This window comes from Streptomyces sp. NPDC049813, from assembly GCF_044465085.1.
Taxonomy (GTDB): Bacteria; Actinomycetota; Actinomycetes; order Streptomycetales; family Streptomycetaceae; genus Streptomyces.
Genome location: NZ_JBITLI010000014.1, coordinates 1 through 55649 on the forward strand (window position 1 = coordinate 1; position 55649 = coordinate 55649).

Genomic DNA, 55649 nt, shown 5'->3' on the forward strand with positions numbered 1-55649 from the left:
CCGATACGACAAACGCCCCGACCGCTACCTCGCCGCCGTCACCCTCGCCAGCACACTCATCTGGCTCGACACATGATCGACAAGACGCCCCCTAGACCGCGGTCCGGCTGGGCGCGGTCCCACTGGGCTCGGGTCCGGCCGTTCCGTCGCCCGCCGATCGTCTCCGGCCGACGTGAACGCCGCGGACGGCCTGCCTACAAGCCGACCCAGCCGAAGAGGCGCGGGTGCCGGGTCACCGACCCACACATGTCTCCAGGAACGGACGCAGTGTTCACACCTGGACTCGGGGTGCCTCCCTCGATCGGCGTATACCTGTCCTCGTACTGCACGCCGTCGGATCCCTCGGCCGTGCCCGACGGATCGTAGGTGGAACCGTACGGATCGGAGGTCAAGGTCAAACCCTCCGGGCAGGGAGGCCCGACCGGCTGCACAGCCCACCAGGCGAACCAACACAGGACCACACCAGCGCCCAGAACGGCGAACCGGCGGCGCGGGGAGGATATGAGAGGCGACGTCACCCCGAGATCGTACGGACCAGCGACAGCCCGCCGTCAGCCAGGCCCCGCAGCCCGGCTCGGGCCGACCGTCATGCAGGTGCGGGCGCGGCCCTCCCAGCCTTCTCGCCGCGCCCCTGCACGCACCTACCGGTCAGGGCGTGCGAGTGCACTGACCCGGCACCGGAAACCGTCGCGCAAGAAGCTGCGGCGCGCGATCTTTCCGTACGCTCGGGAACCATGGAAGCATCGATGCCCTTCATCCATCACTTGGGCGTCTTCGCGTCGGACTTCGAGGCGAGCGAGCGGTTCTACGCCGCTGCGCTGGAACCGCTCGGCATCACCGTCGGCTACCGGGCCGACGGCGTTGCCGAGTACTGGGATCCGGGGCGGGACACGCCGTCGCTGTCTCTGGAGCGCGCGGAGAACGCCGGTGCCGTCACCCGTGGACTGCACATCGCGTTCACGGCGGGCAGCCGGGAGGCGGTAGATGCCTTCCACGCGGCGGCAGTGGCTGTCGGGGGCACGGTCCGGCACGCTCCCCGTTCGTGGAGCGAGTATCGGGCCTACTGTGCGTTCGTCAGCGATCCCGATGGCAACAACATCGAGGCGGTTCACAAAGAGGGCCTTGGCCGGTAGCGGCCCGGTGGGGCGCACTGTCTGCGGTCGGCTCCCGGCACTGCCTGCGGATCGAGTGGGGGCTCTCTGAGGTGGACGTCCGTGTGAGCACGCTGACGAACCAGCTGAGCGCCCGACGGCAGTACGCCGGCACGCCGACAGGCAGGCACGCCGCGCAGGATTCGCTTTCAGTCGCCCTGTGCGCTCTCACTCAGTCGTCCTGTGCGCGCTGAGTCGACCTGCGCCAGATGTTCCGCCACCTTTGCCGTGAGCAGCTCCGGGTGTTCCCCCGGCAGGGCGTGGCCGCCCGGGACGCGTAGGAGGCGGGCGTGCGGGATGCGTTCGGCGAGGTCGAGTTGGTGGTGCGGTGGGACGAGCCGGTCGTCGGCGCTGGACAGGAGCAGCGTCGGGGCGGTGATGTGCGGGAGCAGGGCCGTCAGGTCGACGTCCGTGTCCGTCGCGGTCTGCCGGACGAACCCGTCCACGGCGCCTGTGATCAGCTCGGCGAATCCGGCCGCCGCCTGCGCGAACGTCTCCTCGTCCCAGGCGCGGAGCGTGTCCTTGCCGAGCGCGGTGAGCAGGATGAGCCGGGCCAGGCCGTCCGGGTCGGTGCCGGCCAGTTGCCGCCACAGGTCGAACTGGAAGGCCATGTGGGGGTCGGTACGCACCCATCCCGCGTGTGCGGTCAGCGAGGTCACCGCCTCCGGGTGCAGGGCGGCCGCCGCCGTCGCCACCACGGCGCCCAGCGAGTGGCCCACGAGGTGGAAGCGGTCCAGCCCCGCGTCCCGTGCCGCCGCGAGGACGACGGCCACCATGTCGGTCACGGCAAGGGGACCGCCCGGGTCGCGCGTCGCGCCCGAGCCCTGGAGGTCGGGGGCGACGATCGTGTAGCGGTCGCTCAACTCGGCCATGAGAGGGCCCCAGTTGTCCTGCGCGGTGGCTCCGGTGCCGTGCACCAGGACCAGGCCGGGGCCGTGGCCGCTGACGAGATAGTGGGCCTTGGTGAGACCGCCGGTGGTGGGGACGTCGATGTACGGCATGGGTGCCTCCGGGAGAGGGGTGTGCGGGTCGACGGGGGGTGGGTCAGTGCAGGTTGGTGAGGGCTGCGCGCAGGGCCGCGGTGAAGCGGTCGGACTGGTCCTGCTGCGACATGTGGCCCGCGCCCTCGATGACGGTGAGGCCGGCGCCGGGGATCAGCGCGGCGAGTTCGCGGGGCACGGACAGGGGGACCTCGGTGTCGAGTTCGCCGTGGAGGAAGTGGGTGGGCACGCGCAGCCCGGAGACGCGGTCGCGCGGGTCGTAGCCCGCCTGATCGGTGACGAGTCCGTCGATGCGGAAGGTCGACTCCAGAAGCTGGCGCACCGTCCAGTCGATCATCGCGGTGCTGACGCCGGGCCGGTACCAGTGCGGCACGAAGTCCGCCAGTGTGCCTGCCCGGTCGGCGCGCAGGTCCGTGAGCAGCTTGTCCATGGCGTCCTGGAGCCCCGAGAAGTGGTGGACACCCGAGTCGACCGGGATGATCGCACCGATGCGGTCGGGGGCGGCGAGGGCCGCCTCGACGATGAAGGCGCCCGCGATCGACGAGCCGATCAGCACCGGCTGGTCGAGCGCGAGGGCGTCGATGAATTCCAGTAGATCAGAGGCGAGTTGGGCGATGGTGTAGCCGTCGGCGGGGCGCTCCGAGCGCCCGCAGCCTCGCCAGTCGAGAGTGATGACCCGGTGATCGGCCATGAGGTCGGCCGCCTGCGCGTCCCACACCCGGCCGCTGGTCCCCCACCCGTGCAGGAACACCAGAGGGCGGCCCGCGCCGAGGTCCTCGTAGTGGAGTGCTGTGCCGTTGACCGTCGTGTACGCCATGAGAGGCCGCCTTCCGGGTGTGTTGAGGTGATGGGGAGATTCCACCGGACGGACGGCCGTCGACCAATGAGTGATCCGCTCCTAGACTCATCACGGATCGTGATGGATGTGGAGTCCGGGGGCTGGTGGCGCGTGGAGTTGCGGCAAGTGAAGTACTTCGTGGCGGTCGCCGAGGAGTTGCACTTCGGCCGGGCCGCCGAGCGGCTGCACATCGTGCAGCCCGCGGTCAGCCAGCAAGTACGCCGTCTGGAGCGGGAGTTCGGCGTCGAACTCTTCGACCGCAGCAAGCGGGCCGTACGGCTGACCGACGCGGGCCGGGCGCTGGTACCGCATGCCCGCGCGCTGCTCGCGGCCGAGCGGGCGATGGCCGACGCGATGGGTTCCGTGCGCGGCGCACAGGAGTCCACGTTGCGCGTCGGTACGAGTGTGGGGCTCGGCCTGCGTCTGGACGCCGTGCTGACCGCGCTGTCGGAGCGGGCGCCGCAATTGCTGGTCGAGCTGGTCAGCGGGGCTACCGCGACGCGACTTCAGCGGGTCCGGGACGGCGAGCTGGACGCCACGTTCGTGCGGGGTGCCGACCGCGCCCCGGGTCTGGAACTCCTGCCGCTGTGGCGGGACGAACTGGTCGCGGCACTGCCCGCGGCGCATCCGCTCGCCGAGCGGGACGGCGTCGACCTCGCGGAGCTGGCCGGGCTTCCGCTGCGGATCGCGTCCCGCGAGAGCAATCCTCACCTGTTCGACGCGGTCGTCGGCGCTTGCCGGGCGGCGGGGTTCGAGCCGGTCATGGGCCCGGAGTTCACCACGGACCAGGACACGTTGGCCGCGATCGCCTCGGGCCGGTCGAGCTGGAGCGTGTACTACGCCGCGCAGGCCGCCGTGCAACCCGCGCACCGGATCGCGTTCCGGCCCTTCACCGGCCCGGTGGCGGCGCCGTCCTTGCCGACGTGTCTGGCGGTACGCCCCGACCCACCGTCCCGTCGGCTTGTGGCGCTGCTCGATGCGTGCGGTGAGGTGGGGGACGGGACGCGGTAGTCGCGGCTGGTGCAGTCGTTCCGTCTCCGGTGCGGGGCCGGCCGGGGGCGCCTGAGCACCCTTGAGGGGGACATCCCCCGGCGCCGCCCTGCGGACAGTACCTCGGCATGTCAGGGGGAAAGCCGGATAGGCCGGTCCCCCTGCTGCTGGTGGGATGGTTGCCGACCGTCGGCGTCGGAGGCGCCACACGGTCGCGGGACGCGGTCTGAACGGCCCTGCTGAAGGCGTGCAACCAGAGCAGAGAAGAGTCCGTCATGCATGGGTTGATGAGACGTTGGCGAGGCATGCTCGCCCTGACCAGCCTGGCCACAGCCGTCTTCGCCGCATCGACCGCGCCCGGCGCGGCGGCGAGAACGCGACCGGCCGAAACGCTGCAACGGCAGGTGGACGCGATTCACGACACCGGGACGGTCGGCGTGCAGGCCGAGGTGGCGTCGGCGCAGACACGCGAGAGCGCCTACGCCGGTACAGCCGCGATCAACTCGCGGAGGGCGATGCCGCGGGACGGCAGGTTCCGGATCGGCAGCGCCACCAAGACCTTCACCGCCACGGTCGTGCTGCAACTGGTCGGCGAGGGGCGGATGTCCCTGGACGACACCGTCGAGCGCTGGCTGCCCGGAGTGGTCCGGGGCCACGGCAACGACGGCGGCCGGATCACCGTGCGGCAACTGCTGCAGCACACCAGCGGCATCCCCGACGTCGAACCGGAGATACCCGCGTTGAACAGTGCGGACGGCTATCGGGCCGAGCGATTCCGCACGTACACCCCCGAGGAACTGGTGGGTCTGGCGATGCGGCAGCCCCCCACGGATACCGGCTGGTCCTACTCCAACACCAACTACACCCTCGCCGCGATGATCATCCACAAGGTGACCGGACGGAGTTGGGCGCAGGAGGTGAGGGACCGTGTCATCCGTCCCCTGGGCCTGAGGGACACCAGTACGCCCGGCGTCTTCCCGTTCATCCTGGGTCCGCACGCACAGGGCTACGCCTCGTTCGACACGGGCACCGACGCTGACACCGGCACCGACGTCACGACGCTCAATTCGAGTATGGCCATCGGTTCCGGCTCGATCATCAGCACCGCCCACGACCTGAACCGGTTCTACGCCGCGCTGCTCGGCGGCCGTCTGCTGGCTCCGGCGCAGCTCGACGAGATGACGACCACCGTGCCCGCGCCTGGGTTGGGTGACGTGAGGTACGGGCTCGGTCTGGCCGAGATCCCGTTGCCTTGCGGGGGCAGCTACTTCGGCCACCGCGGCGAGCTTCTCGGCTACGTCACCTGGGGCGGCGCCACCCGAAACGGGGCGCGGGCCGCCGTGGTGTACGTCACCAGCGTCGGCGGCCACGACACCGAGGCCGACATGATGACTCTCGTGGGTCAGGAGCTGTGCCGGACGCGCTCTTAGCACTTCAACCGGCTCTGGCAGATGGTGATCCGACCGGGTACGTTCGGCGTCCGCGTCTCCTCAGCCGGCCGTGACCGGGCGCAGCACCATGAGGGACTCCCCCGCCACCTGGTCACGGCCCGCCACCATCGCGAAGCGGAACCGGTCCGTCTCCAGGCAGAGTTCGACGTCGTCCGGGTGGAATCCGTCGCGCAGCCCGGCGGCGAGGTCCGCGGCGGCGCGGGAGTCGCGGGCCCGACGGACGTACGGGGCCGGGTCGACCTTCTCCTCGGTCACGCGGCGGCTGATGTACTCCGCGCACGCCAGGTCCTCGTCGGCCCCGCCGTCCTCGCCGGTGACGACGAACGTCACCGGGCCGGTGCCCGCGGCGCGCAGGTGGCGCGCGGTCGCGCCCGCCACCACGAAGCTCGCGCACACGACGAGGGAGGCGTCCGCGACGGCCAGTGCGCCCACGGTCCCCGCCGTCGTCTTCTGCACCAATGTGCGGCCGGTGAAGTCACACGTGCGCAGCAGAGCCGGTGAGTTGACCGCGTCGAAGCCTGCTGCCGGGGCACCGTCCTTGAGTGCCAGCCACCCCGGGTGCCGCTCCTTGAGGGCCAGCGCCTCGGCCTCCGTTCCGGCCAGGACGATCTTCTCGACACCGCGGGAGAAGGCCCAGGCCGCCACGGTGAAGGCGCGCATGACGTCGATGACGACGGCGACGTGGGGGACGTCGGTGAGCTGGGGGATGCCGGTGAAGTGATGTTGCTTGGCGTGTGGGTCCATGACGCCATCCTGGGACACATGGCCCGGCCCCGGGGGCGGGTTCACCGCCGCACCTGGATCACCGCGTGCGTCCCGGCGGTCCGCCAACCACCGTCGGGCGCCGTCGCGTCGAGTGCCCGTTCCGTGGTCCCGTCGAGACCGACGACCACCTGCGACTTGAGTGTGCGCAGGGCGACCACCGGACCGGGAAAGTAGCCGGTACGTTCGGCGAACGGCGTGGTCGCGGGCCACAGCCGGTCCCCCACCAGGCGACGGTAGTTGAGGTCTCCCTTGAGGAGCGTGACCGTAGCGCGTGTGAAGTCCTCCCGCAGATCGGCGGGCATGTCCGCGTAGGGCAGCGGCGCGCAGGAGAACGGGTGTGCGCGCACGAGAAGGTGTCCGCTGCTCATCGCCTCCCACAGCCGGTCGCCCGCGGCGCCGGCGGCGCCGTCCGCGCCGGTCAGGTGGCGCAGGGCATCGAGGACGTCGGCGGTGGTGGCGTCGGAGACGTAGTAGGGGTGGGGCTTGACGTGCAGGACGACCCGGGCCGCGCGGCCATGGCGCAACAGGTGGTCGATGAGCAGCAGGTCGGGGACGAGTTCGCGGCCCGCGTTGTCGGCAACGAGGCAGACCGTGTGCGGGGTGCCGGTGGGCAGCAGTCTCCACAGCTCGTCCGACTCGTCGACGACGACGGGCGAGGCCCCGTCGTCGGCCGCACCGTCCGCGGCTCCCATGCGGAAGCCGAGGTCGGCACGGTTGCCCCACAGCGAGCCGTGCAGCAGTGCCGCGGCCTGCTCGTCGGCCGGCAGCGCCGTGAGCCGGTCCAGGGCGGCGAGTTCCTCGCGGGCCTCGGCCGTGCGCAGCTCCGCGAGTTTGAAGGGGCGGAACGGGTCGATGCCCTGCCACGGCCCCGGCGCGAAGTAGCCGACGGCGTCGAGGAGTTTGCGGTAGAAGAGGCTCTCGGCCCACAGGAACGGCACGTCGAGCCAGGGCTGCCCGACATACTCCCGCCCGCCCCACGCGTCCCACAGCTCACGTCCGGGGGCCGTGTCGGCGAGGGGCTCGATCACCCCGCCCGTGCTCTCGTCCAGCAGCGCGTCCAGGGCGGCCCGGTGCTCGGGCCCGTACGGAAAGGCTTCCCGTACGCGGCGGATCAGCGCCGGGTGCCGTTCGAGGAACACGCTGCGCGGGAACGAGCCGGGTTCGCTGCTCACGATGACGGGAGCGTGGTCGGACAGCATGGGGGCCTCGTCGTACGTCGTCGGACTGCTGCTCTGCGCGCAGCGGGACACCGATCGTACGTGCGTCGCCTGGGCGCGGTCCGGCGGCGCCTCGGGCCGCGTCACCTGATCGGCACGTGCGACTCACATGTGGCCGCCGTGACCGCGCCACGGGGGCGGGGGCCGGGATGGCCGGCGTGGGTCCCGGAGAGTTCACGTCTCGTGGGTCACCGACGTGGTGGATCTGGCTCGCCGCCTGCCCGGTCACTGCCGTGCTGACTGCCGTACTGACTGCCGTGTTGACTGCCGTACTGATCGTGCGCACCATCCGGCGCCTGGACATCGACCCGGCCCGCTAGCGTGGCGACTTCACGGAGTGCGGGAGGAGTGCACGGTGCTGGTCATGCCGGGGTGGCGGACGTCGACCATGGAACTGTTGGCCGTGGAGGCTGCGGGGCGAGGGATGCCCGTCAGGGCGGCGGAGGAGCCGGACCTTGCGGGTCCCGCGTATTGGTACGGGGGGCCGGTCGCGGGTGCGCGCCTCGCGAGGAGGCTGGGGTTCGCGCTGCTGGAGCCGACCGACACCTGGCTCGCCGAGCTGCCGGAGGAGTTCACCGGTCGCCGGGTCCGGGCGGGGACCGTCGCGGACGCGTGGGCCATCGACCGGCCGACGTTCGTGAAGCCGCCCCGTGACAAGTCCTTTCCTGCGGACGTCTACGCCGACGGTTCCCGGTTGGCCGGTGCTCTGGATCCGGCGACGCCGGTGCTGCTGTCCGACGTGGTGACCTTCGCGGCCGAGTACCGGCTGTTCCTGCTGGACGGCCGGATCGCCGCGGCGAGCCGGTACGCGGTGTTCGGCCGGCTCGATCCGCGGCCGCTGGGGGCGGACCGGGAGGGCCGGGCCACTGCCGCCCAGATCACGGAGTTCGCCGAGCGGCTGGTCGCCGCGGTCGGAGACACGTTGCCGAGTGCCGTCGTCGTGGACGTCGGGCAGCTCCTCGATCCGTACCGGGCGGGTCATCGGTGGGCCGTGGTCGAGGCCAATATGGCGTGGTTCTCGCATGCCTATGCCGCGGATCCGGGGCGGGTGCTGGACGTGGTGCTGCGGGCGGCGGGGCCTCGGGAGTCTCTGCGGGCGCGTGATCAGGCCTTCGCAGGGGTGTGACTGGGACGCGGCCCGCCCAGTCGTTTGGTCCAGGGCCGTTTCGACGGGGCTCGTTCGCACCCGGGGGCCGCCGATGGAGGCAGGGAGAGCGGCAGCGTTCAGGGGGGACCTCGGACGCTGACAGCTCGGACACGATTGCGTTTCGGGCTGGTGAACCACGCCGCCGCCCGCCCTCCCACCTGCGAGCGTGTGCGTATGCGCTTCGAGCCGAGTCCGCGCGCACCAGGCTTGCCGACGACCGAGGAACGGTCCGGCCAACCCTCAACTATGCGTGGCGACGGGTTCGAAGGCGGCTGCATCAGCCTCATCGCACTACTCATCGAGGTCCCGGTGGGCATCCTGCTGGGGCTGCTGATGAGTCTGCGGGCATGGGGCCCCGCGCATGAGCAGGCCGGGGCACGAGCGATGGACTGGGTGCCCGTCCTGTGGTTCGGCGGCTTCGCGGTGGGTGTCCTCGTGGTCGCCGCCGCCTTCCTGTGCTCGGCGCACCCTTGCGCGGCGGCCGTGCAACTGCTCTTGGCCGCCTTGGCGTTGCTCTGTGCCGTGAGTGCCTGGCATCAGGGTCACGAACGTGCGCACCCGGGCCCAGGGGTGACGTGCGCGACGAGGACGGGGGTGCCCTGCGCTCCCTCAGCTCCCGTGACCGGCCGCTAGTGCTCTGCCCGCTTGTGTGCACTTGGTTGCGCCCGTACCGAGCCTCGCGGGGAACTCGTGTGCGGCCGCGTCCTGTGTCTGCGAGCATGCGTCACCGTGGAGATCAACGACTTCGCCGTCCGCCGTGCGGTCGGCTCCGACGCCGCCGACGTGGCCGAGGTGTGGCTGCGTTCCTTCACGGCGGCACTTCCGAGCGTGCGCCGCGCGCATACGGACGACGAGGTCCTGTCCTGGTTTCGAGAGGTCGTCGTGCCCGACCAGGAGACATGGGTGGCGACGGTGGCCGACTCGGTGGTCGCGATGATGGTGCTGGACGGCGAGGACCTGGGCCAGCTGTATCTCGATCCGGTCTGGCAGGGCCAGGGCATCGGCGGACGCCTCGTGGACCTGGCGAAGCAGCGCCGTCCGGCCGGGCTGACGCTGTGGACCTTCCAGGTCAACGAGTCGGCACGGCGCTTCTACGAGCGGCACGGCTTCGTCGCCGGCGAGTGCACCGACGGTCACCGTAACGAGGAACGTGAGCCGGACGTCCGGTACGTGTGGCGCCCAGGAGAGGCCGGGCGCGTGCACCGCTAGCGGGGTCCGGCCTCCGCCACGCGCGACTGCCGTTCAGAGGCCGAGGCCCCCGGCGACCGAGAGTTCCTGTTTGGTGAATTCTCCCGTCAGCATCGGCATCGCCTTGGTGATGGCTGCCTGTGCTTCTGGGAGTTTCAGTGAGGCATCGTGGTGCTCCTTGGTCTGCCACACCTCGGTGACGTAGATCGTCACCTCGTCCTGGTCGCTGGTCCCCACGATGTAGAGGTCGCATCCCGCCGCACGGAGACCCTCGACGGCGCTCAACAGGAGGGCGACCACCTCGTCGCGTGCTCCCGGTTCACGAACTCAACCACCGACTATCGAACTCGATGCGTCGCGCGGGGCGTTGGGGGGACATGCTGGTCCGTCCCTGGGCGACGTCCTCAGCGCCCAGGGAGGTCATCGGGCTCGTCGAAGAGGTCGGCACACACCTGCGGCAGCGGACGCCCTGTGGCGAGCGCCTCGGCCCGCACACGATCCCGGCGGCGGCCGCGGCCGCCGCGGCGCCGCAGCGGCTGCGGGCACCGGGTCCTCGCCGTGCCGCCACGGAGTGCGCCACATCAGGTCCAGGGCCCCGATCGGCCGTCGGGCACCCGACGGTGTCAACGGCACCGCCTGTACGAGTGCCACCTGCGGGAGTTCCTCGCGCAGCCGGGAAGCGAAAACCGGCCAGGGTCAGCGACGAACGTAGAACGTCAAGTCTGATTGTGGTCCAGCGTTTTGATCCGGAGAGGGAAGGTGGTGATGCGCGCGGCAGTGTCGGCCTCCCTGCGGAATTCGAATGCGCACACGCTTTCGTCACGGATGGGGGATGATCGGCCCACTCGAAGGTTCGTTCATGGAGGTTTCATTCATGCGGCACACCCGCGCTGCTCTGCTCGTCGTCGCCACCGCTCTCGCTCCGGCCCTGCTCCTCACCGCACCGACCACCGCGTCCGCCCACCAGGCCGCGCCCGCGTCCGCCCGCGCGTCGGCGACCCCCGCCGCCGCGACGGCCGACACGTCCGACACGCCGGTGGACGACACGCCGGTGGACGACATGACGGAGGCCGAACTCCGTGCCGCCATCGCCGCCATCCTCGCCGACGAGGACAGTGGCCGTGGCGTCGTCCGCGAGGCCAACAAGGCCCTCGGCGGCAGCGTGGACGACATGCGCACCTTCCTGAAGACCGGCTACCGGCTGGCCCAGGCCGAGGACGACCGCGTCGCCGTGGTCCGCATCCTCAATCTCGCGCAGCAGAACAACGACGCACGGGTCGTCGCGGACATCAACCGGCTGCTGGACAACAACGAGCCGGACGAGATACGCACCTGGCTGGAGACCGGTTACGGGCCGGCGCTCTCCGACGACGAGGGGGTCGCCGTCGCCCGCGCCCTCTACCTCGCGCAACTGGGCCAGGACCGGCGAGTCATCAAGGAGACCAACCAGCTCCTCGACAACAACTCCCCGGCCGAGATCCACGCCTGGCTGGAAAGCGGCTACCGGCTGGCCCAGGCCGAGGACGACCGGGTCGCCGTGGTCCGCATGCTGACGGCCCCGGACCTCAGCGCGCCCCTGCGCGCCGCGATCAACGCGGTCCTCGACGACGGGTCCGCCGAAGCCGTCCGCTACTTCCGCGAGGTCGGACGGTACAAGATCACCGGCTGAGGTCCCGGACCGTCTTCGCGGGCCCGGACAGTCTGCGCGGGCCCGGGCCGTCTCCGAGGACGTGCGGGGGGTATGCCCTCCCGCACCGCGGTGAGGCAGGAGGGCGCGCGTTCCGGGCGGGCTGGGGCGTCGTTCTCGCCCCCGCGTAGACCACGTCGTGCGCCCTCTCACCGGGAGCAGCGCGACATGGTCTACGCGGGCGCGACCCTGTTCTCGGCCAGGAACGGACGCAACAGCCTGAGCAGGGCGTCTGGGCGGTGGAGCGGGATGATGTGGCCACAGTTCGCTATGACGTGCCCGGTGAGGTCGTCGGCGATCGGGCAGAGCTGGTGTTCCAGCGCAGCGCCTACGGGGTGGGCGCCCACCGCCATCGTCGGTACTGTCAGGCGGGCCGTCGCGACGGCCTGTTCGATCTGTGCCGCGCTCTCGGGCAGGGCCCGGTAGTACGAGAACGCGCGGCTCAACGCCCGGCGGCCTGTGTACGCCCGGACGAAGGCGTCCCGGAGGGCGGGCCGCACTCCCGCGCCGAGCGTCCCGGCGCGCAGGAACCAGTCGATGTAGGCGGCCTCGTGGCCCTCCAGCACGGTCTCGGCGAGACCCGGTGCGGCGGAGTGGAAGCCGAACCACCACGGCGGCCCCGCGGCCAGGAACTCCTCCGCGCCGGGCAGCCTGCCCAGCAGGGATTCCATGACGACCAGGCGCCGTACGAGTTCAGGACGGCGCAGGGCGAGGAGGAAGGCCGGGGCGGTGCCGGCGTCGATGCCCACCACCGCCGCCGAGGTCACGCCGAGCGTCTCGAGGAGGGCCGCGGCGTCCTCGGACAGGGTGACCGCGTCGTGCCCGGAGGTGGCCGGGCTGCTCGCGCCGAGTCCGCGGAGGTCGGGCGCGATGACGCGGTAGCGGCCGGCCAGGTCGGGCATGACGTCCGTCCACAGCTCCCAGGTGTGCGGGAAGCCGTGCAGCAGCAGGACGGCCGGGCCCGTTCCCGCGAGGGCGACGTTCAGTTCGACGCCGTTGACGGGGATGCGTCGCAGCTCGGCCACGGAGGCCTCCACGGGTGTGGTGAGGAATGGTGACCAGGTCACGCTAGGGAACTATGCTGGTCCGTCCAAGACGGCACTTTCCCTTCAGGTGGTGAGCCCGGGGTGACCACGGCGAGGCCCGGTGAAGCGGGTCGGCAGCGCGGAGAACGGGGTGACCTGCTGGACCCGCGGTGCCCGACGCGGCAGCTGCTCGACCGCATCGGCACGAAGTGGACGTCGATGACGGTCAAGGTGCTGGCCGAGGCGGCCCCCGGCGAGTTGCGCTTCGCCGAACTGCGGCGCCGCGTCCCCGGCGTCTCACAGAAGATGCTGTCCGTCACCTTGCAGAGCCTGGCCCGCGACGGTCTGGTCGTCCGCCGTGTGGAACCCACTGTGCCGCCCGCCGTCCACTACCGGCTCACCGAGCTCGGCCTCTCCCTCGAAACCCCGCTCGCCGCGCTGCGGCTCTGGGCCGAGACCCACATGCCCGAGATCGACCGCAACAACCGGCGCGCCGACGAATCACCGGCCGGGTAGGGCTCCCGGGGCTGCGTTCCCCACTCAGGCCGCGGTCGCCGCGTCGGGTCGCGCCGAGCTCGCCACGCTCTCCAGGAGATAGGAGTCCGCTGCGGCGAGGGCCGCCGGGACGGTACCGGCGCCAGTGAGGACGCACAGCGTGTAGGAGACGTCCGCCAGTCGGCGGGCGGTATCGGGGGACGGCTGTTCCTCATGCGTGATGCGTGCGGTCGCGTAGCGAGCGAGCAGAACGCGCAGGACAGACGGGGAGGGGACGATCATGATGACTCCTGGGGCGTGGGCGCGACGCCCGTGTGCCGGGCAGCCGGTCGAGCTGAGGCGCCTGTTGTCCCAAGCGTCCTTCGGGTTCCCGCGATCTCTCTGCCGAAACATCCGACGCGGTGGTGGTCCCCCGTCACGCGGGCCCGCCTGCTGACGGCCGCGACGGTGTACCGGGGGTTCGGGGTCAGGGGCGGCGCTGAAAAGCGGGTTCGGTGGGTGCGTGGCCGGTGACGCTGGTGACGAGTTCGGCGCACAGGTCGCGGAGTTTGATGTTGCGGTGCTGGGAGGCGGAGCGCAGGACGTTGAACGCCTCGTCGGCGGTGCAGCGCCGCTGGCCCATGATGATGCCGAGGGCCTGGTCGATGACGTGGCGCGAGCGCATGGCGGTCTGCATCTGGTCGGTGAACTCCTGCGCGTCACTGAGCCGCTGTGCCAGGGCGATTCCGCCGGTGGCCTGCGCGGCCAGGGAGCGCAGCGCGGCGAGGTCGACGTCGGCGAAGCCGTCGGGCGGGGCCGCGTAGAGGTTGAGGGCGCCTGCGGTGTCGGTGTGCGGGGCGATCGGCAGGGAGAGGGAGGAGCGGATGCCGCTCGAGAGGGCATAGGCGGGGTAGTCGCCCCAGCGGGTCTCCCGCAGCATGTCGGCGACGGAGATCTCCTCGCCCTGCCGCAGAGACTGCAGGCACGGTCCGTCGTCCTGGCCGTACTGCTTCTCGTCGAGCTTGGGCGCCACGGCCCCGAGGCTGACCACGGTGAGGGGCCTGCCGTCGCGCTCCAGCGTCACACCGACCCCGTCGCACGGCGTCAGCCGCGCGGTCGCCTCGGCCAGCGTCCGCAGGAACTCCTCCAGGGATTCGGTGTCCAGCAGCCACCGGGTGATGCGGGCACCGTCATCGACGGCGTCATCGGCGTGCATGTGGCATCCCACGCCAGGCCGGTCAGACGTTGCCGAGGTCGGAGGAGACCCAGTGCTCCGGGCGAAGGGTGATGATGACCGACTCTCCGTGGTTGGCCTCGGCGAACTCGACGTAGCCGTCGACCTTCTCGGCGGGCAGATAGCGCGAGGCCATCTCGACCAGGTGCGCGCGGGTGGCGGGGACCGTGGAGGTCACCGGGCCTTCCACGGACACGTAGCGGACGGTCGGTTCGAGGCGGTCGACCATGAGCGTGAACCGGCCCGACTTGGCGATGAGTTCGTGCTTGCGCGAGCCCTTGCCGGTGTGGATCCAGAGGTCGCCCCCGGGCGCGTACTGGTACCAGATGGGCACGGTCAGCGGCGCCCTGTCCTCGCCCGCGTCGACGGCGAGGGCGGCGATGTGCGGCTCGGCGAGAAACTGCTCGCGCTCTTCGCGGGTGAGGGCCATGGAACTGCTCCTTCGGAGGCGGGTGCCGTGCGGTGACGTCGTCGGGCGGTCCGGTCCAGTACTGCGCACAAGGCTTACGGCGCCCGCCCTATTCCGGCGCCGCCGAAACCCGGTCAGAACCGTTGCGTGGGGTGACGTGAGACCACTGTGGGGTCACGACGCCGGATTCCGGCGCAACCGTGGCTGTGTCGGCATGGTCTGCGCGTCGGGCGAGGTGGCGTGGACGGCTGCGGGAACGACACGTTCGGCCGGTCGAGGTTTGACGGCGCGGGCTCGCCGCCGTGACGGGCGGCCGAGCGTGTCTGGTGTCTCTGGTCGCCTCCCCGGTCGTGCCGGTGTGGTGGAAGTTCCGGGACTGGATGACGGACCGGGCTCGCCAGGCCGGCGAGGGGCTGAACGAGTCCCGCCGCGCGCGCGGGCGTGCACGAGGCATGTGAGTCAGCCCGGGGCGGACGGGCCCCGCGCGGCAGGCTATATACGTGGCGTCGTCCGACCGCGGCCGTCCGAAGGGCGTCGGTGCACTACGAGTACAGCTTCTCGCCCTTCGCCAGCATCGCCACGTACTTCTCGATCCGGCGGGCCCGGGTCTCGGCCCGCTTGGCGTCCTGGACCCGGTAGAGGATCGCGTAACGGTTCTGCCGGTCCAGGGTCTCGAAGAACGCCGCCGCGGCCGGGACGGCGTCCAGGGCCGCCGCGAGGTCGTCCGGCACCGTGGCGGTCCTCGAACCGTCGTAGGCCGCCTCCCAGCGGCCGTCCGCCTGGGCACGGTCGACCTCGGCCTGCCCCGCCGGACACATCCGGCCCTGCTCGATCAAGGCGGTCGCCGTCGTCCGGTTGACCTTGGACCACCTGCTGCGCGGCTTGCGTGGCGTGAACCGCTGGAGCCACCACTCGTCGTCGAACTTCGCCTTCTGACCGTCGATCCAGCCGTAGCAGAGGGCCTCTTCGAGTGCGTGGGCGTAGTCCAGCGCGACGACACCGGGGGCCTTCTTACGCAGCTTGAGCCAGATGCCGGGCGAGACGGCGTGGTGCTCGCCGAGCCATGCGCGGAACGCCTCGGCGGATGCGAAGGCGACGGTCTCCAAGTCCTGAGCCACCTCAGCAGCGAACCACATCCGGGGCACTGCCGCGCCCCCTTTCAGCGACCGACCGGGCAGCCCTCACCACATGGACAGCCACGGCTCGTGTCCCGGAAACCGCCGAACATCAGCCGGTCGGCGCAGCAACGAATCGTTCCACCGGGTGAAGGCCCGCTCTCAGAACTGAGCGGACCGCGTCCAGCTGCCAGTCTCAGTTGTCGTCAACGGACCTGCACACACTGCCGGTTCGGCCACCGCTGTCCACGGTTTGGAGTTCGTCTTGCGTCTTCGTCGCCTTGCCACCGGCACGCTCAGCGCCCTCGCTCTCACCCTCGCCTCCGTCGGCACCGTCACCGTCAGCGCCACGACCGCCGCGGCCAACCCCTGCGGCTTCTACGAGACCCACTCGGACGCCTACTACAACCACTGCACCTCGGACGGCTCCCACATCGTCATCGAGATCGACGACTGGGGGCCCAACAGTGAGCGGTGCGTGGGGCCGGGCGTGACCTGGATCGGCTCCGCCTCCGGCGTGGACGGCGCCTGGTACACCGGTCGCACCTGCTGACCCGCGGGCAGCAATCGTAAGCCGCGCGGGAAGCCGTCACGATGACCGCTTCCCGCGCGAGCGAGGATCAGAGAAGTGCGGACCACCGCCGCGTCGGGGTGCTCGAACTGGTGCCAGGCTCTCGGCCGTCCCGCTCCGGGACGCGCGTGGAAGGAGGCGTGCACCTGGGCGTCCCAGCCACGTGCCCGGCGCAGCGGACTCCGTACCCATGAACCCGCTGCCGCCCATGATCAACATCGTTCAAGGACCACCATCGCCGATGCCGAATCGGTTGATGTCCGTGTTCGTGGTCGGGTCGATGACCCAGCAGCGGGACGGTACCTCACCGGTCGTCGCGTCGGTTCTGTCGCGCCGTCCCAGGAGCACCTCGTCGCGGCCGTCTCCGTTGAGATCGGCCGTTCCCAGGAACTCGCCTTGGGTGTGGCCCGGTGCGTCCGGGCCGCCCAGTGTGCGCTGCAGCCGAAGAGAGCGGCCCCCAGAGACCCGTACGACGGTGGCACCCGACGCCGTGGGCACGATCAGGGCGTCGGGGGCGCCCGGACCCAGGTGGGCGGTTGCATAACGGCCGTAGCCGTTCTCGGTGTGCGAGGAGTTGGCGGGCAGGTCGAAGGTGTGCGCGGCCGAGCCGTCGCCCGGGTAGAGGGTGGCAGTGCCCGAGGTGTTCTGCTCGGTGGCGTCCAGTTCGTCGTTGGCGGTGCCGGTGTCCCCGATGACGAGGTCACGTGTGCCGTCACCGTCGAAGTCGCCGAAGGCGGTGCCGTTGCCGGCGCGCAGTTTCCGGCCGTGGCGCGCGAGGCCGTCACGGCCTGCCTCATAGCGGGTCGGGGCGGTCTGTTCGCCTTCGGTGAGGAAGCGGAACAAGAGTGCGGTGGGGCGTCGCTTTCCGGTTCGGTCGATGTCGTCCACAGTCAGTTCGCCCTCGTCGCTGGGGCGGGTCTCGCTCCGGTCGGGCACACCTGCGTGGTCGAACGGTCCGTACAGCACGGTGAGGACGCCCCGTTGGCTGGTGGCCGGTACACGGTTGAGGGCGAGGTCGTGGTGTCCGTCCCCGTCGAAGTCTCCGCGTACCGTGTTGCCGAGGTCGTGGACGTCTCCCGCCGCGCGCGGCACACGCAAGGGTGTGGCTTCATGGGTGGGCCGCGGTCCCTGCGGGCCTCCCCAGGCGATGCGGTCGCCGGCGATCCAGTCCGGATAGCCGTCGGAGTCGAGGTCGGCCGTGAGGATGCCGGTCCCGCCCAGATCCGCGTCACGGTGTTCCGCAGGTCGTGTCAGGCCGAGACGCGACCATGGGTAGACGGAGTAGCGATCGGGGTCGAGTCCCCGGCTCGATCCCCACAGCACCACTGGGTCGCCCCGTCCCGTCAGGGTCAGCAAGTCGCGGAACCCGTCCGCGTTCAGGTCGTCCGGGTCTCGGGTGCCGACACCGCGCGGAGCCGGGGCGGGCCCCGCCGCCGGCATGGCGAAGTCGCTCTGTCGCCCGCTCCGGGCCCCCTCCGGTAGCGACCGCGAACCCCGACGGCGGATGCCGGCAGGGCAACCACACCGTGCTGTACGGAAGTTCAGAGGTGGTACTCCCGCACAGCACGGTCGTGGTGCGCTCCGTCGGCATCCTTTGTGTGCCGTCCCGGACGGTCCGGTGGATCAGCCGGCCGGGATGTCTCCGGCTACTGCGGGGCCGCGGGGGACGACGACGGCGAGGGTGACGTCGACGGTGAGGGGCTCTGGCTCTTGGGCTCGCACAGCTTGTCCAGGTCCGCGGCGGGCAGCGTGGGGTTGAGGACCTTGATCAGTCCGACGAGGGCCTTGCACACCTCGACGGGGTCCTTCTGGGGCGCGCTCGGTGCGGCCCACGCGGCGGCGGGCGAGGCGATGAGCATGGCCAGTGCGACGGACACGGATGCTGCGGTTTTGCGTATCACGGGGCTTCCCCTTCATCAGCCCGGCTGTATACCGGATCGTCCTTCGATCGTGTCCGAGCCTGGCAGGAGCCCCCAGCCAGTCACCTCCAAACGGGTGATGAGCCGGCCTGGCGCCGTCAGGCCGCCCGGCCGCGCCTGCCCGCCGCGCGCCCCACGCCCCACGCCGCGGCCAGCACCGCCACGACGACCGCGAGCCCGACCGGCGAACCGGCCGGAGTCGTGACCCACGGCAGAGCCGCAGCGAGAACCGCCAGGACATGACGGGGACGGCAGCCCGGCGCGGCCGTCCGCAGCCCGAGTACGGCCATGGCCGGTACGAGTTGGCCGGCCATGCCCAGGCCCGGCGTGCTCTGCCCGGCCAGCGCGGCGGCGCAGACCGGCAGCCAGGTCGACGCGGCCAGCGCCACGGCCAGGCGCCGGTCCGTCCTGGCCGGTTCGGCGGCGCCCGGCATCAGCACCACGACCGCCAGCAGCGGCACCAGCCAGCCGGACACGGGCGCCCGAGCTCTCATCAGCAGCAGGGCGACCGCGCCGGTCAGGCGGGCGAGCGGCCAGCGGCCCGTGCAGGCCGACACCCCGGCCGCCAGCGTCATCACATACGTCACGAGGGCGCCGGTGGCAGGCCAGGCAGCCGCGTCCATGTCTCGTAGCGCATCGGTGGTCGCCGTCGTCGTCCGCGCCGCCGCGATCGAGACGGCGGCGGCGAGCGTGTACGGAGCGGCGGTCAGGGCGAAGCGGCCCAGGGGCTGCCGGGGAGAGAGGAACGTGCGGACGCGCAATGCGTGGGCGGCGATGTCCGCCTGTTCGCGGAGCCGGGTTCGCGTGTCCGTGCCGTCGGTGGCGTCCCGGTACAGCTGTGCGATCTCGGGGCCGTGCACGGCCCGGTAGCGGCGCGGGTAGAGGGCGAGGACCCGCGGGGCGGGGCGGGTGTGCGTCACGCGAGGGCTCCCGCCGGGTCGTCGCCCACGGCCTTCTTCAGCCGTCGGGTGGCCTCGCGCGCCGTGGCGGCGAGGCGGCGGGCCTCCTCGGCGAGGACCTGGCGGCCGTCGGCGGTCAGCGCGTATGTACGCCGCAGCCGGCCCTCCACCCGTTCCTCGGAGAAGACCTCTACGAGGCCTTCTTGTTGCAGGCGTTCCAGCGAGCCGTACAGCGTGCCGGTCCGCAGCCGCACGCGTCCGTGCGAGATGGCCTGGACTTCCTGGGCCAGGGCGTAGCCGTGCCGGGGGGCGTCGGCCAGGGCCGTGAGGAGGAGCAGGGTGGGTTCCTGCATGGTTCTCTTGCGTTCGACCATGATCCGAAACATACTCCGCTCGGCGGAGTATGGAAAGCCGCGTGAACAGCTTCGTCTGTCGGTCTTCATAGTCCGGCGGACGGAGCATATGCGGACGGGCTCCCCCGCGCCGCGGTGACGCGGTGCGGGGGGAGCCCGATGGGGGGTGGGGGTCAGCTGTACCGGGCGGCCTCGCGGCGTCGTAGGGCGACGTTGGTCAGGACGAGGCCGGCGATGAGCAGCGCGGCGATGATGGCGAGGATCAGCGCCAGCGGCCAGCCGGTGTCGGGCAGGTGGCCGGTGTGGTCGCCGGGGGGCGGGGTGCCGTCGGTCGGCGGGTTGTCGTAGGTGTTGGTGACCGTGACCTGGGCGGGTCCGGTAGGACGCAGGACCACGGTCGCGGAGGTGTCGTCGTGTCCGGCGTCCGGCCGGGCGGCGAGGGTGATGTCGTCGGCGCCGTCGCTGCCGGGCTCGGTGACGGTGCACTCGGCACCGACCGGGAGTCCGTCGATGCTCTGGCGGCCGGCACCGTCGAAGGTGAGCCGGCGGGGGTAGCCGTCCAGTTCCTCACCCCGCCACATGCAGTCCACCTCGATGGTGAACGGGCCGTGGTCGGCGCCCGAGGGGTCCTCGACCTTCTTGATGATGTCGAGGGAGCGCTGCGGGTAGTCGTTGGAGACGTCCACGATGCTCGGCGCGTCCCGTACGGTCTCCGGCTGGATGGTGATGCTCGCCGCGTTCTGCGGGCCGTCGGCGTTGCTGTTCGCGCCGTCGGTGTCGGTCTCCCAGACGCGGCAGACCGCACCGGCCGGGACGTTCTCGATGGTGACCGGGCTGCCGGGGGTGACGAGCGCGGTGCCGTGGCGTACGGACTTCGGTGCGCCGGTGTCGGGGGTGACCACGCAGTCGTACTCGATGCCGTAGGGGCCGACCTGGAAGCCGGCGGGGGCGCCGGTGACGGTCTTGGTGATGCGCAGGGTGCCGAAGACCATGCCGACGCCGGACTTGGGCGGCTCGGTCACGGGCAGGACCACCGGGTTGCCGCCGACCTGGGCGGTCTCCTTGTTGGCGAAGGAGTTCCAGGCCAGGGACGGGTCCTGACGGCTCCCCGGGTCGCTCAGGTCGGTCGGGGAGGACATGGGGAAGGAGAGGGTGAAGCCGTCGCCGGGCGCGAGGCCCGGGTCGAAGTCGATGTGGGCGTAGAAGGCGCTGTCGGCGGCCGACCAGTCGTCGGACCAGGTGGCGTCGGAGCAGTCGCGGGCGGGGGTGGGTACTTCGTCCCGGCAGGGCTGCTTGGTGGTGGTGTACTGCGCGCTCAGCTCACCGGGGCCGTCCAGGGTGACGGGTCCGGCCAGGTGCGGGCGCGGGTCCCATTCGGTGCCGCGGTCGCTGCCGCCGAGCAGCACGCCGGTGTCGCCGAGGAACGGCAGTACGTCCAGCAGGTCGTAGTCGATGGCGGGGTTGGTGCCGATGTTGTCGACGGTGATGAGCTGGCGGTAGTTCTGGCCCGGCAGCACGAGGGCGGTGCAGGGGTAGCGGGTGTAGATGGCGCCGCCGGAGTTCAGGTGCGGGCAGCGCGGGTCGTCGACGGGGATGTACTCGCCGGTCAGCGAGTTGTAGAAGCCGAGATCCGGGTTGCCGGAGACCCACTTGTCCGCGTCGAAGGCGGTGCCGGCCTCGGTGGTGAGGGTGGCGGTGGAGGTGCAGTAGTGACCGCTGCCGTAGTCCGGATCGTCGGTGACCTCACCCAGGCGGGGCGAGTCCTCGTCGCAGGGGACGTCGTGGCCAGGCGAGCCCGCGCCGAAGGTGTTGGGGATCTTGGTGCCGGCTTCGACGCCGCCCTTGAGCTTGACGTGGAAGGTGAGGGTGACGGTGGCGCCGGGGTACATCACCCAGCCGGGGAAGTCCCAGTGCAGGCCGGTGATCTTCCCGCTCGCGTCGCGGTCGGGGGTGAACGTCACCTTGGCGGGCTTCGCGGTGCCGTCGGGGGTGGTGACGGTGATCGAGTAGTAGCCGCTGTTGCCCGCCCAGTCCTCGTCGACGACCAGGTCGTCGGGGATCGGGTCGGAGATGCGCAGCGGGGCGATGGGCGCGTCGCCGGTGTTATTGACGGTCAGGGTGAAGGGCTGCGAGACGCCGGGCTGGACGACCGCGTCCTTCTCCTTGTCCACGTACAGCTTCGGCGTGCCGTCCTTGATGTTCAGGTCGGCGTCGGCGGGCGGGATGGTGAAGGTGCCGTGCTTGTCGCTGGAGCCCTTGCCGGTGACCGTGTCCACGAGGTGGTCGGGGATCTCGGTCTTGGGGTCGGAGCGCAGCGTCCGGCGGGGTTCGACGGTGAAGCAGACGGACGCGGTCTTGCAGGCGCCGTTGAAGGTGGGCGTGCCCTCGACGGGCACGATCTTGTCGCCGTTCTGGGAGCGGAAGGTGACGCGGATACCGCGGACGTCGGAGGCGTCGACGCCGGCGGGCAGGCCGGGGGTGTCGCTGCCGGTCCAGGTGCCCTGGACGATCTCCGGGTCGTCGCTGCCGCAGCGGGCCGTGCACACGTCGACCCTGACCTGGTCGGCGCCCTTGGGGAAGGAGACGCCGTCCAGGGAGACGAAGTCGACCGCGTCGAAGAAGTCGGTGTCGAAGTCGGTCGCGGTGAGCTGTCCGAGGTTGACGTTGCCCTTGTTGACGACGGTGAGGGTGGCGTGCACGTCGGCGGCGGGGCTGCCGGGGTAGGGGCGGGTCACGGTGGACGGGCTCAGGGCCTTGTTGAGGGAGGCCTCCGAGCTGGCGTCGCCGACCTCGGCGGTCTGCGAGCAGAACTCGTCGCCCAGCGGCTTGCCGTCGCTGGTCGCCGCGGCGCAGTTGCTGATGACGGTGCCGTCGGGGACGTCGTCACGGAGCTGGACGGTGACGTCGGCGTGGACGGAGGCGCCGACCGGCAAGCCGCCGGGGACGACGATCCGCACGCCCTTGGCCCGCTTGAGCAGGGCCGCGTCGTCGGCGTCGTAAGCCACCCAGCGGCCCGCGTCGGGGTCGTAGACCTGGAGGCTGTACTTCAGGTCGGCGGGCTTGACGGTCGCCTTGATGCCGGTGATGCGGACGGAGTCGAACGGGTTGGGGTCCGCCGTCGGGTCGACGGGGTCGCTGACGACGACGGGTCCGTCCAGCGGGACGTTGCCGCGGTTGGCGAGGCCGATGCCGAAGGTGACGGGCTGGCCGGGCGGGACGGAGGTCTGTGAGACGTCCTTGGTGCCCGAGCCGTCCTTGCGCGGCTCTTCCACGTTCAGGTTCGTGCAGACGTTGCCGGCGGCGCTGCCCGATCCGTTGGAGGCGTTGGAGGCGGTGCCGTCGGCGCAGTCCTTGACGCCGTCCTCGGCGTCGCCCGCGTCGGCCGTGTCGTTCAGTTTGCCGTGGACGTCGAGGCCCGCGGTGGCGCCCTGCTTGATGGTGCCCTTGCCGTCGGCGTCGGTGCCGGTGTACGTCACGGTGATGGACTCGGCGGGTCCACCGCCGGGGCAGCCGAGGGCGGTGGTCTGCGTGGTGGGCGGGGCGGTGAACTTCTTCGGCGGCAGCACCGTGCCGTCGCGGCAGGTGACGGTCAGCGTGGCGTCGGTGGCCCCGTCCGGGAACCGGAGCCGGGCCTGCGTCATGTCCGTCTTGTCGAACTCGCTCTCGGCCGAGGAGGAGGGTTCGGTGATGGTCATCTCGCCGACCGGGAACGGCGACGTGTTGGTGGAGTTGATCGTCGCCGTGATCCCCGGCTTCGTGCCGATGACGGCGGTGCCGTCGGCCGCCCAGTCGCCGTCGGTGTCCGAGAAGATCTTCTTGCTCATGGCGATGGACGCCACGTTGGGCAGGATGTCGTGGTCGGCGCAGGCGGCGGTGCCGTCGAGGTCCCGTCGGCGGGGGAAGTCGACGGAGGGGACCGCGCAGTTGTTCACGGTCTCGCGCTCGCTCGGGTTGATCGCCTCGCCGGTCGAGCGGTTGTCGTCGCGCAACTCGACGGTCATGTCGACCTGGGCGCCCTTGGCGTCCGGGGGCAGCGGCTTGCCCTCGGAGTTGCTGAAGGTGTAGACGACGCCGGTGATGTCGGCGGGGTCGACGCCGGCCGGGAGCTGGATGTCGGGCCCGGGGCCGGCCGGGCCGGTGATCAGTTCGTCGGGTGCGCAGCCGCCGCCCGGCTTGGTGCAGACGGAGACCTGTACCTGGTCGGCGCCGGCCGGCATCCGCGTGACCGGGCCGAGCTTCGTGACGTCGAAGTTGTCGAACAGGTCCGGGTCGGTCTCGGTGATGACGACCGAGTCGATGTCGGTGGCGGTGGACGAGGTGTTGGCAGCGCCCAGCGAGATCGTCGACTTGTCCCCGCTGCCGGCCACCGTGGAGGACGGGCTCCAGGTCTTCGTGCCGGTCACGCTCGGTTTGCGCGGCACCTTGACGGTCTGGGTGTCGGAGTCCTTGACCGTGTCGGCGTTGTCGGCCTGGGCCGTCGCCGTGTTGGTCACGGCGTCACCGTCGTTGAGGTCGGTGTCCTCCGGGACGCGGACGGTGATGACGATGTCCTGCGAACCGCCTGCCGGCAGTCCGACCGAACCCTCCGGGTTGGGCGGCGAGGGCAGTTCCTCGGTGAAGGTGGCGGTGATCTTCCGCGTCGCCTCGTCGTAGTCGATCGTGTAGTTGGCTCCGTCCCCCGGCACCGACACCAGCTCCAGGCCCGGTGGCAGCACGTCCTCCATCGAGGCGTTGACACATGCCTCGGTCAGGGAGGAGCAGGAGATGGTGATGCGGTAGGTGAACTCCGAGCCGGGGACCAGCGGGTCCGGGACGTCCACGGCCTCTTTGCTGACGGTGAGCTGCGCGGTGCCCGCGGCCCGGCGCGACTTCTCCCCCGCCTTCGCGGACCCCTTCGTACGGGGTTTCTTGTGCCCCCGCTTGTGGCTCTTCACGGTCCTGGGCTTCGAGGGCGAGACGCTGGGCGCCGCCGTCTTCGACGGGGTCGCTGCCGGGCCTCCGGAGGGCGACGCGGAGCCGGCGGCGGTCGACGCGCCGGAATCGACAGGTACCGGAACGGCCTGCCGGGGCGCCGAGGGCACCGGCGTCGGCACCGCCGTCGCCGAGCCGCCCAGCAGCAGGCTCTGCAAGAGGAGCACGGCGAGCAGCGCGCGCCATCTCGTCCGTCTCGGGTCCGGCACTCGCATCCGCATGTCTCCCATTGGTTCAAGGCATCGCGCTGCGCTGCTGACGCTTCGGGGTGACGTGCAGTCAGAACAGGCCACATCGAGGGTAATAAGGAGACAAAAACGGCTAGACAGACACGCTGGTGAGGACTGGCCCCGTCAGCCGTTCGCCTCGGGACGGGGTGAGGAAACATGCCAGGTGCGGGGGCGTGGGAGGTATGCGGCCGCGGGGTCAGGGGCGCAGGCGGGTGAGTTCTTCGGCGCGACGGTGGTCCTTGGGACGGTCCAGTGCCCGCCGCATCTGGATCAGGTCGTCCAAGGCGACGTAGCGGACGGTGAAGCCCGCGGGGTCGTGCGCGGCCGCCGCCCGGGACAGGCAGCCGGCGACGTTCAGCTCGCCCCAGAGCAGGGCGGGTGTGCACAGGTCACCGCTGACGCCGGTGGTCCGGTAGGGCGCTTGCGGGCGGCCGAGGTCGGGCAGGTCGGTGCAGCCGGTGGCGGTCAGGGCGACGCGCAGGGCCTCGGCCTGGGCGGGCGTGCCGTCCCAGAGCAGGTCGAGGTCGCCGGTCAGCTCCTGCGAGCCGTGCATGATCCCGGCGACCTGCCCGATGACCACGGCACACGAACCGGCCTGGTGCAGCGCTCGCAGGAGCGGGAACGGGTCGAAGCCGAGCGCGCCGTCCGTCGCGAACGTGCCGGCGATGTCGTCGGCCTCCTCCAGGTCGCGCCCGGTGGCGGCACGCTCCCGGGTGGCGTCGTGGATGCGTCGGACGGCCTGACGAAGGCGGAGAGCGGCGGGCTCGGTCATCAGCGCATTCAACAGCAGCTGCGGACGACACGTCGACGTGTCGGTGTGCCGACGTGCCTCAACCCCCCTTCGTACGCGAACCGCTGAGGCACCGTCCCGCATGGTGCCTCACCGGGTCAGGAGTCTTCGCACGCCCGAGACGGTCATGCGGTGCCAACGGCCGCTGTTGCGGAGCATCGCGTGATCGCCGCCGGAGACGCGGATCATGTCGGCCGTGGCGCCGGCGGCTCGGGCCCGGTGGACGAACGCCGCTGAGGCGTCCGGGTCCGTCACGCGGTCGTGGTCGCCGTGGAGGACGATGACGTCCTTGCCCGCCAGGTGGGCGACCGGCTCACCGGCCGGGCACCAGGGAGCCAAGGCCAGTACGGCGCCCACGTGCGGGTGCGCGGCGGCGCGCAGGCCGGCCCGGGCGCCCATCGAGTGGCCCACGAGGACCACCGGGACCTCGCCGACGCGCCGGGTGAGCTCCTCGATCGCGCGGTGGGTGTCTTGCAGGGGGTCGGCGGCGTCACCGTTCCAGCCGCGCACGCGGTAGCGCACCGACGCGAGAGCCACCTCGTCGTCGGGGAGCGCCGCGGCGACGGCTCGTACGAACGGTTCCATCCGGAGCGCGGCCAGGTGCCACGGGTGTGACGGTGCGGAGCTGTCGGCGCGCCCGCCGTGGAGGAACAGCACCGCGGCCCGCGTCGGGGACGGGATGCGCCGCCGCGGCCTGAGGGCGGCGGACGCTGCCGGGTGCCCGCGGAGTGCTCGCTCGTCGTCGCGGTGCACGTGGTCTCCTTGTCGTTTCGGACGGCGACCGTCGCGCGGTCGCCGTCCCGTTCATTGTTCGTCGCCGGTCGCCGGTGGAGTCGGCCGGCCGGCCCCGCGGGGTGGCAGGGGGAAGAAGCCGCTGGTGCGGGCCTTGTACGCGGCGTACCCGGGGCGGTCGGCCATATGGCGTTCCAGCAGTCGCTTTCCGCTGCCCCGGGTCAGGAGGAAGGTCATCACCAGCGGTGCGGGGGCCGCGACGGCGGCCGCGGCGGGTGAGTCGCAGGCGAGCAGGTACAGGCCCCACCAGACGCAGAAGTCCCCGAAGTAGTTCGGGTGGCGGGTGTAGCGCCACAGTCCGCGGTCCATGACGCGGCCCTTGTTCGCCGGATCCGCCTTGTACCGGGCGAGTTGGGCGTCGCCCACGGATTCGAAGAACAGTCCGACCGCCCAGAGTGCGGTACCGGCCCAGGCGGCGGCCGTCAGCGGCCCGGGCACGTACTGGGCGGCCTGGACGGGTAGGGAGACGAGCCAGATCAGTGCGCCCTGGAGCAGGTAGACCATGCGCAGCGCGTACAGGTCGCGGTTGCCGGGCGCCTTGGCGAGCAGCTTCTCGTAGCGCGGGTCCTCGCCGTGTCCGCGGCCGCGGCGGGCGATGTGGACGGCGAGACGTACTCCCCACACGGCGGTCAGTACGGTGACCAGGACGCGCCGCCCCGGCAGGCCCTCGCCCGCCGCCGCCCAGCAGCTCACCGCCGCGACCGCGGTGAAGCCGATGCCCCAGGCGACGTCGACCACACGGTGCACACCCTTGCGCACGGCGACGGCGAACGTGACGAGCATGACGGCGAGGGCGGCCGCCGCCGACCAGCCGAGGCCGGCCGCGAACGCGCTCCACGGGTAGTCGTTCACGGCGCCTCCAGCCCGAGGTACCAGTCCTTCGCCGTGGCCGGGGCGCCGCTGAGGCCCGTGGGCGACGGCCGCACGGCGAGGATCTGGTCGACGCCCATGCGCCGCTGCTCGAAGGCGAGGGCGCCGCCCACCAGGTAGAGCCGCCACACCCGTGCCTGCTCCTCGCCGATGAGGCGCACGACGTCGGCCCAGCGTTCTTCGAGCGTGCGGTGCCAGGCGTCGACCGTCCGCACGTAGTGCTCGCGCATCGACTCCACCGCCCTGACCTCCAGACCCGCCGCCTCCAGCAGGCCGACCGTCTCGCCCAGCGGCCGCATGTGCATGTCGGGGGCGATGTAGGCTTCGATGAAGGCGCCGCCGCCGGGAGCGGTGGCGCCGCGGGACATCTGCTGGACCAGGACCCGGCCGAGGGGGCGGACCATGCGGTGCAGGGTGGCGGCGAAGCCCGGGTACGCGTCGTCCCCGACGTGCTCCCCCATCTCGACCGTGGCGACGGCGTCGTAGCCGCCGCCTGTGATGTCGCGGTAGTCCTGGCAGACCACCTCGACCCGGTCGCTCAGGCCTCGCTCGGCCACCTGCTCGCGTACGTACGCCGCCTGTTCCTGAGCCAGGGTCACCGCGGTGACCTGCGCCTTGTACCGTTCGGCCGCGTACAGCGTGAGCGAGCCCCAGCCGCAGCCGATGTCGAGCAGCCGGGCGCCGGGCAGCAGCGCGAGCTTGCGGCAGATGAGCTCCAGTTTGGCGTGCTGCGCGTCGGCGGCGGTGAACTCCGGTGCGTCGTCGGCCCAGTAGCCGCACGAGTAGGCCATCGTCTCGTCGAGCAGCAGTTCGTAGAAGGTGTTGGACAGGTCGTAGTGGTGGCTGATGGCGGCGCGGTCGCGGGACTTGGTGTGCTGGGGTCCGCGCAGCCGGGCCTGGGAGTCGGGGGGCGCCGGGCGCGGGCCGACGGCGCCCAGGCGGGCCACGGTGGCGGCGGCCCGGGCGCGGTCGGCGAGGGTGAGGCGGGGCGGGTGGAGATGGCGTTCGCGGGCCGCGGCCCACATCGCGCGCAACCCGGCGGCCAGGTCGCCGTCGACGTCGAGTTCGCCGGTGACGTACGCCTGGGCGAGGCCCAGTTCGTCGGGCTGCCACAGGAGGCGGCGCAGCGCGCGGCGGGACCGGACGACGACCACGGGCCCGTCGGCCGGTCCTGTCTCGGCGCCGTCCCAGGTGCGCAGGCGGAGCGGGAGCGGTCCGCCGAGCGCGGTTTCGGCGAGAGCCGCGAGGCGGTGCGCGGCACCGGCCCGGGCGGGGCGGTGGGGGCTCATGGTGCGGGGTCCTCCTTGGTGAGCAGGTACTGCTGGACGTCGAGGTATCCGGAGCGGAACCCGGCTTCGGAGTAGGCGAGGTAGAACGTCCACATGCGGCGGAAGGTCGCGTCGAAACCGAGCGCGTCGGCCTCGTCGGCCCGTGCGGTGAACCGTTCGCGCCACAGGCGCAGCGTCTCGGCGTAGTGGGCGCCGTACCCGTCGCGCCGGGCGACGGTGAGGCGGGTGTGCTCGCGGACGGTGTCGGCGATCGCCTGGGTGGAGGGCAGCAGCCCGCCGGGGAAGATGTACTTCTGGATCCAGGTGTACGTGGTGGCGCTGGCCCGCATCCGCTCGTGCGGCATGGTGATGGCCTGGAGGGCGATCCGGCCGCCGGGGGCCAGGCGTTCGTCGAGGGCGCGGAAGTACGCGGGCCAGAACTCGGCGCCGACCGCCTCGACCATCTCGACGCTGACGACGGCGTCGTAGGTGCCGCGCGCCTCGCGGTAGTCGCACAGCTCCACGGTGACCCGGTCGGCGAGGCCGGCCGCGGCGATGCGGGCGCGGGCGAGGTCGCGTTGTTCGCGGGAGAGGGTGAGCGAGGTGACGTGGGCGCCGCGGGCGGCGGCGCGCAGGGCCAGTTCGCCCCAGCCGGTGCCGATCTCCAGGACCTTGCTGTCCGGGCCCACCTCGGCGAGGTCGAGCAGCCGGTCGATCTTGCGGTGCTGGGCGTCCGCGAGCAGGTCCCACCGTGCGGGCAGGGCGCGGAAGACGGCCGAGGAGTAGCTGAGCGTCTCGTCGAGGAAGAGGGCGAAGAGGTCGTTGGAGAGGTCGTAGTGGTGGCTGATGTTGGCGCGGGAGCCGGTCGGGGTGTTGCGGCGGGCGGACGGCTGGCGGGCCGCCCAGAGTCCCCGCAGCCGTTGCAGGGGGGCGGGGACCAGTTCCGCGGCGTTGGCAGCGAGCACGGTCAGCGTCGCGACCAGGTCGGGGGCGTCCCACTCCCCCGCCATGTACGACTCCCCGAACCCGATGAGCCCGTGCTTGCCGATGCGGGCGTGGAAGGCGTCGGGGCGGTGCACGGTCAGGAGGGGCCCGCCCCTGCCCAGCACGGGAGCACCGGTGAACCGCGCGCGCAGCGGAAGACGCCGGAGGGCGTGCCGGACGACGGCGGCGGCGAGCGCGGTACGGAGGCGGTGCCGTCGGGGCGGGGCGGCGACGTCGGGCCAGCGGGTCGCGTCCACGGGGGCGGACTCGGCCGGGGTGGCCGGAGTGCCCTGTCGTGCGGTGATGTGGTGGGCCTCGCCGGTGGTCATGAGCGGTCTCCGGTCGGGTGGTCGGAAGAGTGGGGAGGGTTGGGAGGGCTGGAGGGGCGGCGGGCGTCGGGACGGTCGCGGTGACCGGACCGGCCGGGACGGGCAGGACGATCAGAGTGATCGGCGAGATCGGGATGGCGGGGGCGAGCGGGACGGCCGGAAGGGGCCAGGAGGCTGGGATCGCCCCGGCGGTCGGGGGGATAGGCGAGATCGGCGTCGTCGGGGTGCGCACGGCTGCAGGGCCCGATGCCAGGGTGACCGGTGGATTCGGGATCGTCAGGGTGCGCACGGCGGCCGGGTCCGATGCCAGGGGGAGCGGCGGGTTCGGGATCGTCGGGGTGCGCACGGCTGCAGGGCCCGATGCCAGGGTGACCGGCGGGTTCGGGATCGTCGGGGTGCGCACGGCGGCCGGGTCCGATGCCAGGGGGAGCGGCGGGTTCGGGATCGTCGGGGTGCGCAGGGCGGGTGGAGTCGGTGTGCCCGGCGAGGCCTGCGGGGTGGTCGTGGCCGTCGGGGGCCCCGGCGCAGCCGTTCGCACCGGGGCGCGGCTGGAGGGGCAGGCCGCGTGCGTAGAGGCGCAGGCCGTGCAGGCGGATGGCCGCGGACACGGCGAGCGTCGACCACGGCCGGCGCAGCGCCATGGCCAGCAGTGTGCGCGTGCGGAGCGCGTGCCGGGAGCCGCGGACGGTGGCGGTGAAGGGGCGGTTGCCGTCCCGTTCCAGGTGCACGGTGAGGTCGAGCCGGTCTCCGGGGGCGGGCAGCCGCATCCGGTAGCGGCCGTCGACGGGGAAGAACGGGGAGACGTAGAACTCCTTGCCGACCACCGCGCGGCCCGCCCCGTCGGGGTGCAGGAGATAGCAGTGACGTCCGCCGTAGGTGTTGTGGACCTCGGCGACCACGCAGCGCTCGGTGCCGTCGGGGTCGTGACACCAGTACAGGGTGAGCGGATTGAACACGTATCCGAGGACACGCGCGTGGGTGAGCATGACGACCGGGCCGCCCTTCAGGTCCACCCCGTGTTCGGCCAGGAAGGCGTCGAGTCCGGCGCGCAGGGACGATCCCGCCCCGTCGAAGTGGTCGCGTGCCTCGAAGCGCGCCAACGGCCGGACGAGCAGCGGCACGCGCGGTGGCCGGTCGGGGTCGATCAGCCACATGTAGGTGCGATGGCGCAGCGCGTACCGCAGCGGAGCAGTGCGCACGTGGGCGATGTCCACGCTGTACAGCGCCGGTGCCGCGCTCACCAGCGCACCCCGAGCGACGCGGCGGCCTCGACGCCTGAGCGGCAGCCGTCCTCGTGGAAACCCCAGCCGTGGTAGGCCCCGGCGAACGCGATGACCGGCGAGTTGAGCTCGGGCAGCAGCGCTTGGGCGGCCACCGACTCCGGAGTGTAGACGGGGTGTTGGTACTGCATGCGGGCGCGGACCCGCTCCGGGGCGACGCGGTCCTCGCCGCCGAGGGTGACCACGTACGTCTCGGACGCGTCCAGGCGCTGGAGCCGGTTCATGTCGTAGCTGACGCGTACGGGGTCGGCGGTCCCGGGCGCGCAGGACGGCATCAGGTAGTTCCAGGACGCCCGGGCTCCGCGGGCCCGCGGCAGCACACGTGTGTCGGTGTGCAGGAGAGTGGTGTTGCGGGAGTAGCGGAACGCGCCGAGGACCTCTTTCTCACGCGGGGTGGCGTCGGCCAGCATGTGCAGCGCCTGGTCCGGGTGGGTGGCCACGACCACCGCGTCGTAGGACCGGCTGGTGCCGTCCTCGGTGGTGAGGCGGACGCCGTCCGGGTGCCGCTGCACGGCGCGCACCGGGGTGCCCGTGCGCACGGTGTGGATGCCGCGGGCGACCCGCTCGACGTAGCTGCGCGAGCCGCCGGTGATGGTGCGCCAGGTCGGTGACCCGCTGACCGAGAGCATGCCGTGGTGGGCCAGGAACCGGAACAGGTACCTCGCCGGATACCGCTGCGCGGTGACGTCGTCGCAGGACCACACGGCCGCCACGACGGGGGTGACGAAGTGGGTGCGGAAGTAGGGGGAGAACCCCTCCCGGTCGAGGAAGGCGCCCAGGGTCAGGTCGGAGCCGGGTTCCTCGGTGAGCAGGCGTCGCGCGGCCCGGTGGAAGGCGGGCACCTGGGCGAGCAGATGCAGGTAGCGCGCACGCAGGGCGTTGCGCGGCCGGGCGAACAGGCCGGACGGGCCTCGCGCTCCGGCGTACTCCAGGCCGCATCCCTCGCACCGGACCGACATGCTCATCTCCGACTCCTGGGTGGCGACGCCGAGTTCGGCGAACAGCCGCAAGAGGTTCGGATAGGTGTGCCGGTTGTGCACGATGAAACCGGAGTCGACGCGGTGCCTTGCGCCGTCCGGCGACATCAGGTCGTGGGTGTGGGCGTGCCCGCCGAGCCGTTCGTCGGCCTCGTACAGCGTGACGTGGTGGGCGCGCGCGAGCACGTGTGCCGCGGTGAGTCCGGCCACGCCGCTGCCGATCACCGCGGTGCGCCGCACGGACTCCCCGGGTCCCCCCGTGCCGCCTCCCGCATCGCTGACCATCGCCACTCCCTCCACCCGACTGCGTACGCGCTCTCATGGGGTATTCGGAGCCGGTCACGGGTCGGATTGGGATCGGATGATCTGTTCTTCCCGCCGGTCGCCGCGCCGGCGCCGTGACAGACCCCGACCGCGTGGCGGGAGCGCGCTCGGAAGGCGGGCGACACACGGAGCGGGGCCACGGTCCGCGCGGAGTCCGTCGCTGCTGAGAACCTGGCGGCGCGCCCGCGCACCGCCGACGGTGTGAACGGACCAATCCGCGCGCACCGCCAGAACGGATTCCCGTCATGGACCACGACGCACGACCCACGCCGTTGCACGGCGTCCCCCGACTGTCCCTGGGTGCGCTGAGCGGGCTGCTCGCCGGCTACGCGGCCATCGCGGTGGCCGAGCTGGTCTCGGCGGCCGTCCGCCCCGAGTCCGGCCCCGTCATCGCGGTGGGCGGGGCGGCCATCGACCGGACGCCACCGGCGGTGAAGGACTGGGCGATCCAGAAGTTCGGTACCGACGACAAGCTCGTCCTGCAGCTCGGGATCCTCGCCGTGCTGACCGTCCTGGCCCTCGTGGTGGGGGCGCTGGCCACGCGGTGGCGGCTGCTGGGCTCGCTCGGCGTACTCGCCTTCGGTGTGATCGGGGCGGCGGCCGCGACGAGCCGGCCCGATTCGTCGAGCGTCAGCGACGCGTTGCCGTCCGTGGTCGGCGCCCTCGTGGGAGCCTGCCTGCTGTACTGGCTGATCGGGAAGCTGGGCCGATCCGGGCGCGCGGCCACACCGGCGGCCCCGGTCACGGGCCCCGGGGCGACCGCCGACGACGACGGCGATCCGGCGCCGGCGCACCCCCAGGACGAGGGATGGGACCGGCGCGGCTTCATCCTCACCGCGACCGCGGCGGCGGCCGCCTCCACCGGCGCCGGGCTCGCCGGGCGCGCCCTGAACGGTTCGCAGGGACAGAACGCCGTCGCCTCCCGCAAGGACGTGGTGCTGCCAGCCCCCTCCTCACGGGCGGCGGCCGTGCCGAAGGGCGCGGCCCTGCGCGTCAAGGACATCAGTCCGTACATGACGCCGAACGGCGACTTCTACCGTGTCGACACCGCGCTGGTGGTCCCCAAGGTCGACGCCACCCGCTGGAAGCTGCGCATCCACGGCAAGGGGGTCAGCCGCGAACGGACGCTGTCCTTTGACGACCTGCTGAAGATGCCGCTCGTCGAGCGGAACATCACCTTGACCTGTGTGTCGAACGAGGTCGGCGGCCCCTACGTGGGCAACGCCCGCTGGATCGGCGTCCGGCTGGCGGATCTCCTGGAGGAGTGCGGTGTACGGCCCCCGTCGAAGGGCGGTCCCGCCGATCAGCTCGTGGCCCGCTCGGTGGACGGGATGACCATCGGCAGTCCGGTCGACGAGGTGATGGACGGCCGCGACGCCCTGCTGGCCGTCGGCATGAACGGCGAACCCCTCCCCTTCGAACATGGTTTCCCGGTCCGCATGCTCGTCCCCGGCCTGTACGGATATGTGTCGGCCTGCAAGTGGATCAAGGACATCGAGCTCACCACATTCGACGCCTACGACTCGTACTGGGTCAAACGGGACTGGGCACAGCGTGCCCCCATCAAGACCGAGTCCCGGATCGACACCCCGAAGCCGTTCGCGCGCCCGAAGGCCGGCACCGTCATGGTGGCCGGGGTCGCCTGGGCCCAGCACCGCGGCATCGACAAGGTCGAGGTCCGGGTCGACGACGGGCCGTGGGAGGAGGCGCGGCTCGCCGCGGAGGACACCCGGGACACCTGGCGGCAGTGGTCCTACGCCTGGCAGGCCGGCAAGGGCGGCCACACGCTGACGGTCCGGGCCACCGACCGCACGGGCGAGACCCAGACGGAGAAGCGCACGCGGACGATTCCCGACGGTGCCTCAGGATGGCACTCCGTCGTGGTCACCGTCGACTGAGCGCAGCCGCGCAGTCGACGACGGCACCTGGGCGTGTCCGGTTCTCCGGTCACGCCCAGGTGTGCGTCCGCCGGCGGGTCAGCCCACCGTCCACTTCTGGTTCGCGCCGCCCGAGCAGGTCCAGATCTGCAGCCGGGTCCCGTTGGCCGAGTTGTTGCCCGTCACGTCCAGGCACTTGTTCGCCTGCGGGTTGACGATGTCGTTCGCCCCGCTGACCGCCCACTTCTGCGCGGCCGTGCCGTTGCAGTCGTAGAGCTGGACGGGGGTCCCGTCCGCGGTGCCGGCGCTGGCCACGTCCAGGCACTTGCCGAGCGCGCGGATCGTGCCGTCGGAGCCGACGGTCCACTTCTGGGCCGCGGAGCCGTTGCAGTCGTAGAGCTGTACGGGGGTGCCGTTGGCGGAGTTCGCCCCGGCGACGTCCACGCACTTGCCCGCGAGGCCCCTGATCGTGCCGCCGGCGGGCGTGTCGGCGGTGGTCACCGACACCGAGTCCACCACCAGCTGGGCGGGGAAGGCGGTCGAGCTGTTCGGGTCGCCCGGCCAGTAGCCGCCGACCGCCAGGTTGAGGATCAGGAAGAAGGGCTTGTTGAAGGCCCAGGTCTTGCCGCTCACGTCGGCGGGCGTACGTGTCTGGTAGACGACGCCGTCGACCGACCACTTGACGGAGTTGGGCGCCCAGTCGACCGCGAAGGTGTGGAAGGCGTCGGCGAAGGCCTGGCCGCCGGGCAGCGAGTATCCGGCGCCCACGCCGGCCGAGCCGGAGTAGCCGGGGCCGTGCAGGGTGCCGTGGACGGTGTTGGGTTCGAAGCCGACGTTCTCCATCACGTCGATCTCACCGGAGTTGGGCCAGCCGACCGACCCGATGTCGGTGCCGAGCATCCAGAAGGCGGGCCACATGCCCTGGCCGCGCGGGATCTTCATGCGTGCCTCGACGTGCCCGTACTGGGCGCTGAACTTGCCCGAGGTGTTCAGCCGGGCCGACGTGTACTGGCAGGTGCCGTACCAGCACTGGTAGTTGGCCGGGTTCTCCTTCTTGGCGGTGATCACCAGGTGGCCCTGACCGTCCAGGGCGGCGTTGTTGGTACCGGACGTGTAGTACTGGCGCTCGTGGTTGTTGACGTTGTCGCCGGTCTCCAGCGTCCACCTCGACGAGTTGACCGCGCTGCCGGCGGCTCCGTCGAAGGTGTCGGAGAACGTCACCGCGGCGGCGGCGGCGGTGGCAGTGGCGGTGGCGTCCGATGGTTCCGCGCGGGCGACGCCGGTCGCGGCGGACGCGACCAGTGTGGCGGACAGAGCGGCGAGCAGACATCTGCGCAGCAGGCGTTGGGGGGCCACGTCTCAGTCCTTCCTGGGCGGCAGGCACGAGTGAGCCGGCCGAGGTGGAGGTGAAAGCGTTCGCCTGTTGATTTAAGGAGTGAAATAAGGGGGCGTCAAGACGCTGGTACGGACCAGATACGGCCGTTGAGGGGACGTGCCGCAGCGTTGCGGACCGTGCCGCTCAGGCGGCGAGGGGCGGTTGGAGCGCCGCGAGCAACCAGTCGTGCGCCATGCCCGGGGTCGGCTCCGCACGACCGCCCTCCGGCGTGCGCACCACCGCCACCTGTTCCCAGTAGCCGTCGAGCCGTGGGTCGACGGCCAGTTGCCCGGCCAGCGCGCGGCGGAACACCGCCGTGTCCCGGGCGCCCATCACGGCCGCGTACGTGGCCACGAAACAGTCGAGCGCGTCACCGGCCTCCGGGTCGGCGCCCGCGCGCATCCGCGGGGCGGCGAGGTCGTAGGCCTCCGCGAGTCCGGCGTAGAGCAGGGCGGACTCGCGCGCGCCCGCCGCCCGGTGCGCGGCCGGCTGCGTGGGCCGCGCCGCCGGGCCGGTCGGGCAGGGGCGCGTCACCAGGGCGCAGAGCCGGGCGAAGGCGAGCACCTGGGCCGGTGACGGGGCGTCGGGCGGCTGCGGAACCGCCGCGTCGAGGAACGCGGCCCGTGCCTTCGGCGGCATCCGCGGCGGCAGCCAGGCCCGCCAGAACCGGGCCAGCGGCGCCGTGCTCGGCGGGGTGTCCAACGCGCCGACGAGCCGCAGCCGCTCCGCCCGCTCCGCCGGTGCGGACTCCTCGACGAGTCGCAGGGCCGACTCCTGCCAGCGCAGCGCGCTCATCCGCGAGCCCAGCGTGCGCAGCTGCTCCGCGACGGCGTCCTTCAACGCGCCCTGCGCGCCCGGCTGTTCCTCGATGACGCGGCGCACCTGCGGGACGGGCAGGCCCAGGTTCCGCAGGGAGCGGATGAGGTCGAGCCGGTCCAGGGCGTCCGGGGCGTAGCGGCGGTGCCCGCCGGCGCTGCGCGTGCGCTGGGGCAGCAGGCCCTTGTCGGAGTAGAAGCGGACGGTCTTCACGGTGGTGCCGGCCCGCTCGGCGAGCTCCCCGATGGTCCACAGGTCGTCGTGGGACGACGTGGGACCCGGCGCGGGTCCGGGGTCCGGCTCGGGCGACAGCGGCACTTGAACCTCCCTCAGGGGGAGTTCCTAATCTACCGGCCACCGCGGCGGGCGCAGGAACCGGGCGCGGAGGGCGACGGCGTTCACGAGGAGTGTGGGACATGACGGAGTTCGTGCTGGTGCCGGGGCTGTTCACCGGACCGCGGGCGTGGCGGGCCGCCGCGGAGGAGCTGACCGCCCGGGGTGCCAGGACGCACCTGGTGGATCTCGGGCCCGCGGCCGATCTGGAGGAGCACATCGCCCGGGTCGTCGAGTCCGTCGACGCGATCGGTGCGCCGGAGGGTGAGCGGGACATCGTCCTGGTCGGGCACGACTACGGCCTGCACCCGGCGGTGGGCGCGGCCGACCGGCGCGCGGACCGGGTCGCGCGGATCGTCTACGTCGACACGGCCCCCGTGCGGGACGGCGTGCCCGCGCTGGCGGCCCTCGCCCATCAGGAGGTGCGCGAGCGGCTCGCAGCGGGCGACACCACGAGTGGGGAACTCCCGCCGCCCGCGCGGGAGGAGTGGCAGCGCTGGGGCAGCACGGCAGGTCTGTCCGACGCGGATCTCGACCTGTTGACCGCGTCCGCGGCGGCCCAGCCGGTGGGTACGCTGACGCAGCCATTGCGGCTGACCGGCGCGGCGGAGCGCCTTCCCAGTACCGGGGTGCTCTGCGCGGGCAGCGGGGCGACCCTCGACACGCTGCGCATGCTGGTGAGCTTCGGTGATCCCGCGCTTGCGGCGCTGGCCCGGCCCGACATCACCTTCTTCGAACTGCCCACCGGGCATTGGCCGATGCTGTCGTGCCCCGGTGACCTGGCCGACGTGCTGCTTGCCGCCGCCGCGGGGGAAGGGGACTGCCTTGTGGTGCCCGAGGGGGCGCCCGGGGCGGGGGCGGGCGGGGTGCCGGGAGCGGCCTCGGGTGGGGTGGAGGGAGCGGCGTCGGGAGAGACGCCGGTTACGCCTGCCTATCAGCGTCCCTTCCTCTTCGACGTGCCGCCGATCGTCCGTGAACGGCGCGGCGCCATCGATCTGTACGTGCCCGAAGACGCGGCGACGGCTCCACGGCCCGCGATCGTGTTCGTGCACGGTGGTCCGGTGCCCGCCGGGGTCGAGCCCACTCCGCGCGACTGGACGACGTTCGTCTCCTACGGGCGTTTCGCCGCCGGGCAGGGCGTGGTCGGGGTGACGCTCGACCACGGCTTGCACGAGGTGAGCGCCTATCCGACGGCGGCCGCGCACCTGGCCGCCGCGGTGGCCGAGGTGCGGGCCGATCCCCGCGTCGACGCGGAGCGGATCGCGCTGTGGTTCTTCTCGGGCAGTGGCCCGATGGCGGCGCCGTGGCTCCGCGAGCAGCCGTCCTGGCTGCGCTGTCTGGCCGCCTGTTACCCGATCATGCGGCCGCTGCCGGGCTGGGGTGCGGACGATCCCCGGTTCCGGCCCGCGGAGGTGGTGGCGCGAGGCGGGACGCCGCCGTTCGTCCTCGTGCGGGCCGGCCTGGAGGCCTCCGCGATCGCGGCGACGGTGGCCGAGTTCGTCACGGCGGCGGAGGCGGGCGGAGCCCCGCTGGAGGTGCTCGACGTGCCGGACGGCCACCACGGCTTCGAGGGCCTCGACCACACCGAGAGCGCGCGCATGGCCGTGCGGGAGGCGATGCGGCGGGTGCTGGAACATCTCGGGCGCGGGTGACGCGTCCGGCTGCGCGGGGTCAGGCCCGGCACGGGCATGTGGCAGGTCCGTCTGCGCCGGGGTCCCGTCGGCCACGGCCGGGCGACCCCTCCACCTGCGCCGCGTCAGGCCCCTCCCGCCGGCGCCGTGCAAGCCTCCGCGATGGCCCGCGTGTCCCAGTAGAACGGCCGGACCTCAGTGATCTGTCCGTGCTCGACCTTGATCGCTTGTAGCAGCGGGAAGCTGAGTTCGCGGCCGGTCGCGTGGGCCCGCGCCCGTATCTGGGTGTGCACCACCGCGGTCTCACCGGTGGCGAGGAACTCCTGGTCCACCATGGTGAACTGCTCCCACACCTCCCCCATCCGCAGGAAGAACCGCGTCATGCCGGCGTGCCCGCGCCAGACGCCGCCGTAGGGCAGGGCGTCCGCCTGGTAGAGCGCGACGTGCGGCGCGAAGAAGGGGGCGAGGAGGTCGAACGAGGCGTCGCCGGGGCCGCCGGCCGCGAGGTACCGCGCCTCGGCCGCGTACATGCCGGTGAGGACCGTCAGGGAGTCCGGAGGGGATGACATCGTCATGCCGCCAGCATGGTCAGCGGGGCTGACCTGGTGCTGGCGGCAATCGGACGTCGTCGTGCGGCCCGCTGTCCCTACCGCGCCGTGGCCTCGTGGCTGAGGTCCACGTCCGCGTCCCGCGTGCCGGCGCCCGCCACGTGCAGCGCCAGGGCGCGCGGGGCGTAGCCGCCGGCGATCACGGTGTAGTCGCCGGTGTCGAGGTCGTCGAAGGCGTAGACGCCGTCGGCTCCGGTGACCGTGGTTGCGGTGGTGTTGCCCGCCGTGTCGAGCAGGGTGACCCGGGCGTCCTCCACGGGCTCCCCCGCGCGGTTGCGGACGGTGCCGTGGACGCGGGCGCCCGGGTCGAGCCGGATCTGGTAGCGGTTGGCGGCGCCGCCCGCCACCTCGGCCGGCAGCGCGGCCGGACGGTGTCCGGGCGCGCTGACCGCGAGGGTGTAGCCGCCGGGGACGAGGTCGGCGAAGTCGAAGTCGCCCGCGTAGTCGGCGGTCTGCGAGGCGACGACTTCGCCGCGCACGTCAGTGGCGATGACGAGGGCGCCGGGCAGCGGACGGTCTCCGGGTGCGGCGACGACCGTACCGGAGAGACCGGCCGCGCCCGCGAGCACGAGGTCGAAGTCGACGAGGCCGTCGCCCACCGCGATGGTGGTGGCCTGCGGCTGACGGGCGCCGCCGGAGGCGATCAGGACGTACGTGCCCGCGGCGGGCGCGGCGAGCGCGTAGTGGCCGCTCGCTCCGGTGGTCGTCCGGCCGAGCTGGCTGCCTCGCAGATCGATCAGTGTGACCACGGCCCCGGCCACCGGTGCTCCGGCGCCGTCGCGGATGTGGCCGCGGACGCCCGTGGCGGGTTCGCCCGTGGCGGATTCGTCCGTGGGCAGGGCGACGGGGGCGGCGGCCCCGGCCGACGTCAGCGCGTCCACCGCGGCCGGGGTGTCCGTCTCCCCCGGGCTCGCCGTGTCCATGGCCCCGGTCACCGAGGGGTCCCCCTGCGCAGGCGTGTCCACCGCCGGCTGAGGTGCGTCACCGGTCTCCTGCGCGGCGCGCGCCTCCAGTCCGGAGACCTTGCGCAGCGGGACCTCCTTGGTCCACAGGACCAGGAGGAACGCGATCGCGATGACGCCCGCCGCGATGAGGAACACCACGTGCATGGAGTCGGCGAACCCCTGCTTGAAGGGCTCCGACAAGCGCGGGTCGAGCTGCTGGATGAACGAGGAGTCGCTCAGGACGTCGGAGCCACCACCGCCCGCGCCGGGATGCTTCAGCATGTCGAGGACCGGCTTGCTGGCCGGGTCGGAGACGACCGACGGGTCCTGGAGCGCGGCCTGGAACCGGGGCGTCCCGGCGGCCGACCGGAACGCCGAGGCGATCTTGTCGCCGACGTTCGAGAACAGCACGGACAGGAAGATGGCCGTACCGGCGGTGGCGCCCATCTGCCGGAAGAACGTGGAGGAGGCGGTCGCCACGCCCATGTCCTGCGGCGGCACCGCGTTCTGCACGGCGAGCACGAGGGTCTGCATGCAGCCGCCGAGGCCGAGGCCGAAGACGAGCATGTAGACCATGGACTCCCACAACGGGGTGTCCCACTGGACCTCGAAGTGGAACAGCAGCAGCGCCGTCACCATGAGGACGGTGCCGATGGTCGGGAAGATCTTGTAGCGGCCGGTCTTCGCGGTGATCTGGCCGGAGACGACGGACGCGATGATCATGCCGAGCATCAGCGGCAGCATCTCCAGGCCGGACCTGGTGGGGCTCGCGCCCTTCACGATCTGCAGGTACTGCGGGATCATCAGCATCCCGCCGAACATGCCCGCGCCGATCAGCACGGACAGCACGCTGGTCTTGCTGAACGTCGGGTTGCGGAAGAGCCGCATCGGGATCAGCGCGTCGTCGCCCATCCGGCGCTCCACGAGGATCCAGGCGATGATGCCGAGCACGCCGATGCCGTAGCAGGCCAGTGAGCCGGTGGAGCCCCAGCCCCACTCGCGGCCCTGCTCGGCGACGAGCAGCAGCGGCACGACGCCGAGGGCGATGGTGACCGCGCCCCACCAGTCGATGCGGCGGTCGCGGCGGGTGTGCGGGATGTTCAGGACCTTGGCGACGACGAACAGGGCGATGACGCCGATCGGCACGTTCACCAGGAACACCCAGCGCCAGCCGACGACGCCCAGGATGCTGTCCTGACCGGCGAGGAAGCCGCCGATGAGCGGTCCCGCGACGCTGGAGGTGGCGAAGGTGGCGAGCATGTACCCCTGGTAGCGGGCCCGCTCGCGGGGCGGCACGATGTCGCCGATGATCGCCAGCGCGAGCGACATCAGGCCGCCGGCGCCGATGCCCTGCACGGCGCGGAACGCGGCCAGCTCGGTCATCGACGTCGAGAACGTGCACAGCGCGGAACCCGCGATGAAGATGCTGATCGCGCCCAGGAAGTAGGGCTTGCGGCCGTGCAGGTCGGACAGCTTGCCGTAGAGCGGCGTCGCGATCGTCGAGGTGATCAGGTACGCCGTCGTCGCCCATGCCTGCTGGCTCAGGCCGTGCAGGTCGTCCGCGATGGTGCGGATCGAGGTGGAGACGATGGTCTGGTCGAGCGCGGCCAGGAACATGCCCAGCATCAGGCCGCTCAGGATGGTCAGGATCTGGCGGTGGCTCAGGCCACCGCCGCCTCCGCCGCCACCGCCGGACGGAGCGGTGGATATCGCCCGGCCGCTCTTCCCGGTCGTCTTCTTGTGGGTCCCCCGATGCGTCTGCTCGGCGGACGGTGCGGTGTCCCGGCGCGGCGCCGACACGGCCTCACTCATACGTGCTTGCTCCCTGCTGCGCCACGATGCCGGGGCTGTCCCCGTCGCCGTGGCGTTTTTGTTGATGTGCCACCAGATCGTCGTTGAGGCGGGTCATCAGCCGGATCAGCTGGTACCGGTCCTCGGGGGGCCAGGGGGCCAGGAGCTCCGCCAGCTGCGCGTCGCGCTGCCGTCGGTACGTCTCGTAGACCGCCCGGCCGGACTCGGTCGCGTACAGCAGTGTGCCGCGCCGGTCCTGCGGGTCGGGCCGCCGCTCGATCAGGCCCCGCTCCACCATGGAGCGCACCTGGCGGCTGACCGTGGACAGGTCGAGGAAGGTGTCGGCGGCGAGGTCGGTGGCCCGCTGCTCGCCGTCCCGGACCAGGCGGGCCAGCAGGACGCGCTCACCGGCGCCCTGCTCCAGTCTGGTGCGGTGCCTGCGCGCCGCGACCAGCCGGGTGAACCGCACGATCTCGGTCCCGAGACCGGCCCCGGCCTCCTCGGCGCTCGCGGCCCCGACGGGCCCCGGGTCCGCGACGGCCCGGGACTCCCCCGCCTCGGGGGCATCGACCGTCCCCTTGCCCATGCCCCGCCCCTTTCCCGCGTCCTGTCAGATTTTATTGCTTGTATCCACCAAGTGAGTGTAGGGGGCCCGGAGCGATGGCCGGTACGGGGGCCGGGAGACGTCCTCCCTTCGGGTGAAAACCGGGCTGGGGGCGCCTCGGCACCGGATCACGGAGCCACTGTTCTGGTGCCGGTGCGCCGACCGGATCACTCCACGTCGACCAGTCGAGAGGTGGCTTCCGTGGCCAGGTTCGTTCCCCGGCCGCCCACGCGCAGGAACGCGCTGAGAGCGGCGGCTCTGCCCCTGGGCCTCGCCCTTCCGGCCGCACCGGCCCGGGCCGCCGACGCGACGAGGGCCCGGCACGACGCGTCCGGGCTCGCCACGCCCGGGGTCCCGTGGCTCACCGGTGTGCGCCTGCGGTACGGCACCGTGCTCCAGTCCTTCGCCTTCGACGAGTCCCACCGCTGCCTGTACGCGTTGCAGGTGGTGGGCGGCGGTGTGCGGCTGCCGGGTGAGCAGCGGGCGTACACCCATGCCGAGCGCGTCAGCCGCGGGGATCTCTGCCTCAACCGTCTGACCTTCCGGGGTGTACTCACCGGTTTCATGGTCCTCAAGGGTTTCGGGCACGGCGGGGCGATGGGTGTCGAGCAGCATCGCAAGGGCAGCCGGCTGTGGACGGAGTGGTCGGCCCACCCCGTCTCCGGCTACGGCCGGGGGGTCTGCTGGTTCACGTTCGCCGACGGCCGGGTCCTCGGGCGGACCAGCGCCCGCCTGACGGTCCACACGCCCGTGCCGGGCTCCACCAGCAACAGCGTCACGCTCGACCAGAGCCGGCGCCGGCTGCTGCTCCGCTACAAGACCGGTGGCGATCCCCGGTTCGCGGTGTACGACCTCGACCGCTTCGCCGCCGGGCGGTTCAAGCCCCTCGCCGACTTCGCCCAGCCCGGCGCCGACCTGGGCCTCCCCTTCCAGGGCATGACGCTGCACGGCGACACGCTCTACCAACTCATGGGCAGCGGCTACAGTCCCGGCAACTTCCCCGAGTTCGGCGGCGACACGTATCTCGGCCGCACCGACTGGCGTACCCGTACCTCGCACCGCGTCTTTCCGGAACAGACCGCCGCGCACCTTTCTCCTCGGGAACCGGAAGGACTCGCGGTACGCCTCGGTGACCGGCGGCTGTACTTCGGCCTCACGCACGGGGCGCCGGGGGCCATGCGGTTCTCCCTGTACTCCAAGGGGCTGCGCTGACGAAGGGTTCCGGCCGCTGCCCGGCGCCTGTGGCCGGCGGCGTCGGCCGTCAGTGCCGCAGGAGCCGCAGGTCGACCGCGTCCGCCATGGCGCGCATCCCGGTGTCGTCGGGGTGGATGTGGTCGCCCGAGTCGTAGGCGGCGTCGAGGGCGGCGGGGTCGGCGGGGTCGCGCAGGGCCCGGTCGAAGTCGACGAGGCCGTCGAAGGCGCCGCTGGTCCGGATCCACCGGTTGACGTCCTGACGCGTCTCCTCGGCGGCGGGCGTGTAGTACCCGTTGCCCTTGACCGGCATGAGGGTGGCGCCGATGACACGGACACCGGCCGCGTGGGCCTGGCGGATCAGCGTCCGGTAGCCGTCGACGAGGTCCCGCACGGTCAGCGGTCCGCCGTCGGGGCCCGCGTCGTTGCCGATGTCGTTGATGCCCTGGAGGAGGATCACGTCCCGTACGCCGGGGCGGGCGAGGGCGTCATGGGCGAACCGTTCGAGGGCGCTGACCCCCTGCCAGGGGTTGGGCACGTCGGTCAGGACGCGGTTGCCGCCGATGCCCGCGTTCACCACGCTCAGCCGCTGCGGACCCGGCCGGCCGGCGATGCGGCGGGCGAGGAAGTCGGGCCAGCGGGTGTAGGTGCCGGTGGAGGAGTGATACCCGTCGGTGATGGAGTCGCCGAAGGCGACGACGGTGCCGTGAGCGGTGGGTGCGACGACATCGAGGCCGGCCAGGTAGTACCAGGAGGTCGTCCTGGTGTCGAAGGCGTCGGCGCCGAGGTCGCCGGTGTGGTCGCCGGCCGCGGTGTACGTGGTGTCGAACGCGTCGGAGTGCCAGGTCGACATGCCGGTCGCACCCGGCACGAACAGGCTGACGAGCAGGTTCTGTTCGGCCTCGACCTTGATCGGGATGGTGTCGCTGATCCGCTCCTCGCCTGCCGGGACGGTGAGCGTGGCGGAACCGCCGAACGTGACGTGCCGTGCCGTACCGGGTCGCCCCGCACCGCCGGACGCCTGGACCGCCACCTGCACCGCCGCGACGTGGAGCGCCTGCGGGCTGTAGCGGTTGGAGAGCGTGATGCGGGCCGCCGAACCCGAGACGCTCGGATGCACGACCATACGCAGGGTCCGGTTCTCGAAGGAGGGCCCGCCGGTCGTCATCCCCGGGGACCATGCGCCGACGCGATTCCCCTGCGCGGCAGTTGGCGCCGGAGCGCCCGCCGCGACGCCCGCCGCCGGCCACACCGCGAGGACCAGCGCCATCAACGCCCCCGCCACGGCCGCCCCACGCCCTCGCCGTCGCCCTCGGCCCGCCGCACCAGTCGCCCAGTTCCAGACCATCGACCCTGTCCCCTTCGCCCTGCGCCCAGGTGACGCCGCGACCCTGACACCACGGGAACGTAGAGCCATTAATTTCCTTCGTCAATAATTAAATCGCCACCTCTTCCGCCCGGCCGTGGCAGACACTTGATCATCGACGCCTGCTGCCGCGGGATCGCACGGTCTCGGCGAAGATCGGAACCCCGAAGCGGGCTTCACACAAATAAGCGGAAGCCCCGGCTGCAGGATCTCCCCCGGCCGGGGCTCCGCCGACGTACTTCGCCGCGCGCCAGATCGGGCACGGTGAGTCGCCCCTGGTCGCCCGGTCTACAAGCTGTCGAGGATCTTGGTCCGCCTGTCGCGGTATTCCTCGTCGGTGATCGCGCCGCCGGCGCGCAATTGGTCCAGCGTGGCCAACCGGCTCGCCACGTCTCCTCCAGGCGTGGAAGGCAGCGGCGCGGAACTCGGCGTCGCACCGGGGGCTCCGGCGAGCCGCGCACGCAAGCGGTCGGCCAGGTCCTTACCCTGAGCCTTCGGCATCTGCTTGATCTCTGCCTTGTTGCCCGACGTGAACACCTGCAATGTGCCCAAGATCATCCCGCCCGACCACTGCACCGAACTGATCCGCGCGTAGGGGAAGTCCTCCACCTGCTGCGACATGATCCCGTGCTTCAGAAAGATCAACCGCTTGTCGGTCATTGCGACCAGACCATTGCCCTTGCCATAGACCCCCGTCGCGAGCATTTCGACCGTCTCGTCCTCCCACAGCACCTCGGGCAGCCGTTGGATCTCACGCTTCGACCCGAGCGTGTTCTGCAACTTCGCGGCCGCCGCGTCGATATCGGGCCGCACATCGAAGGTCGCCATCAGGACCCCTCTCCACACCTAACGGAGGCGCCCGGTGGGGCAGGCGCAGGAACGTGGGGGGACCAGCCAGTCTAATGCTTTGGCCGCACAGGTTTCTGGGATTGCCCGACGTAGCGGATGGTCCGTCGGCGCGCACTCGACGCGTCGCTTCGTGCGCCTAGGCAGTCATCTTGACGTCGCTTCGTGAGCCTAGGCAGTCATCTTGACAACGACGGCACTTGGCGAGCTTCGCGTCGATCCGCACGGAGAATGACGTCCAGCCGTAGCTCACGGCGCGGGAGTCGATAACGGGTGTCCTCTTGCCCTGGGCGGTCGCGAGAATTGGCCCATGACGTTGACCACGCCCACACTGCACACCGCTCGTCTCAGGTTGCGGCCCTTCGCCGAGGGCGACGCGGAGCGGCTCTTCGTGCTGCACAGCAATGCCCGCGTGATGCGCTACTGGGACTCCCCCGCGTGGCGGGACCCGGCGCGTGCCGGGCGATTCGTCGCGCGGTGCCGGGAGTTGGCGGAGGAGGGGGCCGGGGCGCGCGTCGCTGTCGAGCGCGTGGCTGACGGGGGCTTCGCCGGTTGGGCCGGGCTCGTCGAGTGGGACCCGGTCCACCGCAGCGCGTCGTTGGGCTACGTCCTCGACGAGGCGATGTGGGGCCGCGGTTACGCGACGGAGGCCGCCCACGCCCTGTTGCGGTGGGCGTTCGACGCGCTGGACCTGAACCGGGTGCAGGCCGAGGTCGACACGCGGAACGCCGCGTCCGCCCGCGTGCTGGAGAAGCTCGGGTTCGTCCGCGAAGGCACGCTGCGCGAGGACTGCGTCGTGGACGGCGAGGTGTCCGACTCCTGGATCTACGGCTTGCTCAGGCAGGAGTGGCAGCCGCGGGCCGTGGCCTCGCCGGGTCCGTGAGGCCGCGCCCCAGGAGAGGGCAACGCGCTTGACCTCAAGCATGGTTGAGTTTCTACGTTCTTCCCATGACCGTTTCCAGCAGTGCTCCAGCCCCCTTCGCCCCCTCCCACGACGACTCCGGTCTCATCGCCCAGCCCATCGGGTACTGGGCCAACGCGGCCGGTCGAGCCGTCGTCCAGAACATCCGCGCCGCGCTCGGCGACCTTGGGCTGACCCAGCCGGCGTGGTGGGTCCTGGCCCGCCTCAGCGCGGCGCCCGAGGGCTGGGACCGGGCGGAGTTGATCGCGTTCCTGCGCTACTACCCGGGTCCCGGCGACGATCTGCCCGCCGACATCGACAGCCTCGTCGCCCGGGGGTTGGTCTCCCAGGACGAGGACGAGCACCTGCTGCTCACCGACGCGGGCGCGGAACTCTACTCCCGTGCCGCCGCACGCCAGTCGGAGCTGCGGCAGCAGACGCACGAGGGGATTCCGGACGAGGAGTACGCCCGCGCCCTGAAGGTCTTGCAGCGCATGATCTACAACGTGCGCGGGGACGCGTGGCATCACTGATCACGGGCTCTCCACCGCCAGCTTCCCCGCGAACGCGATCATGGCGACCCCGCCCCCGGCCTTGAGCATCCGCACCCGCCGGCTCTTCTTCAGGAACCAGCTGCGCAGCGACACCGCGGCGCAGACCCATACCGTCTCGATGAGGGCCTGCGCCACGCCTCCGGCGAGGCCGATGATCAGCATCTGGAGGACCGGATCGGCGTGGGAGTGGTCGACGAACTGGGGCAGGATGGCCATCAGCGACACGATGCTCTTCGGGTTGGCCACGCCGACGACGAAGCCCTGCCGTACCGACCGCGCCCACGACGGCCCGCCCGGGGCGTCGGTCGTGGCGGAGAACTCCTGCGCGAGGTTCGCGCGCGCGGAGCGCAGGGCGTTGACTCCGAGCCACAGCAGGTAACAGGCGCCAACGACCTTGACGACCATGAAAAGTTGGGCCGACGCGGCGACGACGGCCCCGAGGCCCGCGAGCACGAGCGCCAGCAGGACGAGGCCACCAAGCGCGTTGCCCAGCACGATCCACAGCGCGGACCGGCGCCCCACGGTGACGGCGCGGCTGGTCTCCAGCAGGACGGAGGGCCCTGGGATCGCGGACAGGACGGCCGACAGGGTCAGGAAGCCGACGAGGAGGCTCAGGTTCACGGGCATGGTGAGGGAAGGTAGCCGAAGGCCGGTTCGAAGGGGAAGGGCGTTCGCGGCGGCCGGCGGGCCGGCCCGTGCCCGGCGCCGGCCCGCGGCACCGGGCACGTGGTCGGCCCGCCCGCTCGGCTGCTCGCTCGCCTCAGCGCCTGTTCCACAGTTTCCGCTTGAGGTAACTCCGCTGCCAGAAAAGGCTGTTCAGGACCCGGACGGGTGGCGGCATGGAACGGAGGAACCTGTCGCGTTCCGCTCCCGGCACACCGTCGATGATCCACGGGACGTAGACCGCCGCGCCCTTCACTCCCTGCGCCGTACGCATGCCGCCCGCGAACGCCTTCCAGTCGGCAGGGGTCAGGACCTCCTGGATGAGGGGAAGCGCGCTGTTCTCCTCGTGGTCGAGGTGGTGGACCAGGTCGTCCCGGAGCGCTCTGACGTCCTCCGCGAGGCTGGTCGAGCCGTGGGCGAGCGCCGCGTCGACGGTGGCGAGCAGGGGGTCGATCCGTGCGTGTTCCGCTTCCATGTCGGCGAGCAGCGCGAGGTCCCGCGGGCGGTGCGTCACCTGTACCTGGAGCCGCGGCCACAGGTGACTGTCCTCGACGGTGTGGTGGATGTGCAGCTGGTGCTTGAAGTTGGCCCATCCGGCGAGGACTCCGGGGGTGTGAGCCGTCCCGGCGTCGGCCGCCGTCACGAGCCGGTCGAGGTCGCGGCGGAACGCGTCGTGGGTCGCGTACATCATCAGGAAGTCGATGGATGCGGACTGCGGTTGTTCCCCTTCCTGTGACGGTCGGTTCTGCCGGGCTGTTTCGTCGTTCCGCGGCCGGGCTCCGGTCATGGTCCCTCGCCTTTCTGAGCTGAACGGTCGGATGGGCGGGTCACCTCAGTGCGCCGTGGGCGTGGTCGCCGCCGGTCGTGGGGCCGCCGTGGTCGGGGGCAGGCCGTGCGGGTCCGGGGGCGTGCCGGTGTGCCGTCGTACGACGAGGCAGGCGGCCGCGGCGAGCAGCAGCACACCGGCCGGCACGAGCATCGCCGGACCCATGGCGTCGACGAAGGCATGTCCGAAGGCCGCCCGGCCCGCGGGGCCCGTCCCGGCCCGCGGTCCGCCCACCTCCACCCCGAGCTGTCCTTGGAGAACCGCTCCGACCACCGCTCCGGCGAGTACCGAACCGACTTGCCGCAGGGCGTTGTTGACACCGGAGGCGGCTCCGGAGAGGTGGGGCGGCACGTTGCGCATGACCTCGGTGGCCATCGGCGCGAAGGTGCAGCCCGCGCCGAGTCCGGTGAGCAGGAGGGGGCCTGCGACGCTGGTCCAGGAGCGGCCGACGTCGGCGGTGGCGACGATCCAGACGAGGCCGCCCGCGTACGCGCTCACCCCGCCCATCAGGACGTACTTGCCGCCGATCCGGTCCGCGAGGAGGCCTGCGGGGCCCGCCGTCACCATGGAGCCGAGCGCGAGCGGCAGCAGGACGAGGCCGGACTTGAGCGCGCTGAACTGCAGCACCGACTGGAGGTAGATCGTCAGGGGCAGGAACAGCCCGACGATGCCGAACGACACGGCGATGCCGACGAAGTTGAGGACGGTGAAGTTGCGGTCCTTGAAGAGCGAGAAGGGGATCAGCGGTTCGCTGTCCTGGCGGCCGCGTTGGTGCAGGAGGAAGGCGGCGAACAGGGCGGCCGCGCCGGCGAACAGGGTCCAGATCGCGCTGTTCCAGTGGTAGCGCTGCCCTTCGGTCAGGCCGAAGGCGAGGCAGAGCAGGGCCGCCGAGGCCAGGCCGACGCCCGTGTTGTCGAGGCGGTGGCGGACGGTGCGGCCGGTGGCGGCCGGGATGAGGGTGAGCGCCAGGAACAGGACGAGTGCGCCCAGCGGCAGGTTGACGTAGAAGATCCACCGCCAGTCCAGGTCGGTGATCAGGACGCCGCCGATGATCGGGCCGAGTGCGCCGGAGACGCCCGCGACGGCGCCCCAGATGCCCATCGCGGCGCCGCGCCGGTCGGGCGGGAAGACGTCCGAGACGATCGACAGGGTCTGCGGCATCAGGAGTGCGGCGCCCAGCCCCTGGACCGCGCGGAACGCGATGAGCTGCGCCGGGTCGCGGGCCAGGCCGCAGGCCAGACTCGCGAGCGTGAACACCGCCACGCCCGTGACGAACAGGTTCCGTTTCCCGCGCAGGTCGCCGAGGCGGCCCGCGGTGATCAGGAGGACGGCGAGGGCGAGGGTGTAGGCGTTGACGACCCAGAGGATCTGGTCGAGCGACGCGTCCAGGTCGCCGACCAGGTCGGGGATCGCGATGTTCACGATCGTCAGGTCGAGCAGGGTCATGAAGAATCCGAGGGAGAGCGTGACGAGGATCGCCCACGGATTGCCGTGCCACTTCTTCAGCACTGTGTCGTGTCCTTCCGCTGGTGCTTGTGCTCCTCAGAGGGCGCGCCGGGACCCCGGTGTGACATCCCGGCACGGCGAAGTGACATGCGCCACAAGGGAGTCCGGGGATGTCACACTCGGCGGCGCCGGGGGCCTCTCAGGTGCGTACGCTCACGGGAGGGTTCTGACATGTCCGCAGACCGCGCACGTCCGGCGACCGAGGCCGAGGAGGCGGCGACCCGGCTCTTCGTCGGCCACCGCGAGCTGTTGTTCTCCGTCGTCTACAACATGCTCGGCAGCGTCAGCGACACCGAGGACGTCCTCCAGGAGACCTGGCTGTCGCTGGCCGCCCGCCTCGGCCGGGTCCCGCTGGAGCGGATCGACAAGCCGCGCGCCTACCTCGTACGCATCGCCGTGAACCACGCGCTGGCCCGGCAGTCGGCGATCGAGCGGCGCCGCGAGACGTACGTCGGCCCGTGGCTGCCCGAGCCGCTGGTCGCCGCCGCGCCCGACCGTCCGGCGCCGGACACGGGTGACGCCGCCGAGGTGTCGCTGCGCTCGGAGTCCGTCTCCCTCGCCCTGCTCGTCGTCCTGGAGTCGCTCAGCCCGCTGGAGCGGGCCGTCTTCGTCCTCAACGAGGTGTTCGGGTACGCCCATACGGAGATCGCGGAGGTCCTCGGGCGCAGCCCCGCCGCCGTGCGCCAGCTCGCGCACCGGGCGCGCGCCCACGTCCAGGCCCGCCGCCCGCGCTTCGCGGCCCACCCGCGGGTGCGGCGGGAGGCGACGCGGCGGTTCGTCGAGGCGGCGCTCGGCGGGGACGTGAGCGCGCTGATGGAGATCCTCGCGCCGGACGTCACGATGTGGACCGACGGCGGGGGCAAGGTCCGCCCGGCGGCCCTGCGCCCGGTCCACGGCCGCGAGCAGGTCAGCCGGATGATCGCCTCGTTCGGGCAGCGGCGGGCGGCCAAGGACCTGGAGATCCAGTACCGGCACGTCAACGGCGACCCGTCCGCCGTCGTCTTCGCCGACGACTCCCCGTACGCCGTCATGGTCATGGACCTGGCGCCGGACGGCGACCACGTCGCGGACATCTACCTGGTGACGAACCCGGAGAAGCTGACGCGGGTACGGCAGGAGGAGGAAGCGCGGTGAGCGCCTCGGCGGGGCGACGGTGACGTCCCGTGCCGTGGCGGGCAGTTGTGCCGGGTGGGCCGTCAGGCGGCCGCGTCCAGGAGTTCGGGGCCGTTGTTGCGGACGTTGTTGACCGCCATGGAGACGGGCCGCGTCTTCAGGTGGCCGCCCGCGGGCTGGGTGAGCAGGGCGCGCAGGTCGTCGGTGTCCTGGTGGGCGGGGTCGAGCCAGGTGTCGTAGTCCTCGGGGGCGAGGGCGAGCGGCATCCGCGGGTGGATGCGGCCTGCCGCGTCGGTGGCCTCGGTGGTGAGGATCGTGGTGGTCGTCAGCCAGGCGTCGGGGGCGTCGTCGGCGGCGATCTCGGGGTTGCGCCAGTACGCGTACAGCCCCGCCAGCGCCATCACCGAGGCGTCGGCGGGGTGGATGAAGTAGGGCTGCTTGCGCGTCTTGCCGGTGGCGTCGTCGGTGACCGGGTCCCATTCGTAGAAGCCGTCGGCGGGCAGCAGGCAGCGGTGCCTGGCGAAGGCCCGGCGGTAGGCGGGCTTCTCGTGGACCGTCTCCACCCGGGCGTTGATCATCCGCGCGCCGGACCTGGGGTCCTTGGCCCAGGAGGGCACCAGGCCCCAGCGCAGGGCTCGCAGTTCGCGGCCGGCCGGCGCCGCGTCACCCTTGGGCCGCCGTTCCAGGACGGCGTACACGGGGTCGGTCGGCGCCACGTTCCAGCTGGGCTCCAGCGCCTCCTCCTCCCGCCACTGCCGGACGTCGAAGAGGCGGAACAGGTCCTGAGGGCTGCGAGTGGAGACGTAGCGACCGCACATGGGGCCACTGTGCCATCAGCGACGGAGATTGCGGCGTTGTCCGTATCCGTAGCCGTGTCCGTGTCATCTGCCCAGCCGGCAGGGTGCGTGCGGCAGCCCGGTCCGCTCATGCCCGCTCGTCCGTGAGCCGGGGCCAGGCCGCCTCGCGGAGCGATGATGACGGCGGCCCTGGCGTTCGAACTCCCTGACCGCGGCGGTCTTGCGCGACGGCGCGGACGTCTCGGCGCTCAGCCGCCGGCGTCCTCCAGTCCCTCCGGCGCCGCCGTCATCGCCACGTGACGCTGGGCGCGGCCCGTCGCGTCCAGCAGGCGGCCCATGCGCTTGCTGGTGTGCAGGGTGATGCTGCGTTCGCGGACGCCGAGTCCCGGGTGGCGGTGCAGGATGCGGTCCTCCAGGGCGGCGCAGTCCGCGGGGGTGCGCAGCCACACGGACAGCAGGAGGTTGGCGCTGCCGGTGACCGTGGAGCACACCCGGGTCTCCGCCATGGCCGCCAGGGCGCGCGCCACGGTGTCCACGCCGGGCCCGGGAACGCACAGGCGATAGGTCGCGACGACCGGCCACCCCGCCAGTTGCTGCGTGAGGTCGCAGCGGAAGTAGATCTCGCCGCGGCCGGTCATGCGCTGGAGCCGCCGGCGGACCGTCGTGGGGCTCAGCTCGCACTCCCTGGCCAGTTCGGAGTGGCTGTACCGGGCGTCGGCGCCGAGGGCCTGGAGCAGCCTGCGGTCGCTCGCGTTGGGGACGGCGGGCGGGCGCGGGGCACGGTGGCGCGAGGCGCCCGCCAGGTCCGAACGCTGTCGTTCGCTGAGGCTGTGCACCAGCCAGCCGCTGCCCTCGCCGTGCACCTCGGTGCAGATGCTCAGGCGCAGCGTGCGCACGCCGGGCAGGGTGCCGAGCCGCCGCGTGACGAGGTCGTCGAGGGCGGCGAGGTCGCGGGCGGCGACCGACAGGAACACCTGGTGCTCCCCGCTGGTGCGTTCCACGCTGAACACCGGTCCCCACAGGCGCGTCCGGGTGGTGACCGCCTCCACCGCGTCGGCGTCGCAGGCGAGATCGACGTAGCCGACGATGGTGGCGTGGTGGGTGGGGTAGGCGGTCATCCACGCCGTGCCACTGGCGGTGAGACGCCGCCAGCGGCGGGCGGCGGTGGTGGCGTCGATGCCGATGACCGCGGCGATCCGCGACCACGGCGCGCGCGGCTGCAACTGCAACGCCTCGATCAACGCCAGGTCCGTCTCGCCCAGTTCGTGGGCCGCGCCGCCGCCCGCGCGCGTGGCCGCCGGCAGGGACGGCTCGCGGGCTCCCGCCGCGGAGGGGGTCGCGTGAGGGGCGGTGATCAGAGGGCGCACGCGTCTCATCCTGCCAAGGCGGACGGGAAAGCAGAAGGCTCGGTCCACTCGGTGGCCGCGCGTCCGGGCGGAGTTGCCGCGCCCCGTACTCCCCGGTGGCGTTTTCCTGCGGCGACGGCTTCTGCCTGCCCGTTTCCGGCGATCCGCGGGGGCTGACCGGCCCCCGGTGCAGGGTGTCGGCCACACCACATCTCGCTGAGCGGGGGGAGCCACCCGTGCACAGAACGACCCGGACCACCGCTGTCCTGCTCTTCGTCGCCTGGGCCGTCGACTACATCGACCGGCAGGTCATCAATCTCGCCCTGCCGTCCATCGGGGAGACCTTCGGTCTGTCCCACGGCGAACGCGGGCTGATCGTCTCCGCCTTCTTCGTCACCTACGCGCTGACCCAGATCCCGGCCGGGCTGATCGCCGGGCGGTTCGGCGGGGTCCGCGTGATGTGCGGGGCCCTGGTCCTGTGGTCCCTGTTCACGGGGCTCACGGCAGTCGCCTGGTCCTTCACGGCGCTGCTGGTGTTCCGCTGTCTGTTCGGGGTGGCCCAGGGGCTCTTCCCGACCGCGGCCATCGACACGCTGAGCCGCCGTACCATCCCGGACCAGCGGCTCACCGCCAACGGCTGGATCCAGAGCTCCAACGCGGTCGGCGGTCTCCTGGCCGCCGTGCTGGGCGGGTTGCTCCTCGCGCGTTTCGACTGGCGCGTGATGTTCCTCGTCGTGTCCGTGCTGGGCCTCGCCGTCGTCGTCGCCATCCGGCGCCGCCTGCCGGGGCCGCTGCCCGCCGCGCTGACGGGCCCGGTCCTGGAGCAGGTCGAGGGTGCGGCGGCGCGGCTGCTCAGGTCCCCGGTGATCTGGCTGTTCGCCCTGATGTTCTTCGCCTACGACACGGTCGTGTGGGGGCTCAACAGCTGGAGTGCGTCCTACCTGATGGAGGAGCGCGGTCTGCGGGTGTCGGACGCGGGGCTCGTCTCGCTGGCGCCGACGCTGTGCGCGGCGGCCACCGCCGTGATCGGCGGGCGGCTGTCCGACCGGTTCGAGGGGCGGCCGGGACGGATCGTGCTGCCCGCCATGAGCGCCACGGCCGTCCTGCTCGCCGTGCTGCCGCTCACCACCTCGCCGGCCGCCTACGTCGTCGTGGCCACACTCATCAGCGCGGCGGTCGGCCTGTGCTACATGCCGTGCTTCTCCCTGCCGTTGCGGAGCCTGCCACCGGGTCTGACGGGTGCCGCGTCCGGCATCATCCTCTTCGGCGGACAGCTCTCCGGGATCCTCGTCCCGGTCCTCTTCGGGCACATCGTCGACGCCTTCTCCTACCGCGCCGCTTTCTGGTCGCTCGCCCTCGGCCCGGTCCTCGCCGTCCTCGTCGTGCTCCGGGTCCCGCAGACCACCCCCGCCTTCCTGGCGCGCCTGCGCACCTTCACCACCGCCACCGCACCGACCCCCGAGGAGAACGACAGCGATGCGTCCCCCGCACGCCACCCCGGCGTCTGACACCCCCTTCACCGCCGATCTCGCGGCGCACCTGCCGCACTGGAAGGAGGTCTACCGCGACCTGCACGCCCACCCCGAACTCGCCTTCGAGGAGCGGCGCACCGCGGCCACCGTCGCCGCCGAGCTGGCGGGCGCCGATGGCTGGGAGGTCACCGAACAGGTGGGCCGGACGGGCGTCGTGGCCGTGCTGCGCAACGGCGCGGGCCCGGTCCTCTGGCTCCGCGCCGACATGGACGCGCTGCCGGTGCGGGAGGAGACCGGTCTGTCGTACGCCTCCCGCCGCGAGGGACTCATGCACGCCTGCGGCCATGACGTGCACGTCGCCGCCCTCCTGGGCGCGTGCCGGCAGCTGGCCGCGCACCACGACGCGTGGCGGGGCACGGTGGTCGCGGTCTTCCAGCCCGCCGAGGAGGTCGGCCGCGGCGCGCAGGCCATGCTCGACGACGACGTCCTCGACCGCTTCCCGCGTCCGGACGCGGTCCTCGGCCAGCACGTCGGCCCCCTGCCGGCCGGAGTGGTGATCACCAGGCCCGGCACCGTCATGGCCGCGGCGGACAGCATCGACATCACCCTGTACGGGGCGGGCGCCCACGCCTCCGCGCCGCACATGGCCGTCGATCCGATCGTCATGGCGGCGGCCGTGGTGCTGCGCCTGCAGACGCTCTCGGCGCGGCTCGCGCCGCTCTCCCCCGCGCCGCTCCTCACCGTCGGCGCCCTGCACTCCGGCACCGTCCCCAACGTCATCCCGGACACCGCCCGACTCCGGTGCAGCCTGCGCTCGTTCGACGAGCACACCCGGGAATC

50 protein-coding genes and 2 pseudogenes (1 of these 52 running past the window's edge) are annotated in these 55649 nt (G+C 72.0%); 18 read left to right on the plus strand and 34 right to left on the minus strand.

Translation table 11 applies throughout. The features are described 5' to 3' along the window. Positions 1 to 734: 734 nt before the first annotated feature. Entirely contained in the window at positions 735 to 1133 is a 399-nt protein-coding gene (locus ACIBW6_RS25905) for a VOC family protein (RefSeq protein WP_399063570.1), read from the plus strand. A 167-nt stretch (positions 1134 to 1300) separates the two neighbouring features. Here the strand turns inward: ACIBW6_RS25905 and ACIBW6_RS25910 are convergent, their stop codons facing one another. Both ACIBW6_RS25910 and ACIBW6_RS25915 read right to left on the minus strand, forming a co-directional pair. Beyond that, on the minus strand, positions 1301 to 2152 hold the full coding sequence (locus tag ACIBW6_RS25910; protein WP_399063572.1) for an alpha/beta fold hydrolase: 852 nt from the start codon (positions 2150 to 2152) through the stop codon (positions 1301 to 1303). 43 nt (positions 2153 to 2195) lie between these two features. After that, the gene (locus tag ACIBW6_RS25915; RefSeq protein ID WP_399063574.1) at positions 2196 to 2969 is read right to left on the minus strand and encodes an alpha/beta fold hydrolase; all 774 of its coding nucleotides are present in this window, start codon (positions 2967 to 2969) and stop codon (positions 2196 to 2198) included. A gap of 132 nt (positions 2970 to 3101) precedes the next feature. On the opposite strand from ACIBW6_RS25915, the gene ACIBW6_RS25920 reads away from it, so the two are divergent. Together ACIBW6_RS25920 and ACIBW6_RS25925 are read left to right on the plus strand one after the other, a co-directional pair. Next, positions 3102 to 4001, plus strand: a complete 900-nt coding sequence (locus ACIBW6_RS25920; RefSeq protein ID WP_399063957.1) for a LysR substrate-binding domain-containing protein — start codon at positions 3102 to 3104, stop codon at positions 3999 to 4001. A 266-nt stretch (positions 4002 to 4267) separates the two neighbouring features. Continuing rightward, positions 4268 to 5410, plus strand: a complete 1143-nt coding sequence (locus tag ACIBW6_RS25925) for a serine hydrolase domain-containing protein (RefSeq protein WP_399063576.1) — start codon at positions 4268 to 4270, stop codon at positions 5408 to 5410. 60 nt (positions 5411 to 5470) lie between these two features. Here the strand turns inward: ACIBW6_RS25925 and ACIBW6_RS25930 are convergent, their stop codons facing one another. Both ACIBW6_RS25930 and ACIBW6_RS25935 read right to left on the minus strand, forming a co-directional pair. Continuing rightward, positions 5471 to 6175: a 2-phosphosulfolactate phosphatase gene (locus ACIBW6_RS25930; RefSeq protein WP_399063577.1), complete on the minus strand. Its 705-nt coding sequence runs from the start codon at positions 6173 to 6175 to the stop codon at positions 5471 to 5473. 41 nt (positions 6176 to 6216) lie between these two features. Continuing rightward, positions 6217 to 7395 carry a damage-control phosphatase ARMT1 family protein gene (locus tag ACIBW6_RS25935; protein ID WP_399063579.1) on the minus strand — a complete coding sequence of 393 codons (1179 nt, stop codon included), beginning with the start codon at positions 7393 to 7395 and terminating at the stop codon, positions 6217 to 6219. Between ACIBW6_RS25935 and ACIBW6_RS25940 the strand changes: the two genes are divergently transcribed. From ACIBW6_RS25940 to ACIBW6_RS25955, 4 genes are all read left to right on the plus strand, one after another. Then, positions 7370 to 7504, plus strand: coding sequence for a hypothetical protein (locus ACIBW6_RS25940; RefSeq protein ID WP_399063976.1), 135 nt, complete (start codon positions 7370 to 7372; stop codon positions 7502 to 7504). The two genes, ACIBW6_RS25935 and ACIBW6_RS25940, sit on opposite strands and share 26 nt — an antisense overlap. 297 nt (positions 7505 to 7801) lie before the next feature. After that, positions 7802 to 8539: an ATP-grasp domain-containing protein gene (locus tag ACIBW6_RS25945; protein ID WP_399063959.1), complete on the plus strand. Its 738-nt coding sequence runs from the start codon at positions 7802 to 7804 to the stop codon at positions 8537 to 8539. A 267-nt stretch (positions 8540 to 8806) separates the two neighbouring features. Beyond that, positions 8807 to 9193 carry a DUF6234 family protein gene (locus ACIBW6_RS25950; RefSeq protein ID WP_399063961.1) on the plus strand — a complete coding sequence of 129 codons (387 nt, stop codon included), beginning with the start codon at positions 8807 to 8809 and terminating at the stop codon, positions 9191 to 9193. Between the two features lie 96 nt (positions 9194 to 9289). After that, the gene (locus tag ACIBW6_RS25955) at positions 9290 to 9769 is read left to right on the plus strand and encodes a GNAT family N-acetyltransferase (RefSeq protein WP_399063581.1); all 480 of its coding nucleotides are present in this window, start codon (positions 9290 to 9292) and stop codon (positions 9767 to 9769) included. A 33-nt stretch (positions 9770 to 9802) separates the two neighbouring features. Here the strand turns inward: ACIBW6_RS25955 and ACIBW6_RS25960 are convergent. Next, positions 9803 to 10054 (minus strand): annotated as a pseudogene (locus ACIBW6_RS25960) (putative quinol monooxygenase); the annotation flags it as partial. Between the two features lie 553 nt (positions 10055 to 10607). On the opposite strand from ACIBW6_RS25960, the gene ACIBW6_RS25965 reads away from it, so the two are divergent. Beyond that, positions 10608 to 11417, plus strand: coding sequence for an ALF repeat-containing protein (locus ACIBW6_RS25965; protein ID WP_399063583.1), 810 nt, complete (start codon positions 10608 to 10610; stop codon positions 11415 to 11417). Positions 11418 to 11608: 191 nt separating this feature from the next. On the opposite strand, the gene ACIBW6_RS25970 is transcribed toward ACIBW6_RS25965, so the two are convergent. Continuing rightward, a complete protein-coding gene (locus ACIBW6_RS25970; RefSeq protein WP_399063963.1) occupies positions 11609 to 12460 on the minus strand; it encodes an alpha/beta fold hydrolase in 852 nt (283 codons plus the stop codon). 102 nt (positions 12461 to 12562) lie between these two features. Here ACIBW6_RS25970 and ACIBW6_RS25975 point away from each other — a divergent pair, with 102 nt between their 5' ends. Beyond that, positions 12563 to 12976 carry a winged helix-turn-helix transcriptional regulator gene (locus ACIBW6_RS25975; RefSeq protein WP_399063585.1) on the plus strand — a complete coding sequence of 138 codons (414 nt, stop codon included), beginning with the start codon at positions 12563 to 12565 and terminating at the stop codon, positions 12974 to 12976. Between the two features lie 24 nt (positions 12977 to 13000). Here ACIBW6_RS25975 and ACIBW6_RS25980 read toward each other — a convergent pair whose 3' ends face one another. The 4 genes from ACIBW6_RS25980 to ACIBW6_RS25995 form a co-directional block, all read right to left on the minus strand. Continuing rightward, the gene (locus ACIBW6_RS25980; RefSeq protein WP_399063587.1) at positions 13001 to 13237 is read right to left on the minus strand and encodes a DUF5133 domain-containing protein; all 237 of its coding nucleotides are present in this window, start codon (positions 13235 to 13237) and stop codon (positions 13001 to 13003) included. Positions 13238 to 13421: 184 nt separating this feature from the next. Continuing rightward, the gene (locus ACIBW6_RS25985; RefSeq protein WP_399063589.1) at positions 13422 to 14150 is read right to left on the minus strand and encodes a GAF and ANTAR domain-containing protein; all 729 of its coding nucleotides are present in this window, start codon (positions 14148 to 14150) and stop codon (positions 13422 to 13424) included. Positions 14151 to 14172: 22 nt separating this feature from the next. Then, positions 14173 to 14598: a pyridoxamine 5'-phosphate oxidase family protein gene (locus ACIBW6_RS25990; protein WP_399063591.1), complete on the minus strand. Its 426-nt coding sequence runs from the start codon at positions 14596 to 14598 to the stop codon at positions 14173 to 14175. 521 nt (positions 14599 to 15119) lie between these two features. Then, entirely contained in the window at positions 15120 to 15713 is a 594-nt protein-coding gene (locus ACIBW6_RS25995) for a YdeI family protein (protein WP_399063593.1), read from the minus strand. 244 nt (positions 15714 to 15957) lie between these two features. On the opposite strand from ACIBW6_RS25995, the gene ACIBW6_RS26000 reads away from it, so the two are divergent. Continuing rightward, positions 15958 to 16245 (plus strand): DUF6355 family natural product biosynthesis protein, encoded by a 288-nt coding sequence (locus ACIBW6_RS26000; protein ID WP_399063595.1) that lies wholly within the window; start codon positions 15958 to 15960, stop codon positions 16243 to 16245. Between the two features lie 240 nt (positions 16246 to 16485). Here ACIBW6_RS26000 and ACIBW6_RS26005 read toward each other — a convergent pair whose 3' ends face one another. The 12 genes and pseudogenes from ACIBW6_RS26005 to ACIBW6_RS26060 all read right to left on the minus strand — a co-directional run bounded on the left by ACIBW6_RS26005 (position 16486) and on the right by ACIBW6_RS26060 (position 32210). Next, positions 16486 to 17703, minus strand: coding sequence for a hypothetical protein (locus ACIBW6_RS26005; protein WP_399063597.1), 1218 nt, complete (start codon positions 17701 to 17703; stop codon positions 16486 to 16488). A gap of 206 nt (positions 17704 to 17909) precedes the next feature. Then, positions 17910 to 18140 carry a hypothetical protein gene (locus ACIBW6_RS26010; protein WP_399063599.1) on the minus strand — a complete coding sequence of 77 codons (231 nt, stop codon included), beginning with the start codon at positions 18138 to 18140 and terminating at the stop codon, positions 17910 to 17912. A gap of 140 nt (positions 18141 to 18280) precedes the next feature. Continuing rightward, complete coding sequence (locus ACIBW6_RS26015) at positions 18281 to 19102, minus strand: hypothetical protein (RefSeq protein ID WP_399063601.1); 822 nt, start codon at positions 19100 to 19102, stop codon at positions 18281 to 18283. Continuing rightward, a complete protein-coding gene (locus tag ACIBW6_RS26020) occupies positions 19099 to 19455 on the minus strand; it encodes a PadR family transcriptional regulator (RefSeq protein ID WP_399063603.1) in 357 nt (118 codons plus the stop codon). The genes ACIBW6_RS26015 and ACIBW6_RS26020 overlap by 4 nt, the downstream gene beginning before the upstream one ends. Before the next feature lie 152 nt (positions 19456 to 19607). After that, positions 19608 to 24626 (minus strand): DUF5979 domain-containing protein, encoded by a 5019-nt coding sequence (locus tag ACIBW6_RS26025; RefSeq protein ID WP_399063605.1) that lies wholly within the window; start codon positions 24624 to 24626, stop codon positions 19608 to 19610. Between the two features lie 205 nt (positions 24627 to 24831). After that, positions 24832 to 25407, minus strand: a complete 576-nt coding sequence (locus tag ACIBW6_RS26030; RefSeq protein WP_399063607.1) for a hypothetical protein — start codon at positions 25405 to 25407, stop codon at positions 24832 to 24834. A gap of 108 nt (positions 25408 to 25515) precedes the next feature. Then, the gene (locus ACIBW6_RS26035) at positions 25516 to 26178 is read right to left on the minus strand and encodes an alpha/beta fold hydrolase (RefSeq protein WP_399063608.1); all 663 of its coding nucleotides are present in this window, start codon (positions 26176 to 26178) and stop codon (positions 25516 to 25518) included. Positions 26179 to 26229: 51 nt separating this feature from the next. Beyond that, positions 26230 to 27069 carry a DUF1295 domain-containing protein gene (locus ACIBW6_RS26040; RefSeq protein WP_399063610.1) on the minus strand — a complete coding sequence of 280 codons (840 nt, stop codon included), beginning with the start codon at positions 27067 to 27069 and terminating at the stop codon, positions 26230 to 26232. Then, positions 27066 to 28376 (minus strand): class I SAM-dependent methyltransferase, encoded by a 1311-nt coding sequence (locus ACIBW6_RS26045; protein ID WP_399063612.1) that lies wholly within the window; start codon positions 28374 to 28376, stop codon positions 27066 to 27068. The genes ACIBW6_RS26040 and ACIBW6_RS26045 overlap by 4 nt, the downstream gene beginning before the upstream one ends. Continuing rightward, positions 28373 to 29668, minus strand: a complete 1296-nt coding sequence (locus tag ACIBW6_RS26050) for a class I SAM-dependent methyltransferase (protein WP_399063613.1) — start codon at positions 29666 to 29668, stop codon at positions 28373 to 28375. The genes ACIBW6_RS26045 and ACIBW6_RS26050 overlap by 4 nt, the downstream gene beginning before the upstream one ends. A gap of 539 nt (positions 29669 to 30207) precedes the next feature. Further along, positions 30208 to 30909: pseudogene (locus ACIBW6_RS26055) on the minus strand (DUF1365 domain-containing protein); the annotation flags it as partial. Continuing rightward, positions 30906 to 32210: an NAD(P)/FAD-dependent oxidoreductase gene (locus tag ACIBW6_RS26060; RefSeq protein WP_399063615.1), complete on the minus strand. Its 1305-nt coding sequence runs from the start codon at positions 32208 to 32210 to the stop codon at positions 30906 to 30908. The pseudogene ACIBW6_RS26055 and the gene ACIBW6_RS26060, both read right to left, overlap by 4 nt. A 284-nt stretch (positions 32211 to 32494) precedes the next feature. On the opposite strand from ACIBW6_RS26060, the gene ACIBW6_RS26065 reads away from it, so the two are divergent. Next, complete coding sequence (locus tag ACIBW6_RS26065) at positions 32495 to 34147, plus strand: sulfite oxidase (protein WP_399063617.1); 1653 nt, start codon at positions 32495 to 32497, stop codon at positions 34145 to 34147. A 78-nt stretch (positions 34148 to 34225) separates the two neighbouring features. Here the strand turns inward: ACIBW6_RS26065 and ACIBW6_RS26070 are convergent, their stop codons facing one another. Both ACIBW6_RS26070 and ACIBW6_RS26075 read right to left on the minus strand, forming a co-directional pair. Continuing rightward, positions 34226 to 35482: a lectin gene (locus ACIBW6_RS26070; protein WP_399063619.1), complete on the minus strand. Its 1257-nt coding sequence runs from the start codon at positions 35480 to 35482 to the stop codon at positions 34226 to 34228. A gap of 163 nt (positions 35483 to 35645) precedes the next feature. Then, positions 35646 to 36635, minus strand: a complete 990-nt coding sequence (locus ACIBW6_RS26075; RefSeq protein WP_399063621.1) for a MerR family transcriptional regulator — start codon at positions 36633 to 36635, stop codon at positions 35646 to 35648. Between the two features lie 98 nt (positions 36636 to 36733). Here ACIBW6_RS26075 and ACIBW6_RS26080 point away from each other — a divergent pair, with 98 nt between their 5' ends. Then, entirely contained in the window at positions 36734 to 38302 is a 1569-nt protein-coding gene (locus tag ACIBW6_RS26080; protein ID WP_399063623.1) for an alpha/beta fold hydrolase, read from the plus strand. 104 nt (positions 38303 to 38406) lie between these two features. On the opposite strand, the gene ACIBW6_RS26085 is transcribed toward ACIBW6_RS26080, so the two are convergent. The 3 genes from ACIBW6_RS26085 to ACIBW6_RS26095 all read right to left on the minus strand — a co-directional run bounded on the left by ACIBW6_RS26085 (position 38407) and on the right by ACIBW6_RS26095 (position 42210). Further along, positions 38407 to 38856: a nuclear transport factor 2 family protein gene (locus tag ACIBW6_RS26085; RefSeq protein ID WP_399063625.1), complete on the minus strand. Its 450-nt coding sequence runs from the start codon at positions 38854 to 38856 to the stop codon at positions 38407 to 38409. A gap of 71 nt (positions 38857 to 38927) precedes the next feature. Continuing rightward, positions 38928 to 41645, minus strand: coding sequence for an MFS transporter (locus ACIBW6_RS26090; RefSeq protein WP_399063627.1), 2718 nt, complete (start codon positions 41643 to 41645; stop codon positions 38928 to 38930). After that, the gene (locus ACIBW6_RS26095; protein ID WP_399063629.1) at positions 41638 to 42210 is read right to left on the minus strand and encodes a MarR family winged helix-turn-helix transcriptional regulator; all 573 of its coding nucleotides are present in this window, start codon (positions 42208 to 42210) and stop codon (positions 41638 to 41640) included. The genes ACIBW6_RS26090 and ACIBW6_RS26095 overlap by 8 nt, the downstream gene beginning before the upstream one ends. Positions 42211 to 42429: 219 nt before the next feature. On the opposite strand from ACIBW6_RS26095, the gene ACIBW6_RS26100 reads away from it, so the two are divergent. Continuing rightward, positions 42430 to 43440 (plus strand): teichoic acid biosynthesis protein C, encoded by a 1011-nt coding sequence (locus tag ACIBW6_RS26100; protein WP_399063631.1) that lies wholly within the window; start codon positions 42430 to 42432, stop codon positions 43438 to 43440. A 49-nt stretch (positions 43441 to 43489) separates the two neighbouring features. Here the strand turns inward: ACIBW6_RS26100 and ACIBW6_RS26105 are convergent, their stop codons facing one another. Continuing rightward, on the minus strand, positions 43490 to 44587 hold the full coding sequence (locus ACIBW6_RS26105; RefSeq protein WP_399063633.1) for an SGNH/GDSL hydrolase family protein: 1098 nt from the start codon (positions 44585 to 44587) through the stop codon (positions 43490 to 43492). 486 nt (positions 44588 to 45073) lie between these two features. Beyond that, positions 45074 to 45613 carry a PH domain-containing protein gene (locus tag ACIBW6_RS26110; protein WP_399063634.1) on the minus strand — a complete coding sequence of 180 codons (540 nt, stop codon included), beginning with the start codon at positions 45611 to 45613 and terminating at the stop codon, positions 45074 to 45076. A gap of 328 nt (positions 45614 to 45941) precedes the next feature. Here ACIBW6_RS26110 and ACIBW6_RS26115 point away from each other — a divergent pair, with 328 nt between their 5' ends. Continuing rightward, the gene (locus ACIBW6_RS26115) at positions 45942 to 46514 is read left to right on the plus strand and encodes a GNAT family N-acetyltransferase (protein WP_399063636.1); all 573 of its coding nucleotides are present in this window, start codon (positions 45942 to 45944) and stop codon (positions 46512 to 46514) included. Positions 46515 to 46579: 65 nt separating this feature from the next. Then, a complete protein-coding gene (locus tag ACIBW6_RS26120) occupies positions 46580 to 47065 on the plus strand; it encodes a MarR family winged helix-turn-helix transcriptional regulator (RefSeq protein ID WP_399063638.1) in 486 nt (161 codons plus the stop codon). Here ACIBW6_RS26120 and ACIBW6_RS26125 read toward each other — a convergent pair whose 3' ends face one another. The 3 genes from ACIBW6_RS26125 to ACIBW6_RS26135 all read right to left on the minus strand — a co-directional run bounded on the left by ACIBW6_RS26125 (position 47066) and on the right by ACIBW6_RS26135 (position 50084). After that, positions 47066 to 47713, minus strand: a complete 648-nt coding sequence (locus ACIBW6_RS26125) for a LysE family translocator (protein WP_399063640.1) — start codon at positions 47711 to 47713, stop codon at positions 47066 to 47068. Positions 47714 to 47846: 133 nt separating this feature from the next. Then, a complete protein-coding gene (locus tag ACIBW6_RS26130; RefSeq protein ID WP_399063642.1) occupies positions 47847 to 48440 on the minus strand; it encodes a hemerythrin domain-containing protein in 594 nt (197 codons plus the stop codon). A 141-nt stretch (positions 48441 to 48581) separates the two neighbouring features. Further along, complete coding sequence (locus tag ACIBW6_RS26135; RefSeq protein WP_399063644.1) at positions 48582 to 50084, minus strand: MFS transporter; 1503 nt, start codon at positions 50082 to 50084, stop codon at positions 48582 to 48584. Between the two features lie 168 nt (positions 50085 to 50252). Here ACIBW6_RS26135 and sigJ point away from each other — a divergent pair, with 168 nt between their 5' ends. Then, a complete protein-coding gene (sigJ, locus tag ACIBW6_RS26140; RefSeq protein WP_399063646.1) occupies positions 50253 to 51215 on the plus strand; it encodes an RNA polymerase sigma factor SigJ in 963 nt (320 codons plus the stop codon). Positions 51216 to 51277: 62 nt separating this feature from the next. Here the strand turns inward: sigJ and ACIBW6_RS26145 are convergent, their stop codons facing one another. Next, a complete protein-coding gene (locus ACIBW6_RS26145) occupies positions 51278 to 52012 on the minus strand; it encodes an SOS response-associated peptidase (RefSeq protein ID WP_399063648.1) in 735 nt (244 codons plus the stop codon). A 227-nt stretch (positions 52013 to 52239) separates the two neighbouring features. Next, the gene (locus ACIBW6_RS26150; protein ID WP_399063650.1) at positions 52240 to 53358 is read right to left on the minus strand and encodes an Lrp/AsnC family transcriptional regulator; all 1119 of its coding nucleotides are present in this window, start codon (positions 53356 to 53358) and stop codon (positions 52240 to 52242) included. 215 nt (positions 53359 to 53573) lie between these two features. On the opposite strand from ACIBW6_RS26150, the gene ACIBW6_RS26155 reads away from it, so the two are divergent. Next, positions 53574 to 54845, plus strand: a complete 1272-nt coding sequence (locus ACIBW6_RS26155; protein WP_399063652.1) for an MFS transporter — start codon at positions 53574 to 53576, stop codon at positions 54843 to 54845. Further along, on the plus strand, positions 54814 to 55649 hold the 5' portion of the coding sequence (locus ACIBW6_RS26160) for an amidohydrolase (RefSeq protein WP_399063654.1). It continues 451 nt past the right edge of the window; only the first 836 of its 1287 coding nucleotides appear in the window; the start codon lies at positions 54814 to 54816; the stop codon falls past the right edge of the window. Before ACIBW6_RS26155 ends, ACIBW6_RS26160 begins: the two co-directional genes overlap by 32 nt.

Excerpts from the sequence above, each read along its gene's own strand:
- ACIBW6_RS25905 (WP_399063570.1), top strand. The coding sequence starts at position 735 with ATGGAAGCATCGATGCCCTTCATCCATCACTTGGGCGTCTTCGCGTCG.
- ACIBW6_RS25910 (WP_399063572.1), bottom strand. The coding sequence starts at position 2,152 with ATGCCGTACATCGACGTCCCCACCACCGGCGGTCTCACCAAGGCCCAC.
- ACIBW6_RS25915 (WP_399063574.1), bottom strand. The coding sequence starts at position 2,969 with ATGGCGTACACGACGGTCAACGGCACAGCACTCCACTACGAGGACCTC.
- ACIBW6_RS25925 (WP_399063576.1), top strand. The coding sequence starts at position 4,268 with ATGAGACGTTGGCGAGGCATGCTCGCCCTGACCAGCCTGGCCACAGCC.
- ACIBW6_RS25930 (WP_399063577.1), bottom strand. The coding sequence starts at position 6,175 with ATGGACCCACACGCCAAGCAACATCACTTCACCGGCATCCCCCAGCTC.
- ACIBW6_RS25940 (WP_399063976.1), top strand. The coding sequence starts at position 7,370 with ATGACGGGAGCGTGGTCGGACAGCATGGGGGCCTCGTCGTACGTCGTC.
- ACIBW6_RS25935 (WP_399063579.1), bottom strand. The coding sequence starts at position 7,395 with ATGCTGTCCGACCACGCTCCCGTCATCGTGAGCAGCGAACCCGGCTCG.
- ACIBW6_RS25945 (WP_399063959.1), top strand. The coding sequence starts at position 7,802 with ATGGAACTGTTGGCCGTGGAGGCTGCGGGGCGAGGGATGCCCGTCAGG.
- ACIBW6_RS25950 (WP_399063961.1), top strand. The coding sequence starts at position 8,807 with ATGCGTGGCGACGGGTTCGAAGGCGGCTGCATCAGCCTCATCGCACTA.
- ACIBW6_RS25965 (WP_399063583.1), top strand. The coding sequence starts at position 10,608 with ATGGAGGTTTCATTCATGCGGCACACCCGCGCTGCTCTGCTCGTCGTC.
- ACIBW6_RS25980 (WP_399063587.1), bottom strand. The coding sequence starts at position 13,237 with ATGATCGTCCCCTCCCCGTCTGTCCTGCGCGTTCTGCTCGCTCGCTAC.
- ACIBW6_RS25985 (WP_399063589.1), bottom strand. The coding sequence starts at position 14,150 with ATGCACGCCGATGACGCCGTCGATGACGGTGCCCGCATCACCCGGTGG.
- ACIBW6_RS25990 (WP_399063591.1), bottom strand. The coding sequence starts at position 14,598 with ATGGCCCTCACCCGCGAAGAGCGCGAGCAGTTTCTCGCCGAGCCGCAC.
- ACIBW6_RS25995 (WP_399063593.1), bottom strand. The coding sequence starts at position 15,713 with ATGTGGTTCGCTGCTGAGGTGGCTCAGGACTTGGAGACCGTCGCCTTC.
- ACIBW6_RS26005 (WP_399063597.1), bottom strand. The coding sequence starts at position 17,703 with ATGCCGGCGGCGGGGCCCGCCCCGGCTCCGCGCGGTGTCGGCACCCGA.
- ACIBW6_RS26020 (WP_399063603.1), bottom strand. The coding sequence starts at position 19,455 with ATGGTCGAACGCAAGAGAACCATGCAGGAACCCACCCTGCTCCTCCTC.
- ACIBW6_RS26025 (WP_399063605.1), bottom strand. The coding sequence starts at position 24,626 with ATGCGGATGCGAGTGCCGGACCCGAGACGGACGAGATGGCGCGCGCTG.
- ACIBW6_RS26030 (WP_399063607.1), bottom strand. The coding sequence starts at position 25,407 with ATGACCGAGCCCGCCGCTCTCCGCCTTCGTCAGGCCGTCCGACGCATC.
- ACIBW6_RS26045 (WP_399063612.1), bottom strand. The coding sequence starts at position 28,376 with ATGAGCCCCCACCGCCCCGCCCGGGCCGGTGCCGCGCACCGCCTCGCG.
- ACIBW6_RS26050 (WP_399063613.1), bottom strand. The coding sequence starts at position 29,668 with ATGACCACCGGCGAGGCCCACCACATCACCGCACGACAGGGCACTCCG.
- ACIBW6_RS26060 (WP_399063615.1), bottom strand. The coding sequence starts at position 32,210 with ATGGTCAGCGATGCGGGAGGCGGCACGGGGGGACCCGGGGAGTCCGTG.
- ACIBW6_RS26065 (WP_399063617.1), top strand. The coding sequence starts at position 32,495 with ATGGACCACGACGCACGACCCACGCCGTTGCACGGCGTCCCCCGACTG.
- ACIBW6_RS26080 (WP_399063623.1), top strand. The coding sequence starts at position 36,734 with ATGACGGAGTTCGTGCTGGTGCCGGGGCTGTTCACCGGACCGCGGGCG.
- ACIBW6_RS26085 (WP_399063625.1), bottom strand. The coding sequence starts at position 38,856 with ATGACGATGTCATCCCCTCCGGACTCCCTGACGGTCCTCACCGGCATG.
- ACIBW6_RS26090 (WP_399063627.1), bottom strand. The coding sequence starts at position 41,645 with ATGAGTGAGGCCGTGTCGGCGCCGCGCCGGGACACCGCACCGTCCGCC.
- ACIBW6_RS26095 (WP_399063629.1), bottom strand. The coding sequence starts at position 42,210 with ATGGGCAAGGGGACGGTCGATGCCCCCGAGGCGGGGGAGTCCCGGGCC.
- ACIBW6_RS26105 (WP_399063633.1), bottom strand. The coding sequence starts at position 44,587 with ATGACGACCGGCGGGCCCTCCTTCGAGAACCGGACCCTGCGTATGGTC.
- ACIBW6_RS26110 (WP_399063634.1), bottom strand. The coding sequence starts at position 45,613 with ATGGCGACCTTCGATGTGCGGCCCGATATCGACGCGGCGGCCGCGAAG.
- ACIBW6_RS26115 (WP_399063636.1), top strand. The coding sequence starts at position 45,942 with ATGACGTTGACCACGCCCACACTGCACACCGCTCGTCTCAGGTTGCGG.
- ACIBW6_RS26120 (WP_399063638.1), top strand. The coding sequence starts at position 46,580 with ATGACCGTTTCCAGCAGTGCTCCAGCCCCCTTCGCCCCCTCCCACGAC.
- ACIBW6_RS26125 (WP_399063640.1), bottom strand. The coding sequence starts at position 47,713 with ATGCCCGTGAACCTGAGCCTCCTCGTCGGCTTCCTGACCCTGTCGGCC.
- ACIBW6_RS26130 (WP_399063642.1), bottom strand. The coding sequence starts at position 48,440 with ATGATGTACGCGACCCACGACGCGTTCCGCCGCGACCTCGACCGGCTC.
- sigJ (WP_399063646.1), top strand. The coding sequence starts at position 50,253 with ATGTCCGCAGACCGCGCACGTCCGGCGACCGAGGCCGAGGAGGCGGCG.
- ACIBW6_RS26145 (WP_399063648.1), bottom strand. The coding sequence starts at position 52,012 with ATGTGCGGTCGCTACGTCTCCACTCGCAGCCCTCAGGACCTGTTCCGC.